The sequence below is a fragment of the Nitratidesulfovibrio vulgaris str. Hildenborough genome (assembly GCF_000195755.1).
GTDB classification, from domain to species: Bacteria; Desulfobacterota; Desulfovibrionia; order Desulfovibrionales; family Desulfovibrionaceae; genus Nitratidesulfovibrio; species Nitratidesulfovibrio vulgaris.
This window is the reverse complement of the sequence record NC_005863.1, coordinates 1-57,671: the sequence shown is the minus strand read 5'-3', so window position 1 is coordinate 57,671 and position 57,671 is coordinate 1. Positions and strand designations below refer to the sequence as shown.

Genomic DNA, 57,671 nt, shown 5'->3' with positions numbered 1-57,671 from the left:
TGCCACAGTTCGCCGCACAGCCCGTCGTCCCAGTCGGCGGGCTTGAGGTACAGGTCGCGCCCCTGCGCCTGTTGCAGGGCGTCTTCGGCCCATGCCACCGTGCCGTCGGGGTCGAAGCGCGCCAGCACCGGCACGCAGGGCAGACCCAGTTCGTCGCAACGGCGCAGGAAGGCCACGCGGTCGGTGATGTCGGGCGACATGCTGGTGGCGGACAGCACATCGGCGATGATGCGCAGTTCATGCGGCATGATGAAGCTGCCGGGGCTTGGCGCGTCGGGCCGGAAGAGGTCGAAGTCGTAGAACAGCCGCGCGTTCATGTTGTGGCGCATGGCCGCCTTGTAGCTTTGGCCCACCTGCCGCCAGCGCGGCACATGGTAACGGCGGGCCACGTCGCCCCCCTGCCGCACCGCCCGGGCGACGCTGCCCATGAACGCACTGCCGGGCCACGACAGCGTGCTGATGAGAAGCCGCACCCACGAGGCGGCGGTCACGCAGCGTGACACGTCCAGCCTTTGGCAGGCACGGTGCAACCGCGCCATGTCGCCCTCTCCGTTCAGGTACGCGAACGAGGGCAGCGGCAGCGGGCAGTGGTCGGCGCGCATGGCACGCACGACCTTGCGTCCAAGCCTCCACGCATGGCGCAGGATGCGCGCCACGGCGATAACGGGTGTTCTTGCCTGCATATGTTCCCTCCTCACGTCCGGTGTCGCTTCGCCTGATGCACGAAATCCCCTGAAAACATCGACGCTGACGCCGCGTCAGTCCCCTCTGGGCGTCCACGTCACGAAGGTCTGCCCGCGCAGCAGCCTGTACAGGCCGTTGACCGCAGCGGCATGAAGCACCACGAACAGCCACGCCGTGCGGGCATGACCGCCCCACCCCCGCCCGCCGCCAAGCCCGCGCGCCCCGGCCCACGCCAGCAGTCCGCCGCCTGCGAGGGCCGCAGCCGCGAGGGCATAGGGCATACCGCGGGGGACGAGCGCCACCGCACTGACCGCGCACACCGCCAGCAACGGCAGCGTGGCCCAGCGCAACACCTTGTGCGACAGCATCTGCCACACGAAGCCCCAGCACCCCCGGCGCACCAGCACCGGAAGCTGCCGCAGGCAGATGAGCCACGACTGGGCCATGATGCGGGTCTGACGCCGCATCTCCGCGCCCGTATCGGGCTGTGAGTCGGGCTGCGCCTGCGGTCGCGGGCGGGACTGCGGGCCGGGTTGCATGCCGGGTGACGTGCCGAAAGATGACCTTCCGCCAGACGACGTGCTGCCCGGTTGCGTGTTGCCCGGTTGCGTGCTGCCGGGTGACGCTACGGGCGCGTCGACCTCCTCCTCGACCACGGCACGGGGTTCGCTCACGGCCCGCGCCCCCGCCAGCAGCACCTGTACGGGGTGCAGCAGGTCGTTGATATACTCCGGGGCCAGCGGGGTGTAGAGCGCACGGCGCATGGCATAGGCCGCGCCGTCGGCCCCCACGATGGAGAAGAGGTCGCTCTCGCGCGATTTGATCCATTCCTCGTAGCGCCGGTACACGCCGCCCGCCGTGGTGTCGCCGCTGGCGTGGACGTAGACGCTCACACCGCTGACGAGGCCCACGCCGGGGTCGGCAAGCCGTTCGGCCAGCCGCCGCACGCAGTCGGGGCGGAACATGGCGTTGGCGTCGGTGAAGACCAGCACGTCGCCGTGTGCCTCTGCCGCGGCGCGGTTGAGGGCGCGGGTCTTGCCGCCGCGTGCCTCCTGCCGCACGAGGCGCACCCGCTGCCCCGCGTAGCGGGCGACGATGCTCTCGGTGGCGTCGGTGCAGCCGTCGGAGACCACGCACAGTTCGATGCGCTCTGCCGGGTAGTCCAGCGCGAGGAAATTCAGTATCTTGCGCTCGATGACCGCCTCCTCGTCGAAGACGGAGAGCAGCACGCTCACGGTGGGCAGGTCGGCGTCCGGGATGACGCGGGCCGTGTCGGGTGAGGATGCGGACGGGCCAGCTGACGGACGGACGGACGGGGCATCGGCCTGTGCCGCGCTGTGCCATGATGCGGCCATACTGGCTGAAGGGCGGGCTGACGAAGGGGCGGCAGGGCTGACGTCGGGGGAGGCGGCACGACGCGCCGCAGTACGCCGCACGAGGCGCGACCCCGCTTCCAGAAGCAGCGGGTAGCCCACGAAGGCATAGGCCAGCAGCCCGGACGACAGCCAGAACAGCGTCTTCATCGCGCACCCCCATCGGGTCGGCCTGACACGGCGATACCCGCGGCAGGGCAGGCGCGGACGGCCTCATACGAACCGCACGTCGTGCCGCCCGAGGTTCCTCCAGCGGGTACCCCCGGCATCTCTCCAGCGGGCACCCCCGCCATGACGGCAGACAGGTTGTCCGCCATGGCGTCCATGTCGTCTTCCGTCACCCCGGCATGGGTGGGCAGGGTCAGCAGCGTGGCGGCCAGCCACCGCGATGCGGGGCAGTCCGGCCCGGGCAGAAGGTGCGCCGCCAGCCGCGGGGCCTCTGCCGCGAGGTCTTGCAGCGACAGGGGGTACGACCGCACAAGGCCGAGGCGTGACGCCTCCGGCACGGTGTCGCCGGGCCATTCGCACGCCTCGGGCAGCACCGGAAGCCGCAGGTGGACGGGCATCGCCCCCGGCTGCACACAGAGGGTGCGCAACCCCGGCACGTGATGGAGACGCTGTTCCAGTGCCGTCGCCACGCGGCTGCGGTCGCCGTTGATGGCGTCAAGCCGCGCCATGGCGCGCGCCGCCAGCGTCGCCTGCAAGGGGCGCAGGGGCCCGACCTCGAAATCGGGGTCGAAGCGGGATGTCCCGATGCCGAGAAAGGGCAGCGACGCGGGCACCCAGTACAGGGCGGGATTCAGGAAGAGGCGCAGCATGACCACACGCGCCAGAAGGCGCATGTCGGCGACGGCCTCCGCAGCCCTGCCCCGCGCCGGGGCGGGTGACGTGCCAGTCGATGGGCCAGCCGCCGTGGTGCCCGATGCTTCACCCGGTGCTGCACCCGATGCGTCACCCGTCGCCAGACCCGTCACCGGGCCGGGTGCGGAAGGCGTCGCTGCTGTCGTCACTGAAGGCGTCGCCGCAGTGGATGCGGTGCAGGGCAGCGCCGCCCACGGCACGAGTCCCGCCACGGCAGCCGCCAGCGCGTCGTCGTCCGTGACCACGAGGCCGCCGTCCACCGCCGTGATGTTCTTGCCACGGGCGAGGCTGAACAACCCCGCATCGCCCGTGGTGCCCGCAAGCCCGTCGGCTGAACGTGCGCCCATGGCCTGCGCCGCATCGTCCACCAGCATGGCCCCGGCCCCGTGGCACAGGTCGCGCAAGGCACCGGTGGGCACGGGGTAGCCGAAGAGGTGGCACGCCACCACCGCCAGCACCCGGTCGTCCAGCTGCGCGGTCACATCCTCCATGCGGGGGGCCAGCGTCGCGGGGTCGAGGTCGTACAGCCGCACCAGCAGCCCCGCGTGTACGGCGGCGGCAGCCACGGAATACGAGGTGTAGGCGGGCAGCAGCACCACGTCACGCGCCGGGGCTAGACGGCGCATGGCCTGTAGCGTCACGGAGAGGGCCGCCCGCCCGGTGCCGAGGGCGAAGGCGTGACGGCAACCCGTGAGCGCGTGCAGCGCCGTGCCGAGGGCCGCCAGCGCAGCGCGGCCCGCATCACCGGACGCAGCATCACCGGACGCACGCTGCCACCCTGTCGCGAGGGCCGTGCCCGCAGCCGCCACGATGTCGCCCACGGGCAGCGGCACGCCGCCGGGCGGCAGATGGCGGTAGGGCGGGCAGATACCCGTGCGGCGGCAGAAGTCGGACACGCTCATGGGATGCTCCTGACGATGTGCGGGCCGATGAACCGCGTGAGGGCCACGGGCAGATGCCGCCACACCCGCACGGCGAGGCTGAAGCGGGCGCTGGACGGGTTGAGGTCGGGCAGGGGTGCGCCATCGGCCAGCAGGTACTCCCAGCTGAGGGGCACCTCGCGCGCGCCCCACTGCGCCTTGAAGCGCCACGGGCCGCTGTCGCGCGACGAACGCCCGAAGTCGAACACGGTGAACCCTTCACGGCACGCCGTCTCCATGCAGTGCCAGTACATGAGGTTGTTGGGGCAGCGGTCACGGTGGGTGCGCAGCGACGAGGCCCACGGCACCTCGAAGGTGTTGCCGTGCGTGTAGCAGAGGGCTGCCGCCACCACGGCGTCTCCGTCGCGCACGGCGACGATGCGCGTGGCGCCGGGGAATTCGTCCATGATGGTCTCGAAGAAGCGCCGCGAGTACACCGGCGTGCCGAGGTCGCGCATGTTGACGGCGAACACGTCGTAGAACGGCCCAAGCAGCCCCGCGCCGCCCTGTTCCACGGTGAGGCCCGACTTGCCCGCCTTGCGCACCTGATTGCGCACCTTGTCGCGCAGGCCGCGCCACAGGGTGTCGGGGTCGTCCGGCAGGTCGAGGAGCATGGTCACCTTGTGCGACTTGGCGGAAAGCCCGAGGCGCGGCGGCCCCACGTGCCGCAGTTCGATGCTGCCCGCCCCGGTGCGCCGCAGCAGGCCCTCGGCCTCGTCGATGAGCGCCTGCGCCGCCTCGGCGGAGTCCGCCAGCAGCCCGCCGTAGTTGACGAAGGGCAGCGAGACGAGAAAGCGCCCGAAGAGGCGGCTGCGGATGTGGACGAGGGGCAGCACCCCGGCGATGCGTCCGCCGTCGAAGGCCGCGAGGGGATACGCCGCGTGCCCGAAGGCCCGTTGCGCCACCCGCGTCCAGCCCATGCGGTGATAGCCCGTGGACTCCGCATGGGCCGCCACGTAGGCGTCCCACAGGGCCGCCTCTTGCGGGGCGTTGGGGTCGACGCCCCTGACCTCCATGTCAGACATGGGCCACCGTCCCGAAGAGCACCGAACTCATGGTGGTGAAGCGCAACGAAGAGAACAGGTGCCGCAGCTTCGACTCGGTGGAGTCGAGGTTCAGGTAGTGCCTGAAGCGCGAACGTGCCGTGGCGCGGATGCGCGGTTGCGCCGGGTCTATCTCCCACGGGTGGAAGTAGAGGACGCACGGCTTGCCCGAATCGTTCAGCCGCCTGAAGGCGCCGCTCACCCACGTGGCGGGCAACAGGCGCAGGTAGCCCCCGCCCGCCACGGGCAGGTTCACGCGGCGACCCATGACCTCCACCTGATAGGTGGTGGGCGGGAACTCCTCGATGACGCCGCCCTCACGGGTGATGGTATGCGGGAAGCGCTGGCTGCCGGGCATGCCGTAGATGTCGTGGTTGATGGGGAAGATGCTCGAATCGTAGGTGAAGCCCTCCTCGATGAGCACGTCGAGGGCCCAGATGGTGTCTTGCGTGATGGTGTAGCTGGGCGCGCGGTAGCCGTTCACCGGCTGGCCCGACAGGTCCTGCAACAGCCGCCGCGAACGCTGGATGTCGTCGCGGAAGGCCCTGGGGTTGAGCGTGGTGATGCGCTTGTGCGAATAGCCGTGGCAAGCCACCTCGTGCCCTGCCGAGGCCATGCGCCGCACGAGTTCGGGGTGACGCTTCGCCACCCAGCCCAGCGTGAAGAAGGTCGCACGCAGCCCCCACCTGTCGAGCAGGTCGAGCACGTGGTTGGTGTTGCGCAACGCGCGTTGCGGCAGCGAGTCCCACAGTCCGGGGTCGACGGCCTTCTCGAATGCGCTGACGTGGAAGTAGTCTTCGACGTCGATGGTAAGTGCGTTCCGCATGTTCCCCTCCCCAAGAGGCTTGTGGCCCGTAGGCCTTGCGTTCATGCCGTCGTCAGAAGGTCATTCCCCATTCCAGCATGACCCTGTTGACGTTGAAGGACGAGGCGGAGTCGCTGGAGTCCACCGCCTTGTACCTGTAGGTCAGCGCGAGCCACGACGACTCGCTGAGCTCGTAGTTGAGCCCGGTGTTGAGGTAGACGCGGTCGGACGTGGTCGCCGAATCCGACCCGGCATCGAGTTCGGCGGTGGCGCCTGCGCTGGCTTTCAGGCGTTCCGTCAGGTCGTAGGAGTAGTTCACGCCGGGGCGCCAGAACTTGTTGCCGCCGCCTTCCAGCGTGGAGTCGTACTCGGAGTAGCCCATCGAGGTGGTCAGCCGCGAACGGTCGAAGTCGAAGAGGATGCCCGCGGTGTTCATCTGGCGCAGGATGCTCCTGCCGCTTTGCGGGTCTTCGGTGTAGTCGCGCTCGCTGCGGAAGGTGAGCTTGTGCCTGCCGAGGGCGTGGGCGACGTCGGCGCTGTAGTAGAACCGGGTCGAACTCTCGCCGTCGTCGGTCTCTGTCAGCATGGGGCCGCACCGCAACTTGAGGGTGCTGTCCTGCATGTACTCGTAGCGGAAGCCGACATAGGGGCGGTGCCGGGTGAAGTCCTGCTGCTCTTCCGACTCCTGCCGCGAAATCTGGTAGCCGGTGAGCAGCGCCACCCGTTCGGTCATCTCGTATTCGCCGTCGGCGAAGATGTCGTGCTGCTGCTTCACGTTGCGGTTGAGCGAGGTCTCGCCGCTGCTCCATCCCGGAAGGAAGGTGCGCGAACCGCTGCCGGGTTCGGTCTCGTCGGCGTAGCGGATGTCGGTGAAGCGGTAGCCCGTCTTCAGGCTGACGCGCTCGCCCGACCCGAACACGAGATACGGCGACACGGCGAAGGTGTTCTGGTCGGTCTGGTCGCGCCGGGTGTCGCCCTCGATGAGGTCGCCGCGCGAGGCCTGACGGTAGACGGGGCGCAGGTTCTCGGAGATGTCGAGGAAGAAACGCTCTTCGGCCAGTTCGAGCAGGGCCTTGGCCTCGAGGGTATGGCTGTAGTCGTCGGGGGACTCGCCCTGCATGTAGAAGGCGTAGTCGCCCTTGTACCTGATGGACGCGGCCACGCGCTCGGCATCGTACTTGTAGCGGAGTTCGGGCTTGACGTGCGAGACGAAGTCGTCGGGGCCGTTGCGGCGTTCGGTGACGTTGTCGTTGTATTCGCCGCCAAGGCCGAACGACGCCTCGAAGGTCTCTTCCGCCACGGCGCTACCCGCCGCGCACGCCAGAAGACCCGCAGCCCCCAGTGCCGCAAGACACGTCATCATGTGCCCGTGGAATGCCGAACGCCGTGCCGTCATGCTTTCGCTCCTGTTCGATGCCGTTGTCGCCGCGCCTTGCGGTGGTGCGTGCCCGGTGGCCCTGAGGCCGTCTCCGCCGGATGCCAGCCCGAAGGCCCTTGCGAGGGTCTCTCCGCCAGCGCACCGTGTCGCCCGTTCCTTCGCCGTCTCCTGCCGCCTCGTGCCGTCTCCGTCCGCTAGCCGCCCACGAACCAGCGTCTCAGCCATCCGCCCCGCTGGTTGCCGGCCCGTTCTGCCGCCAGACGTTCCTGCGCGGCCTGTTCCTGTCGCACCTGCACCTGTCGCTGCGCCTGTGCGAAGTGCAGCCTGTCCACCCTCTCCGCCATGCGCGTGAGCACCTGCTCGAGCTCGTTCTGGCGTTCGAGCATGTCGAAGTAGGCGTTCTCGCCCATGCGGGCGTGGGCCTGTTCGAGCTCGCCCACACGGCGCGAGAGCCCTTGCAGCAGCGAGAGCATCGCCGGGGTCGCCTGCGCCTGCGTCTGCGTCATTGTCTGGGCGACGCCCGCAGGGACTTGCGCGGCAGTGCCTACGGGGGCGGGGGTCATATCGACAGGCGCTCCGGCTGCCGCCGCGTGGCTGCCGTTGCCCCCGGCTGCGCCCGTCACCGTCATCGCGCTGGCCCCTGTCACGGCGGGCGACGTCTCGTCGCCAGCCTCGCCTTCAGTCTCCGTCCCGGTGGGCCAGAACTGGTGGTCGAAATCCATGGAGTGCAACAGGTCGAGCATCTCGGGCAGCGAGATGCTGCGCCGTCCCGCCGCGTAGGCGTCGAGCAGCACGTAGCTGCCGAGGATGTTCACCAGCCGGGGGATGCCCCGCGTGGCCCTGTGCATCTCCGCCATCACGCCCTCCTCCCAGTGCAGGGCGTCGCGGTTGCCCGCGCGTTCGAGCCTGTAGAGGACGTACTCCTCGACCTCTTCGCGGGTGAGCGGCTCGAGGTGGCACTGCACGAGGATGCGCTGGCGCAGTTGCAGCAGCTGCGGCGAACGGATGCGCTCGCGCAGTTCGGGCTGTCCCACGAGGATGATCTGCAACAGCTTGGCGTTGTCCGTTTCGAGGTTGGAGAGCATCCGCACCTCTTCGAGCACCTCGGGGGTGAGGTTCTGGGCCTCGTCGATGATGAGCACGGGCCGCCGCCGTTCGGCGTACTGTTCGATGAGGAAGGTGTTGAGGTCGCGCAGCATGGCGACCTTGTCCCTGCCGTCGGTCTCGAGGCCGAAGTCGTCGTTGATCATGGCCACCAGCTGTTCGGCATCGACGCTGGTGTTGAAGACCTTGGAGATGAGCACGTCGCCGAGGCTGCGCTTGAGCAGGCTGCGGATGAGCGTGGTCTTGCCCGCGCCCACCTCCCCGGTGATCAGGATGAAGCCCGCACGGTCGCGCACCCCGTATTCCAGATACGCCGAGGCCTTGCGGTAGGCGCGACTCGGGTACAGGAAGTCGGGGTTGGGAAGCAGGTCGAAGGGCTTCACCCGAAAGCCGAAGAATGCCGTGTACACCGTGCCCTCCGTCACTGGCCCTGCCCGGTGCGATGGGCACCGTAGGCGTAGCGGTTGGTGCCGTATCTGTCGCCATAGCCGGGAAAACTGGGCCACGCGGGGTGGCTGGCGTCGTTGTAGATGACGCCCATGAGGTTCGAGCCTTCGAGGGCCTCGAGTGTCTTGGAGATGCCGTTCAGCGTGGCGATGTTCTCGCGCGCCACCAGCAGCACGCCGTCCACCATGCGGCCGAGTACCCGCGTCTCCGCGAAGGGCAGCGCCGGGGCGGTGTCGATGATGACGTAGCGGTCGGCGTAGCGGCGCTTCATCTCGTGCAGCATGTCGCGCATGAGCGACGAGGCGAACAACTCGCCGGGGTTGGGCAGTTGCCGCCCCGCGGGCAGGAACGACAGCCGCCCCACTCCCGTGGGCACGAGGGCCTCGTGCAGGGGGATGCCGTCCATGAGGCAGTCGGAGAGGCCGGGCGAGGCCTCCACCCCGAAGAGACCGTGGGCGCAGGGGGCGCGCAGGTCGGCGTCGATGTAGAGGACGGTGTTGTCGTATTCCTGCGCGAGGCTGATGGCGAGATTGGCGGAGACCAGCGTCTTGCCCTCGCCCATGACGGAACTCGTGACCATGAACAGGTTCATGCCCTTCTGCCGCGCCAGCGACACCAGCCGACCCTTGATCTTGCGGTATTCCTCGCTCATGGGGTCGTCGAAGCCCGAGGCGGCGATGAGCTTCTGGTCGAGCGTCACCTGACGGGGCTTCGAGTCGGCATACGCCGCCCTGCCCTCCGCGCCGACGGCCCGGTAGCCGTTGTTGCCACGGGCGATACCGGATGCGGTTCCCGGTACGACGCCCGGTGCGGTGTCGCGATGCAGGGGGCCCGATGCCACTGATGGCGTCGCGCCCATTGTCACGGCGGGTGTCACGGCGGGTGTCACGGGCGGCGAGACCTGAAGCGCGGGGCCGCCATGCGCGTCGTCGGCACGGGCCACGGCAGCCTCTACACCGCGTGGCATGGCCACGGGCTGTTCAGGCGCAGCACCGGCACCGCCCTTGCCCTGTGCACCCGGCGCACCGGGAAGGGTGTCTGCGGCCTCGCGCTCACGGGCGGCCCGTGCCAGTGCCTCTTCGATTCTGCTCATGGCCTTCTCCTCACAACCAGTTGGAGACGATGTTGCGCACACGGGCGAACACGCCGTCGAACGCCTCGAAACCGCTGTATTCCGCGGCTGCCAGCCCCACCACGAACAGGGCCACCGTCACCGACATGGCAAGGGCGACCTGCCTGTGCCGCCCGATGCGCGCGTCGTCGGGCGAGGCGATGCGGGGCAACGCGCCGAGCACCACGACCCCCATGGCGGTGAGGTCCTCCACCGAGCGCAGCTTGCGGAACAGCTGGTCGGAGAGGATGACCCACCCCGCGCCGATGGCCCCGCCAAGCAGCAGCCCCGCCAGCATGATGAGCGGCCTGTTGGGGGTGCTCGGCCGTATGGGCAGGATGGCGGGGTCGATGATGCGAAGGCTCACGGCCTTGTCCTGCAATTCCATCTGCTTCGAGACTTCGGACTGCCCGTAGCGCGTCACCAGCTGTTCGTAGATGAGCGTCTCGTTCTTGCGGGCCTGTTGCAGGGCCTGCAGTTCGGTCTGCACTGCGGGCAGTTCCTGCAACAGGCGCTTGTCCTTCTCGATGAGCTCTTGCTGGATGCGCTCTATCTCGTTCAGCGATTCGAGTTCGACCTTGATGCGCTGGTAGTCGACGCCGCCCTTGCGCCCGCCGCCCCCGCCCCCGCTGGCGCGCAGGGCGTCGAGTTCGGCCTTGGCGCGCACCACGTCGGGGTGCTGCGCGGTGTAGGTTCCCAGAAGCGCCTTGTAGGCCGCCTCCTTCTCGGCAAGCCGCCCGCCGCCCGTCCCCTTCTCGAGGATGCCGAGCTGGGCCAGCCGCTCGTTCTTGCGGATGCGCGTCTCTTCGAGGCGGTGTTCCGTCTCCTTGATCTCCTCGCGCAGGATGCTCTCGTTCATGCTGAGGATCATGCCCTTCTCGGACTTGAAGGCGTCGATGGCCTTCTGCGCGGCCTCGATGCGCTTCTGGAACACCTCTATCTGGTCGGAGAGGAAGCGCGTGGCCTCGTACGACTCTTCGCGCTTCGAGGCCGTACTCTCCTCGATGTAGCGCCGGGTGAGCGCGTTGACGAAGTCACGCGCCCGTTCCGGCGACGCGTCGCGGTAGCGGATGTAGAAGAGACCCTTCTTCTCCTCGTAGCTGATCTCGACGTTCTTGCGCGTGTTCTCGATGAGTATCTCAAGCTGTTCGCCCTGCCTGCCGAGGTCCATGTCGAGGTCGCGGATGACGGCGAGCAGCATCTTGCGACTCAGGATGGACACCTTGAGGATGCGCAGTTTCGCTTCAAGCGACGGGGTGATGGCGATGCCCTTCACCAGTTCGTTGACCACGTTCTGCTCGACCGACACGGAGGAGTGCGCCTCGTAGCGTTTGGGCAACACATAGCTGACCGCCACACCGAGCAGGGTCACCCCCACGGCGATGGCGCAGAAGGTCACGATGCTCTCGCGCAGCAGCACGAGGTAACGCCTGACATCGAGGCTGCCGGACTCGCGGCCCGGCGCCTGCTGGGGTTCACGTCCTCCGGGTCGCATCTAGAACAGCCCCTTCTTGGCGATGACGTAGTCGCCAGCCTGCAACGGCACGTTCTGGGTGAGGTCGCCCTTGTCGATGAGGTCGCCCGCGCGCACCACCACGACCTCCTGCCGTCCGTCGCGTTCGCGCACCACTTCCGTCTTGTTGCGGTCGGCGAAGCGGGTGAAGCCCTTGGCTGCCAGCAGCGCCTCCATCAGGGTCATGCCCTCGTGGTAGGTCAGGGTCATGGGTTCGTTGACCGCGCCCACCACATAGACCGACCACTTGGCGCGGAAGGGGATGAACACCCGGTCGCCGGGCTTGAGTTCGACGTCGTCGGCGATGGCGCCGCGTTCGTAGAGGTCGCGGAAGCCCGTGCGCAGCACCGTGCCCTCGCGGGTGAGGGTCGCACCGTCGAGGTCGGCGGTGGCTTCGGGGGCGATGCGGGTGAGCAGCTGCAACAGCGTGGTGCGGCCCGCCATGGGCACCATGCCGGGTTTCACGCCGGGGCCGTGCACGATGACGCTGTTGTTCTGCGACATGTCCACGCTGACGGTGACCACCGGGTTGCGCACGAGTTCGGCGTAACGGGTGGTTATCTTGGCCTGAAGCTGTTCGGCGGTCTGGCCTGCGGCGTCCATGTCACCGATGCCGGGCAGGGTTATCCTGCCGTCGGGGCGCACCGTGACCTTCACCGAAAGCTCCTTCTCGCCCCATACGTTGACGCTGATGCCGTCACCGTGGTTGATGATGTAGTCGAAGCAGTAGCCGACCGAGGCGCCCATGAGCACCATGACAAGGGACATGATGACTGCGAATCTTTTCACTACCTTGCTCCCGATCCTGAAAGTACGACGGAAAACGTCCTTGCAATGATCTCCATATCCAGCATGAAGGCACGATTCTTGATGTAGTAGAGATCGTACCGCAGTTTCTCCAGTGCATCGGCCTTGCTCGCCCCGTAGGGGAAGCGCACCTGCGCCCACCCGGTGAGTCCCGGACGCACGGCGTGACGCTGTTCGTAGAAGGGCACCTCGCGCGACAGTTCAGCCACGAACTCGGGGCGCTCGGGCCGCGGGCCGATGAAGCCCATGTCGCCGCGCAGCACGTTGAAGAGTTGCGGCAACTCGTCGATGCGGCAGCGCCGCATGAAGGCCCCGAAGCGGGTCACGCGGCTGTCGTTGGCCCGCGCCCAGACCGGGCCGGTGTCCTTCTCCGCGTCCTGCCGCATGGTCCTGAACTTGTAGAGGGTGAAGGGCCTGCCGCCCCGCCCCACCCGCACCTGACGGAAGAGCACCGGGCCCGGCGAATCGAGCCTGACGGCAAGGGCCACGAAGGGGATGAAGGGCGCGACGAGAAGGGACGCCACCAGCGCGAGGGCGATGTCCGCCGCCCGGCGTCCGGCATCGCACAGCCTGCTGCCGCCGAAGCCGGGGGCGAAGATGAGCCAGCCGGGGGTGATGTGCTCGACGTTGAGCTTGCGCGTGACCATCTCGTAGAAGGTGGAGGCGTCGAGCACCCGCACCCCGCGCAGACGGCAGCGCATCACCGCGTCCACCGGGAAGCTGCCGCGACGTTCCGCGAGGCTGACCACGATGGTACGCACCTTCTCGCGGCGGGCGAGGTTCGCCAGCCATTCGGCGTCGTCTCCACATGAACCGGTGGCGGGGACGGAACCGGGAATGGCACCGCGAACGGGGTGCGACGCATCCGGCACGACGCCCGTGACATCGGCGCAGTGCGGGTCGTGGGGCAGCCCGAGACCCTGCGCACGGAGATGGGTCTGGCAGGCCTGTCCTGCTGACGGCTGCGCCTGATAGCATGATGACTGCGCCCGGTCGGACGACGCCTGCTGTCCTGATGACGGCTGCGCCCGTTCGGATGACGGCTGCGCCTGTCCTGATGACGGCTGCGCCCGGTCGGACGACGGCTGCGCCCGTTCGGATGACGGCTGCGCCTGGTACCCCGTGCCCACCGGGCGGCCCGAGTGCCAGCGCACCGTGGTCTTCACCCTGAAGCGGCTTTCGCTGGCCTCGGCAAGGCCCGCCGCCGTGCGGATGCCCTCGTCGTCGCCAAGCACCAGCACGCCATGCGCCAGCGAGGGGAACAACCGCCAGAACGACGCGGCCACGGTGCTGCCCGCCCGCAACAGGGCGAACCACAGCAGCACCCACATGGCCGTCAGCTCATGCCGCGACAGCACCCCCGCCTCGGCGTGCAGCGGCACCAGCAGCACCGACGCCGCCAGCACCGCCAGTACCGTACCGCCGATGCCCGGCATCGTCCCCCCTGCCCGCTGCTCATGCACGTCGGTCACGGCGGCGCAGACCAGCAGCACGGCGGCCAGCACCAGCATGTCCGTCACGGGCGGCATGGCCAGTTCACCCGACAGCGGCCACAGGGCCACGATGCCGAGTGCCAGCGCCACACGCAGTGAATCGCCGAGCAGATGGAGGAGGGGATGCCTGAACATGGGTCACCTCGTCAGTTGCCGGTCTTGCGCAACAGGTCGCGTGCCTTGGCCGCCTCGGGGAAGTCGGGCGTCTGAAGGGCCGCGCGCAGTTCTTCAGCCGCCATGTCCTTGCGGCCCGCCTTGAAGAGCGCCTCGGCATGGCGGTAGCGCAGCGACGGGTTGCCGGGCACGGCGACCACGGCACGACCGAAGGCGCGCGCTGCGTCGTCGGCACGTCCGTTGGCCATCATGCACACGCCGAGGGTGTCGAGCACGGCGGGGTTGTCGGGAGCGCGGGTGTACGCCTGCAACGCCAGACGCAGGGCCTTCTGCGGCGTCGCATCACGGCTGGCCTTCTCGAGGTAGGCCATGGCGAGGTTGTTCAGCGCCACCACGTCGTCGGGGGCGATGCTCACGGCCTTCTCGTAGAGGGCCGTGGCCTTGGCGTACTCCTTGCGGCGCATGTCCAGCCCCGCGTAGGCCAGCAGGGTGGGCACATGGTCGGGCCGCGCCTTGAGGGCGTCGCGGTAGCAGGTCTCGGCACGGGCCTCGTCGCCGTTGCGTTCGAGCATACCGCCCATGGCCAGCAGCAGTTCGGGGTCGCCGCTCTTGCGGTGGGCCGCCTCGAGCAGGGCCACGCCCTGCGGGCGCTGCCCCATGCGCTCGAACGCGGCGGCTTCGAGCAGGACGGGCAGCGGCGACGCGCTCTCACGCCGTCCCAGTTCACGTGCCGTGTCCGCCGCCTCCTGATGCCGGTCGAGGTGCGTCAGCAGCCGGTAGCGGCCCAGCAGCGCCTCGCGAGGGCGTTGCGTCTCGATGGCGGTATAGAGGGCGAGGGCGTCGTCGGGCTTGCCCATGCGCGCAAGCTGGATGGCGAGCGCGTCGCGCAGGGTCGTCTGGTCGTGCTGCCGCAGGGCCTCTTCGAGAACGCGGCGGGCCTTCTCGTCCTGCCCCGAGGCCACGGCGCGTTCGGCCACCGCGAACGAGACGCGGGGGTCGTTGGCGGCCAGCGCCTTGTCGAAGCGGGCGTCGGCCTCCGCCGTCCTGCCAAGAAGGTCGAGCAGGGCGCCCGACGCCAGCAGGAAGCCCGGAGCATCGGGCTTGCGGGCGAGATAGGCCTCGCTCTCGGCAAGGGCCTGTTCCGCCCTGCCGGCCCCGGCGTGGAGGCGCAGCCCGGCAAGGTAGGCGTCGGGGAAGTCGGGGTCGGCCCTGTGCGCCTGCGCCACCGCGTCGAGGCCCTTCGCCTCGTCGCCCATGTTGACGTAGACGGGCACCAGCATGGTGTAGAGGATGGCGTCCTGCGGAGTGCCGCGCAGGCCCTCGAGGACGACCTGGACGCCCTTGCCCGTGTCGCCCCGTCCCAGATGGTAGGCGAAGAGGGCGTTGCGCACGGCGAGGTCGTCGGGTGCGGCGACAACGGCGGCCTTGAGGTCTTCAAGCGCCTCGTCGGGCCGTCCGTCGGCCTGCTTCAGGCGGCTGAGTTGCAGGAGTGCGGGCACATGGGCCGGTTGCAGGGCAAGCCCCGCCTCGAACGAGCGTTCGGCCCCGGCCCTGTCGCCCGCCGCCATCTGCGCCGAGGCCAGCATGAAGTGCGCCGCGGCGTCGGAGGGGTTGCGCTCCACGAGCTTCTGCGCCTCCTGCCGTGCCTCGGCCACTCGCCGTTGCGCAAGCAGGATGGTGACGGTCATGCGGCGGGCCGCATCGTATTCCGGTGTGGCTTCGAGCACGCGGTTGAACTGGCTGAGGGCCGTCTCGAGGTCGCCCTTGCCGTAGAGGGCCATGCCAAGCTTGTAGTAGCCCTCGAGGCTTGGACGCATGGCCACGCTGCGCTGGAACAGCGACGCCGCAAGCGTGTAGTCCTTGCGTTGCGCGGCGAGGGCGCCGTCCAGCATCAGGGTCAGCGAGTTGTCCTTGAAGTCCTTGTTCATGGATGCCGCAACGGCGGCGGCCCCGGCCTCGTCGCCGGTCTGCAGGGCCAGAAGGCCCGACATGTAGCGGGCATAGTCGTCGCCGGGGGCCAGGCTGGCGACCTTGCGGAACACCACCAACGCACCGGGCGCGTCGCCCTGCCGCAGCAGCAGGTCGCCACGCAGCGTGAGGGCCAACCTGTCTTCGGGGGCGACGGCGAGTGCCTCGTCCACGGTGGCGACGGCGCGCTTGAGGTCGCCCCTGTAGAGGAACAGCCGCGCCAGCGCCAGACGTGGCGTGACGCGCTTGGCGTCGAGGGCGATGGAGCGTTCGAGGGCCGCGCGCGCCTCTTCCGGCGACCGCGCCTGCGCATGGGCCAGCCCCGCCAGTTCACGCGAGACGGCCGTCTCGCCCGCGCCCTGTTCGTAGCGGGCCAGATGCGGCAGCGCCTTGGCCGGTTCGTTGCGTGCCACGTAGAGTTCGCCGAGGGCGAGGTTCAGCGGCGGGTCGTCGGGTTGCTGGCGCAGGCACTTCTGCAGTTCGCCCTCGGCGAGGTCGAGCTTGCCAAGGGCGATATAGGCCCTGCCCAGTTCAAGGTGCAGTGTATAATCGGCGGGGGTCTTCTCAAGTGCATTGCGGAACAGCACCACCGCACCCGCGGCATTGCCCGCGTCCATGAGCTTGCGCCCTTCGGTGAGGAAGTCCGATGACTTGTCCGCCCCGCATGACGAGGCAGTGAGAACGAGAATCGCACAGCAGACGGAAAGGCACAGCTTATTCCACACGGGAACCTCCGTTGTTCGGGCCGGATGTTCCCCCGTATAGAGCCAATACCGTGCCACACGCAGAGGCTTCGGCCCCGGCGCGTCCACGCGTGCAAAGAAGACACGTTACAGAATGTCTAGAGTCTTGCAGCCCCCCTGAACCGTCCGGCTTATCAGGACACGCATGATAAACGGGACGGGCGTCCTGATTTCACGGACGGGTTGTATACACGAACGGCACATGAAGGACGGATGGGGGGCTTCGTGCGGCCCCTAGGCCGTGCCTGTCGGAAAACCCGACACCTGTAAGCCTGTCCGACAAGGCGTTTGCGACGACTCGGGCCGGGCCTGCGGTGACAACAGAAAGCGCACCAGCGCACGAAGCGAAACGATATCAGGACTTACGAAGGCCCCGCCAAGCACCGTACGCTCGCCGTCGAGCACATACTTCATGCGGCACTTGAACGTCACCACTTCGTCTTCTGAAGGAAACGTGAACATCAGTTCGAATGCACCGACCTTGCGCATGATGCTACCATAGCCGGATGACGAATGCGGTACCTCGGCCCGCACACCGCAAAGGGAGATGTTACTGATGATGGCAGGTGTGCACCTGCTCTCGTTCTCGCCATCACATGCGCAGGTGACGGCTGCAATGTGCGTCGCCCGTCTGCCAAGCCTGCGCTTTTCAGACGTCGTTGCATCGCCGTGTACTGCATTGCATTCGAAAAATGAATTGAGAATGCCCGAAGCGAGATGTCCCGGCTGGCATTCAAGGCATTGTGCTACATCGGCAAGACGTGCACCAGCCTGTGTGTCGACTGCAACATTCTTCACCTCCGCACCTCCATCCGCGTCCAGTGGCCGTACAGGTCATTCGATGCAGGTCTCGCATGTGCCTTGGGTCGTACTCGAGACAACAAACCTTAAAGACGCTTCATAAAGCCAGCACTTGCCACATTCATGCCAAAAAACGTCTTGAGCAAAAACAGCTAGTTACAGAAATCGAAGGTCGGCATTCCGACACCTTACTGTCGAAAAACCTCGCACTTGACGTTGCTGGCACGAAACTGGCTTCACCCGGTACGCTGCCCAACCGTGAAGCATCCTCCGCGAGGTCACCATGCTCGCCATCGCCGACAAGCGCCGTACCATCCGCATCAAGCGTTCCTCGCTCCTGCAGAACAAGCTGGGGGCGCTGGACAGGCCCGCCATCAAGATCGCGGAAACGCCCGACGAGTATACACGGGCCTTCCGCCTCGTGTACGAAGAGTACATCCGCTCGGGCTATCTCAAGCCGCATCCATCAAGAATGTATTACAATGTCTGGAGCATTCTGCCCGCCACCTCGGTCTTCATCTTCAAAAGCTACCACGACGTGCTGTGCACGCTGACCCACATCCCCGACTCCGGGCTGTTCGGCCTGCCCATGGACACCCTCTACAAGCCCGAGGTGGACGCCCTGCGCGCCCAGGGGCGCAACGTGGTGGAGGTGGGCGCGCTTGCCACGCAGTACAGCCGCCGGTGGACGAACCTCATGGTCTTTCTCGCCAAGGCCATGTTCCAGTACTCCATGATGTCGGAGGTGGACGACATCCTCGTCACCGTGAACCCGAAGCATGTGAAGTTCTACACCGACATCTTCCTTTTCAAACCCTTCGGCGAGGTGCGCCACTACGACACGGTGGACGCCCCGGCGGTGGCCCTGCGCATCGACCTGCACGAGGCCATGGACGAGTTGCAGGAGAAGTACGGCGACGAGGAGGACTTCGAGACCAACCTCTTCGCCTTCTTCGCCCGCATGAACAGCGACGAGACCGAGACCTCCGAGAACCCCGTGCGCCGCGACAGGCCACTGGAACCGTACACCGCCTATTATCTGTTGCAGCAGCGCCCCGAACTGCTCGACCATCTGGCCGAACCCCAGCGCGACCACATCGAGACCATCTACCACCGCGCGGTGTTCAACCACTTCTCGACCAACCCGGTGCACCCCGAGACCCCCGGCGGCGTACCGCTGGACATGCTCAAACTCGAGACGCGCGACGCCTATACCGACATCGCCTTCAGCCGCAACCTCGGCCTCGTGGACTACGCGGGACAACGCAGACTCTTGCGCTCGCGGGTCGCCATCGCGGGGCTTGGCGGCGTGGGAGGCATCCATCTGATGACGCTGGCGCGCACGGGCATCGGCAACTTCAACCTCGCCGACTTCGACGCCTATTCGCCGGTGAACCTCAACCGGCAGTACGGGGCCAGCATCGCCAGCTTCGGGCGCGGCAAGCTCGACGTCATGACCGAACGCGCCCTCAGCGTGAACCCGTTCCTCGACATCCGCTCCTTCCCCGAGGGCGTCGCCGCCGAGACCATCGACGCCTTCCTCAAGGATGTCGACCTGCTGGTGGACGGCATCGACTTCTTCGCCCTCGACATCCGCCGCAGGCTCTTCAACCGCGCGCTCGAACTGGGCATTCCGGTCATAACCGCCGGGCCGCTCGGCTATTCGTGCGCCCTGCTCGTCTTCATGCCGGGGGGCATGAACTTCGACAGCTACTTCGGCATCGACGACGACACGCCCCCCATGGAGGGCTACCTGCGCTTCGGCATGGGGCTGGCCCCGCGCCCGGCGCACCTCGGCTACATGGACAGGCGCTTCGTCAGCCTGCACGACAGGCGGGGGCCGTCGCTGGACATCGCCTGCCATCTCTGTGCGGGCATGGCCGCCACCGAAGCCGTGCGCATCCTGCTGCACCGCCGGGGCATACGCCCCGTGCCGTACTTCAGGCAGTTCGACCCGCTCACGGGCCGTCATGTGCGGGGCAGGCTCCGCAAGGGACTGCGCTCGCCGCTGCAACGGCTGAAGCTCGCCATCGCCCGCCGGTTCTTCATGGGTGCGCCGCGCACCGGCACGCCGCCCCCGCCAGAACCCGACGTGGTGGCACTGCGGCAGGACATCCCGCTCGAGACCCTGCACTACGTGGCCCGCGCCGCCATGCAGGCACCCTCCGGCGACAACGTGCAGCCGTGGCGCTTCGTCCCCCATGCCACGGGGCTGCACATCCATCTCGACAGGCAGGCCGACGGCTCGTTCTTCGACTACCGCCATGTGGCCTCGCTGCTGGCCTGCGGGGCCGCGGTGCAGAACGCCGTCTACGCCTCGGGCAGCGCGGGACTCGATGCCACGCTCTCGCTCTTTCCCGACGCCACGAAGCCCGACCGTGTGGCCTCGCTGCACTGCACGCCGCTGGGCGTGCCCTCGCACGAGATCATGACCGCCGCCCTGTGGCGCAGGCACACCAACCGCCGCATGTACGCCGCGCGCCCCCTGCCCGTGGAGGTGTGCGAGCGCATCGAGCACCTCGTCAGCGAGGAACAGGACGCCACCCTCCTGTGGGCGACGGACGCGGCGCAGCGCAAGACCCTTGCGCGGGCCGTCTACCTCGCCGACAGGGTGCGCGTCGAACGGCGCGACATGCATGAACACCTCATGCGCTTCATCCGCTTCGACGGGCAGGCCGAGCAACAGGGAGAGGTCGGGCAACAGGGGCACACCGGGCAGGCAGGGCATCACAGCCACGCCGGGAACGGGCCATACGGCGACGGACTGCCGCTGGCGAACCTCGAAGCGGGACTCGCCGGTGAACTGTACCTGCGTGCCGTGAGGCCGTGGCGCAACATGAGCATCGCCAACGCCCTCGGCCTCGGGCGCCTCATGCCCCTGCACGGGGCGATGGGCGTGCTGCGAAGCGGCGGCATCGGGCTGCTGCTGGCCAACGGCGAGACGGAGACGGACATCGCCCGCGCGGGCATGGCGTGGCAACGGGCGTGGTGCGCCCTCGAACACATGGGCTATGCCATGCAACCGCTGGCGGCCCTGCCCCTGCTGCACCTGCGCCTCGCCATGGGCGACCCGCAGACGCTGGACACCGCACATCAGCGCCTGCTGGAAGAGGCGTGGACGCTTCTCGAACAGGTGCTGCCCCACCCCAAGGGACGACTGCCCGTCATGATGTTCCGTGCCGGTGTCGCCGCACCCATCCGGCATGGCACGTTCCGTCGTCCGCTGTCGGACTTCCTGCTGCCTGCCGAGTGAGGGCGAGAAGGCGCGTGACGGCGGATGGCCTCGAAGGCGGTGCATGAGGCGGATGTGCCGAAGACGTCGCAGGACGGCCCCACAGCCCGACCAAGGCGGACACCGGGGCAGTACGGGGCAGCCGAGAAGCCCCGGTCAGGCGGAGAGGCCCCGGACAACCGGGAACGAGGTCGGCCCCGGACGCCCCCGACAGTGCCAAACAACGCCGGACTGCACAGGAGGGCGCAGGAAGGCGCAGGACGCCACGAGGCGAGGCGCCACGGGAATGGCCGCGGGAGACGCCGCATGCAATGACACGGGGGGGCACATCGCCCCCCCCTTCACTTTCGCCCGCCTTCTTCAGCCTGCCTCTCACCTGACGCCCACCTCTCACGTGGTGTCCAGACCCGCGGCCCCTCCTGCGTCCCCGTGCACGCTCTCCGGCACCCTGTCGGAAAAGGCAACACCCCCCCTTCATCAGCGCGAATGGAAGGCCCGCGCCGCTTTCGCCCCGGTCACCCGCGCCGCCCCCCGAATCTGTCGGATAGGTTGACAACGCCAGCCTGTGCCGAGAGGGGTATCAAGGCTCAAAACATCATCCAACACACTTGAATATATATTAAAAGCACTGTTGGAACAGTCATTGCTTAATACCATGCAACTTTGCTCACGCAATTTTTAACCTCATGAAATGAGGAGAAAAACCATGAAGCGTCTGCTCTCTTCCCTTCTCGGTACCGTGGTCCTGACCGCCCTGATGGTGGTCAACGCACTGGCAGCCCCCATCCCCGCATGGGACTACACCGTTGACGGCATCTTCGTCAGCTGGAAGACCACCGTGGGCACAAGCGGCACGTTAGACACGCCTGCCCAGGGCATCACCGGCTTCGAGCCTGAAGAACTGTTCTACAACCTCGACGGCGGTGTTCCGGTTCCTCCCGGCACGTCGGCCAAGGGTTATCGCCATATCGCGTGGGGCGACTACGTATGGAGCGGCCCCGGCCCCGTATACAGCCAGATTCCCGGCGCCAACCTCAGCTCCATCGGCATCAACGCCCGCAGTGGCACCATGATCACCGACGGCCCCACGTCGCTTGGCATGGAACTGTACCACTACAACCAGCCCATCCTCAGCGGCTCCATCCAGCTTAAGTCCGGCGTCGTGCGCTCGGTGCTGACGCTCGCCCCCTCCGGCAACCCGCCGCTGCCCGTCTTCTCGACCAAGCTCGACTTCCTGTTCTTCGAGACCCCCAACGGCAACGTGAACACCGAGAGCGACGTGTTCGTACTGCTGAACCCCGAAGTGACCGAAGAGACCTTCCACTTCTACGGCGTCGACTACGTGTTCAGCTTCGGCGGCTCGTTCGGCCTCATCCCCGAAACCTACCGCGCCCTGCTGAACCTGCCCGTCGGTTCCGTCGGCTGGATCACCTCCGAGAACGCCTACAACGCCTTCGATACGCTGATCAGCATCCGCGCCCTGCCCACCCCCGAACCGACCTCCATCATCCTGATGGGCCTCGGACTGCTCGGCCTCTTCGGACTGCGCCGCCGGTCACAGGCATAACGCACCGCCCCCCCCGGCAGCGACCCCTGTCGGAGAACCTTACACCGCCCCGAATACGACCACACACTTGCAGGAGCCTTCACCAAGGCTCCTGCAAGCAGCTACAAGACACAGGAGACTCGTCATGAAACGCCTCGCACTCATCGCACTCACGCTGCTCTTCCCGCTGCTCTTGCAGACGGCGGCATCGGCGGCGGTCGTCCCCTCATGGACATACACTGTGGACGGGGCCTTCGTTGAGTGGACCAACTCGCGCAACGACACCAACGTCCCCGGTGACCCCAACAACGGCATCACCGGTATCGGCAGCAAGAGCCTCACCTACCTCTTCGACGGCGGGGTCATGCTGCCCGCCCCCGTCACCACCCCCGGCTTCTCGACCCTCCGGTGGGGCGACTACACATACTCGAACCGCAGTGGCTACGTCTTCCACAACGGCGCCACCACCAGTTCCATCTCCATCGCCCCCACTGTGGGCGGTACCCTGATCACGGGTGGCGCAGCCGTGAACGGACTTGTGCTGTCTCACAGCAACAAGGCCATTGCCGGCGACAGCATCACCCTGCAAAGTGGCACGGCACGCGCCATCCTGCAGCTCATCCCGCAGCTTCCGGGGGCGACGTCGCTGCCCGTGTTCTCCACCACGCTGGACTTCAAGTTCTTCGAGACCCCGAACACCGGCAGCACACAGCAGGACGTGTTCGTGCTCATGAACCCCGAAGTCACGCAGGAGACCTTCCACTTCTACGGCATCGACTACGTGATGGACTTCACCAAGTCGTTCTCGCCCATTCCGCTGGCCTACCGCACCCTGCTTGGCCTCCCGGCCGATGCCGTGGGCTGGCTGACCAGCGAGGGCGTCACCACGACCCACCAGACCCTGCTCTCCATCACCGCCCTGCCCACCCCCGAACCGGCGTCGGCAGTGCTGATGCTGATGGGTCTTGGCGGACTGGGCATGATGATGCGGCGCGCACGGCGCACCGCCTAGTCCTGTCTCTTCGTTCCTGACGATACAACAGGCCGGCCTTCACCACGTGGAGGTCGGCCTCTTCGTGTGCGGGGCACGGAGGCACACCGAGGGAGTGGCTATGGGGTGGAACGACGCCTGCGCCCACAACCGGGATGCCGCCCGCATGGCCGCCTTCAGGTCGAACAGGGGCCGCACAGGGGCCGAACCCGGGCCGACACACCACACGGGGCACGCGACGCATCTGCCGCCCGACATGCGCAGCTTGTGGCGAGAGGGCCCGGCACGACGCGCCACCTCTCGCTCCCGACAGACGGGGGAGACATCCAGAGGGCCGTCCACAGTGGGCGCGAGTGCAGCGCGCCCCCGCATCGCACCGGCCCACGGTCTTCGCTGGCTGCCTGCACGGAAGCGGAGGAGAAGGCGGAACACGAAGTGTGCCGGACGTGGCCCGACGATGCACACTGCCCCCTGCCGAAGCGGGCGAACCTCCGCGCACACCGCCCACTGGCTGCATGCAGCCACAGGAAGGGGCGACGAGCCTGCGTGTGCAAGTTCGGCCCGACGGTGCACACTGCCCTGCCGAAGCGGGCGAACCCTCCGCCAAAGCCGCTCACTGCCGCACGGCAGCGACAGGAAGGGGCGGCACACCTGCGTGTACCGCCCCTGTTTCCCCGTCAGACGATGTAGGATGCGATGGAGGCAACGCCTCGTGCTACATGACGCCCTTGCGACGCATGGCGAGAAGACCCGCCGCGCCAAGCAGCATCAGCACCACCGAAGAAGGTTCGGGCGTGGGCAGGTTGGGGTCGACGGTGCCGCCGTTGTAGGTGACCTGCAGGTACGAGCGCTCTTCGGTCTCGCCGCTGCTGAAGAACATCCCCGCATAGCCCACCTGATTGAACGAGAACACCGACCATGAGAACCCCGCCGCGAGGTCGGCCTTGATGTACTCTGTCACGTCGAAATGGTTCCAGCCAAGGATCGTGGCCGACGTCACGCTGCCCACAGGCTGGTCGCCGCCAAGCCCCTGGGTCGCCTGTCCGTTCGCCGTGGCTGCATTGGAAAGGTGATTGAGGTTGCCGCGTGTGCCTTCTCCCCAGCCGTCGGGCAGCAGATTGAAGTTGAACGTCGCACCGGTCACCGCGTCAGCCAGGCCGGCAAGGTCCGAGAGGTCGAACTGGAGGAACGTCCACCGCGCCGCGCCGCTCCCATCAGAATACCAGTGATAGACCGCGTTGGGGTTCGCCGTGGCATCACGGTCGAGTTGATACCAGGGGGAACCGTATCCATAGCGTTCCTGCCCCCCCACGGCGTCCCCTTCCGGACGCACGAAGATCTCCATCGTCGCCGCGTTGCCGATGGATGCCAATGCCAGAACCAGAGCCAAAGCCGCTGCCAAACGTGCCACTCGCATAAGAACCTCCTGAAGTGACGGAACTGGTATGCGTTTATTCACGCATTTTTTGCAAGTAGCACTCCATATTATAAAAGCTTCAATAACTACGGCAGTTCAGGGAAAAAGCCCTGAAACATCCACGATTGCGTCCTTTACAAGTACGGGGTGCAACCGTGCGCGGCAGGCGCGCACCCCGACGCGACCCGCCGCACGGCCTCACCATGTCCGTGCGATAGCCATCGCCCGCAGACGTGCGAGGGACGAATGCCCGCGACACGTGCATAGGGACGCAGGTAGCCCACACGAGACGTGGCGTGGCGTCGGCAAGACCGTTGAGGGTGGCGGTAAACGCGGGTGGCATCATGCAGATGCACGACGTGCGGCGGGGCGAAACGCCGCGCGCCATCGGCATGAAGCGGGCACGGAGTCGGGTCTGCCATGGGCCCCTTACGAGTCCGGCAAGGGCCCATGACGGGACAGGCGTCGGACAGGCGCCGGTCAGGCGTGGCATGGCGCAGCATAGCCTGATGGCGTCTGGCGATGTCGGAAAACGCAACAGGTTGTCGGATAAGGCAACACTTCCGGCAGGTCACAGGCCTTGCCATTCGCCGATACAACGCCTCGCATCGACTTTCTGATAGCAAAACAGATAGTTATGCATCCTTCAGCGAGCACGCCCCCACAGCCTTCACAACCATGCGAAATGAAACACTTTCTATGGAATGCACCGCATCCGGCACGGCAAGCGCGCCGTGCACGGTAGTTGCATCCTCCCCTTGCGTGCAACGAGGCACGCCCTTGACGCGGCAAGCCTGCGACCGTGGGCAGATGCGCACCGCAACCAACGCTGGAGGTACAGCCATGCAAGAACGCAGAAACTACCAGAGGCTTGACCTGAAGGGTTATGCCTATGATTGCAGCGTCCAGATAAACGGCGAAGAGTACTACGCAAGGCTTCTGGACATCAGTCAGGGTGGGGCGCGTCTGCAACTGCAAGGCGACTACGACCCTGACATGCGCTACGGCAGCTACGGCAAGGTCAAGGAAGAATACTACAAGCCTGCTTTTCTGCACGACCACTACTATTCAGTAGTGTGGAGCTACGGCAAGGAGGTTGGCGTATCGTTCTCCGGCCCTTTACTGCATAGCTACGAGGACATGAAGAACTACTACCAGCAAGGCGACTACAAGCAGCAGGGATACTATCCGCAAGACTATTGACGCTCTGCGTCACAACAACAAGACGGAACATGAAGGCCGTGCGAAGACGCCTTCATGTTCCGCCTCGTTTGTCTATGACTCATGGCGTTCAATACAGGGTATGCACCGCCGAGCGATGCCCTAGTCTGCATTCTCCACAAGCCTGTAGGACATGCGTACCCTTTTCATCCATTCAAGAAGAGCATCATGGTTCATGAAGAAAGGTCTGCTGAATGCGACACCGACGAACTTGCGGTACAGCCATTCCACGGAACAATGGACATCCTGCATAGTATGATAGCCTTCCGGCATCATATCCGTGAGCACGCAACGGAATCCATCGGAGACACCGGACAACTCGCTTTCGGTCTGGAACTCCAGCAACAGGCCACCGACGCCTACGTTGCGGGCAAGACACAGATGGCTATGCGCAGAGTCGAACGTCGCAGAGACAATGAAGGGGCTCATCAGTTCGATACGGTGCGCGTCCCTCCGGTCCTGCGCCTTAGAACTGCGAGAAGATATACGTCCTGACATTATTCCTTGAAGCATAACAACCCCCATTTGCAGTGTCACCCTACAAGCTGTGCTCACACGTATTCACCTTATATAGACTGCATTTTCAATACAACATTCGCATCATGAGAACGCAGATCGACGACATGCATACGTTCATATAATCCACTTGAATATAAATAATGTATCTTCAGGCTGCCCACTAAAAATAAACTAACCTATTGCGCAATGATTCCATAGCATTAAAACAATAAAACTATCTGCATCAACATTCTAATAGGATATGCTGCATAGTCCATGACTATACTATCCCACAAATCTGTTCCGCGCCAACGCACACCTTCATCGCCTGACATGGAGAGTGACGCAAAGGAACGCTTCATGGCCAACGTACTGCTCATCGGGCACCAGCCTGATCTGTACATGCATCTTTCGCGCCTGTTCGCCGATGGCGGGCATAGCCTCAAGGTCGTCTCATCGCTTGAGGACGGCATCAGGCATTGCCGCGCGTCGTCGTGCCAGCTTGTCGTCCTTGAAGAGGGCATGGACAACGCGCTCGAAGGCATCCCGAGGCTGCGCTCCACACAGGCGGCCCCGCAGGTGGTCGTCGTGGCCGAACGGTACAACCCCGAGCGTGGCAAGGCGGCCCTGCTGAGCGGCGCACTCAACTACATGCCCAAGGGCAAGGCCCCGCGCGCCATCACGACGCTGCTCGAGCGGCTGCCCTCCTTCGGCGGCAACGGGGCCGAAGGGCCGGACTTGCGCGACTTCGGCATCTTCGGCAGTCCGCCGCGTTGCGTGCCCAGTTCGAGACCATCGCCCGCTCGTCCAATGCCGACGTGAACGTGCTGCTGCAAGGCGAGACGGGCACGGGCAAGGAACTCTTCGCCCGCGCCATCCACCGCATGAGCCAGCGCCGGGGCGGCCCGCTCATCACCGTGGACTGCGCCTCGCTGCCCGAACACCTCGTGGAGAGCCTGCTCTTCGGCTACTCGCAGGGGGCGTTCACCGGGGCGGCCAAATCGCGGGTGGGCCTCATCAGGCAGGCTGACGGCGGCACGCTCTTCCTCGATGAGGTCAGCGAACTGCCCATGTCGCTCCAGAAGAAGTTCCTGCGCGTGTTGCAGGAGAGGCGCTATCGCCCGGTGGGTGGCGGCAGTGAAGAGTCGAGCGACTTCAGGCTGGTGGCGGCCACCAACAAGGACCTTCAGGAGATGGTGCGCGAGGGCACGTTCCGCGACGACCTGCTGTACCGCATCAGCACCATGCGCGTGCTGCTGCCGCCGTTGCGCGAACGCGGTCTGGACATCATCGAGATAGCCGAACACCTGCTCCAGTCGCGGGCCGAATCCAACGGCGGCAAGGTCTGGCAGATGTCGGCGGAGTTCAGGGCGAGGCTTCTCGCCCATCCGTGGCCCGGTAACGTGCGTGAACTGGTCAACGTCATCGACTGCACCCTCGCCGTGGCTGGCGATGGCGACATGCTCTTCGCCGAACACCTGCCCGCCACCATCCACGCCGGAATGCTCCCGCAGAGCAGCCGCCCGTGGCAGGGGCGCACGCCCGCGCGCCGTTCGACCGACGTCGGCCATCACGGAATGCATGACCGGGCGGGCAAGATGGCGCACGGCGTCGCGAACGGCGCAGCACCGTCCCATGCCTCCCATGGCCCGTCGCAGGGCCCGTCGCACGGCAGACAGCACGACACGGCGGACGAAGCCGCTGCCTACGCCACGCACGTCGGGGGGGCGCACCCCGATGCCCTGCCCTCGTTCCGCGAGGCGCGGCGCGAGGCGCTGGAGGCGTTCGAACATGCGTACCTCGCGACCCTGTACGAGGCCGTGGGGGGCGACATCAGGCAGGCGTGTTCGCTGTCGAACCTTTCGCGGACGAGGCTGTACGAACTGCTGCGGAAACATGCTATCATGGAATAACCCCGTCGCAGGGCCACCGCGTGTGGCGCAGACGGGCCGCATACCCCCGCAGGCACGGAGACGGTGACGCCATGATCCTTGAGATAGCCTTCCGCAACCTCTTCCACGACAGGGTGCGCCTTGCCGTGACGCTCACGGGCATCGTCTTCGCGGTGGTGCTGGTGACCATCCAGTGCGGGCTGTTCCTCGGCTTCATCACCACCATCTCGGGCGTGGTCGACAACAGCAGGGCCGACCTGTGGGTGACCTCGAAGGGCGTGAAGACCTTCGACATCGCCATGCCCATGCCCGAAAGCCGCGTGCAGCAGGTGCTCGGCGTGGAGGGCGTCGCCGACGCCGCAGGCATGGTGGTGGACTTCGCCTTCTGGAAGAAGCCCGACGGCGGGCAGGAATCCATCGAGATCGTCGCCTTCGAGAGTCGCAAGGGCATGGGCGGCCCGTGGAACATGGTCGAGGGCGACGTGTCGCGCCTCGACGCCGACGACGCCGTGATCATGGACGCCCTCTACATGGACAAGCTGGGCGTGCGCGCCCTCGGCGAACAGGTGGAGATCGTCGCACACGGGGCGCGGGTGATGGGGTTCACCATGGGCATACGCTCGTTCACCACCTCGCCCTACGTGTTCACCGACTACCGCAACGGGCATCTCTATTCGCGCTTCGCGCCGGGGCAGGTCACCTATGTGCTGGTGAAGGCCGCCCCCGGCGTGGACATGGAGGACTTGCGCGCCCGCATCGCCGCACGGGTGGCGCATGTGGACGTGTTCACCACCGGCGAGTTCAGCCAGAAGACCCGCGAATACTGGATGCTCAGCACCGGGGCGGGCGGTGCGCTGGTGCTGGCGGCAGTGCTTGGCCTCGTGGTGGGCATGGTCATCGTGGCCCAGACCCTCTATGCCACCACCATGGACCACCTGCCCGAATTCGCCACGCTCAAGGCCATGGGCGCGCCCGACGGCTACGTCCTGCGCATCATCATGGGTCAGGCGGTCATCAGCGCGGTACTCGGCTACGGTCTCGGCATGGTCATCTGTTTCGGCATCGCCTACCTGCGACGGTACGGCGAGACGGCCATTCTGGTCTCGGCACCGCTGGCGGCGGGCATGTTCGTGCTGACGCTGGTCATGTGCATCGCGGCGTCGGTGATCTCCATCCGCAAGGTGCTGGTCATCGACCCCGCCATCGTCTTCAAGGGACGGTAGGGGGACGCCAGGGAATGGCAGGGGACGCTGACGGACGACAGGGGAAACCGCAGGGGACAACAGGCTGGGGACGCTAGGGGAGACGACAGGAGATGCCCATGGAAGCCAGAACCCTCCTTGAAGTGCACGGCGTGAGTATGGTCTTCGGCGCCGGAGAGAACGCACAGTACGCCCTGCGCGACGTGCATCTCTCGGTGCGCGACGGCGAGGTGCTCATGCTGCGCGGCCCCTCCGGCAGCGGCAAGACCACCCTGCTGTCCATCATGGGCGGCATCCTCTCCCCCACCGAGGGCACGCTGACCGTGGACGGCACCCCCATGACCGGTCTTTCGGCCGAGGCGCGTTCGGCCCTGCGGCTGAAGCACTTCGGCTTCATCTTCCAGGACTACAACCTCTTTCCCACGCTGACCTGTTCACAGAACATACAGGTGGCCCTCGACCTGCGCGGCGTGCCGCGTGACGAGGCAAGGCGCATCGCCGACGCCACCCTCGGCGAGGTGGGGCTTGGCGGCAAGGTGGGCGAGATGCCGGCGCGACTCAGCGGCGGGCAGAAGCAGCGGCTGGCGGTGGCGCGCGCCCTTGCGGGGTCGCCCATGGTGATGCTTGCCGACGAACCCACGGCGGCCCTCGACTCCACCAACGGGCTGATGATCATGTCGCTGTTGCGCGACCTCGCGCACGCGGGCGGGCGGGCGGTGGTGGTGGTCACCCACGACGACCGCATCATGCCCTTCGCAGACCGTGTGGTGCACATCGAAGACGGAAGAATCAAGGAAACGGAGTGAGGTACATCATGCAGCCACGTTTCATCGCCTTGGCAGCCATCATGGGCGTGGCGTCGGTGTTCGTGCTTTCACGTTCGGCACAGGCCCCCCTGCCCGACCTCATGCCGCGCACCTCTGCCGCGGCGACCATGGAGGAGAGGACAAAGGGCTGGGTCGTGGCCTCCGGCATCGTCGAACCCGTCACCAAGGAACTCGTGCTGGGCTTCGAGACCAGCGGCGTCATCGACACGGTGTTCGTGGCCGAGGGCGACAAGGTCGAGAAGGGGCAGCCCCTCGCACGGCTGCGCAACGGCATGGAGAAGGCCCAGCTTGAAGAGGCACAGGCCAACGCGCAGGCCGCCCGCATGGAGTTCGAGAAGCTCACCAACGGGTCGCGCCCCGAAGAGAAGGGCGAGGCGCTGGCGCAGGAACGCCGGGCCTTCAAGGTCTACGAACAGTACCGCGACGAGGCCACCCGCAGGCAGCGCCTGTGGCAGCAGGACGCCATCTCGCGCGAAGACCTCGAACGGGCACAGCGCGACATGGACGTGGCGCGGCAGGAATACGTGGCCGCCACGCAGCAACTGAAGCTGGTGGAGGACATGTACCGGCGCGAGGACGTGGCCAAGGCGGGCTACCAGCTTGCCGCCGCCGATTCGGCGGTGGGCGTGGCACGCGCCGCGCTGGAGAGGATGGAGTTGCGCGCCCCCGTCTCCGGCACGGTGCTGCGCGTGCATGGCGAACCGGGCGAGGTGTTCTCGCTGTTCGCCCCCTCGCCCGTCATCAGCGTGGGCGACATCTCGGCACTCAACGTGCGGGCCGAGGTGGACGAACGCGACATCGGGCGCATCCGCGTGGGACAGGTCGCCTTCGTGCGCGCCGACGCCTACGGCAGCGAGAAGTTCAACGGCAAGGTGGGGCGCGTGGTGCTGAGCCTCACGCCCAAGCGGTTGCGCACGGGCAACCCCTCCGAACCCGTGGACAGGAGCGTGCTCGAAGTGCTCATCGCCCTCGACGCACCCGGCCCGCTGGTCAGCGGCCTGCGGGTGGACGCCTTCATCGACGCCTCGGCTGTGCCCCCCGCCAAGTGACACCGGCACGACTACCCTCACCCACCCTCGCCCCGGCAGGTGCCCCCCATGAAGACCCCCCCGACTGCGCACCCTGAAGTTCATCCGGACGCTCGATCTGACGCTCACCCCGAAACGTCACCAGACACGTCACCAGACTCTCTAGCGGACACGGCACCGGGCACGGCATCACCGGATACGGGACACGCCACGCCATGGGGCACGTCACCCGAAACGGCATCACCGGATGCGCATCCGGACACGAACCGTGTAACATCGCCCTATACCGCACCGGGCACCGCACCCGGCACGCCACCGGGCTCGTCACCGGACACGTCACCGGACGCGCCCGCGAACACGCCACGAAACACACCGGGCAACGCGGAGAGCATGGCCTCTGCTGCCCGCCCCGGAAGCGCACCCCATGCAGACGCCCCGGTGTCCGGAGACGCCGCCCCCGGCAGCGCGCGTCACCCCGTCGGCACGGGCGTGACCGAAGAAGCCCCACCCGACCCTGCGCACGACCCTGCCCCTGACCCCGACAGGCCCTCCGGTCCCGGCGAACCGGCCGGGCTCGCGAATACCGCAGGGGCTGACACCACCACGGGTGCAGGCAAGGCCACCTCCGCCCCCGTAGCCGCCATCGCGTGGCGGGTGGCGCCCTTCGCGGCGTACATGGCCTTCGTCCTCGTGGTCGAAGCGGCCTCCATGCTCGGCATCTCCTCCACCACGCTTGCCACCTACGGCGACTTCGCAGGCGGGCTGTACCCGGTCAAGGCCCTGTGTGTGGGCCTTGTGCTGGCGGTGTGCCTGCCCCGCTGCACCGAACTCCGGTTCGCGAAGGCCGACCTGCGCGGACTGCCCTTCGCCATCGTGGTGGGGGTGGCCGTCTTCGCGGCATGGCTGGCGCTGGACGTGCCGTGGGCACGCATGGGCGAACCCGCCCCCTTCGCGCACGAGGCATGGGGCGACGCGGGCAGACCCGCCCTGCTCACCATCCGCTTCATCGGGGCGACGCTGCTGGTGCCCCTCGCCGAAGAACTCTTCTGGCGGTCGTTCCTGCTGCGCCACCTTCAGGGCGGCGACTTCCGCACCGTGCCGCTGACGCGGTTCCATGCGACATCGTTCATCGCCGTGACGATACTGTTCGGACTCGAACACAACCTCATCGTGGCGGGCATGGCGGCGGGCGCGGCGTACAACCTCGTGGCCCTGCGCACGGGCAGCGTGATGTGCTGCGTGGTCGCCCACGCCGTCACCAACGGATTGCTCGGCCTGTGGGTCGTCGCCACCGGGGCGTGGACACTCTGGTAGGATGCGCCAGCCCCGGCTGGGCAAAGAGGTCACCGTTCAGGCCGAAGTATCAGTCGTTACGGGAGTTATGACAATCAATCACTTCACAGATTTGAAACCAGCACACCAATTTTTCATGTTGCTTTCTTTAATAACTACAGGTGGAACATATGTATTAAGAAAGCCGAGCGGCTTCGGCGGCAATATGGCCAGCAAGAGACGTTACAAACGTTTTTATATTTGTCATAGGAGACAAAGAGGAATATTGACCTAAGCGACAATTATTCTTGGGTGATGCTATAACTGAGGCAGTTGTATAGAGCCTCTCATGCATAAGCTTTTGGCAAAGGATGTCATATCTTTTTATGTATGATGCACCCTTAAACTCTAGAAAAACAGGGAAGTGGGGAGAACACTCCTGAACAGCTGCACGGGACGCTGGTGCATCTTCAACCAACATAAGCCACCCGATAAATGGTCTGGGCTGTTCACCGAAAGCACCATCCCTATACGCCGTCCAAAAATCATGTGCCGTACCTATGGCTTCTTCTGCTCGGTTGTTGAAATTATTACCGAATGACGGTCCAACTTGACTTTTAAACTCAACAGCAGCTATCAACTGCCCTTCAGAGATAACCAACAGATCCCATAGTTTTGTCGGCCGGAAAAAACCAGGAAGCGTGAGAAGCCCTTTATTCTGATGAATATCTGCATGTGCAAGACCATTTGCACGTACAATATCAAGTACCAACTCGACAAAGCCATCCATATTCTTGCCTGCAGTTACACCTGCGCGCTCTCCCTGATCTGTCTTCCCAGATTCAAGTTGCTTTTCGCGAGCTGAGGCACGATTATTCCAAAAAGCCTGCACAGCTTCACACACTTTACGTTCATAATTCACCAAGTCCAATGACATTAGCCTAACCCCTCGATTGCTGCCCTTTCCTCACCTGTCAACGCATAAAGCCGATAGGCTGCTGCGTTACATGCCTCAAGATTTCTACTCTTGGCAGCTACTATAAGTTCTTCACGTAGCCCAAGCGAAACGTCTTCCCAAAATGGAATACGTATTCGCCTCAAATACTGTGCCTGGAAACGCAAAAACCCTCCTCGCATTTTTGTTGAGTATACTTCAACAAAAAGCTTGGCGACTCCTGACAACAACACAGCCTGCAAAGCTCTGATGTCCCATGTACAAGAAATTACATAGTATAAATTGTGATGAGGGTACAAGCTACCTTGTTCGTAAACGACATGAGCATTACCTTTGATATCTGGAATGAGTAACTTTTCCTGGCTTGCCAAAGACGGAACAATCTTATCAATAGTCTTATACCATTTAGTTGGGTTTTTTTGAGCGCAGTGCCGACGAACAAGTACCTCTTTCCGCTCTTGCAGATAGCGGGACAAACGCGGGTACTTTTGAAGGTTAACAAGAGTACCCGAGTCGTTGAATGGATTAACAAGCCCAAGACCACGCCATTTAACCTCACCGGATGCAATGTCCTGGGTCATGACAAGAGGAAGCTTTCTGTCGGGTTCTACATCAAGATCGTCGAATCTACCGATAAAGGACTTGTCGGCCCCAGTGGCAACGCCAATCCCAACCTTACAGCCTGCTTCCTCAAGTGTCGGATAACTCCGCTCAAGACGACGGACTAAAGCCGTTTTATCGGCAGACTCAAACAGCCATGGTTCTCCCCCTTTTGTGATGTGTGAAAGCTCACGTACGTGATAGACCGATTCTTTTAGCAAACGCTTTGCCGTCAGCTCTGAAGCCAAACTACGTAGCTCTGCCCTGCTAATACAGGGACGTTGCGCTACACGAGTCGCGACCTGCTTTTCTCGACTAATCACAGTTATTGCGGGATATGCAACAACACTGCTCTGAAACGCTTGAGTACCAACCATATCAACATAAAACTTCAAATTAAACCTGTCAGCTATCAATTTTCTCAGGAGAGTACCATACCTGTTCTTCATCCACCGATCTGAACAAATAAAACCAAGGCTTCCCTTCCGTGTAAGCAACGACAAAGAGTGCTCGATAAATGGGATATAAATATCAGCCCTATCATACATAGTATGATAACGAGTACGATACTCTTTGAGTAGTAAATTCGGAATTAGCTCTTGTCTCACATATGGAGGATTACCAACAACAAATTCAAATTTTCCACAGTGTGGCGCAAGAAGAAAGTCGTCATTCGAGAGCCAACGATCAGCTAAACACTTTGCAGTAGATGAAGAAAAGCCTTCATTCTCAATTCGAGACATAACAGCTCTATGAGTTGCTAAAAATGTGTCTCGATGAATCTCAAAGCCTCTAATTGCATCTCCAAGAACGTCTACTACATTTTCAGACGGTTTAGTACTACGCCAAGAACGAAAAAGCCTTTCCATGATACGAAAAATAAAGTCGCCCCCTCCGAATGAAGGTTCGAGAATACGCTTCATAAAAAGATTTTGATCATCATTATAGCCAACAAGATCAAGAATAAAGTCAACGACTTCTTCCCGAGTAAAAATCGCTCCGCGAGTTTCTACATCTCCTTGTGAAGCCAGGGCATCCACTGCAGCAGAAATCTCCACGTTTCGTGATCCTTCAAACAAATTGAGCTGAAAAATGAGACTACCTCCAAGGCTAACCATGCCAGCAATGGCGGCATAGAAATTTAGGTATTGCAAATACTTCAGGCAAGGCCATCTTGAATCAAACCCAAGATACACGTTTTATGAAAAATCAACGCAACAAGTGGGATATAGCCAGCAGGGAAACCGAACAGAAACCACCCCCATCGCCTTGCCGAATACTTGCAACGTATTTTATTGGCCGAACAATACTAGTACTTAACCAACAAGGAGGATTTATCCTTGATCTCTCGAGTTTCTTCTGACCATGCCACTATCGAGAGTGCCCTCCGGTCAAGATTCTAGCCGTTCTCGGCCGCAATGCCTTGCGGGGTGGGACTTATCCAAGCCTGAGCAGGGTTACACCTCAATGTAGGGTCTGCGCCCGCCTTCGATAACGACCTTGGCTTTCACTACGAAACAAAACCACTCCAAGAACAATGGCACATGGCCCGATCACCAGCCAAGTTTTAATCACCCGAAGAAACCCAGCAGGTCAAGCCCCGTACCCTGAGGTCGTCATGAGCACCTATGACTTCACCACATTTGCCGACGCTGCCAGAGAGGTTCGCAAAGAACGCTTTCTGGCGGGCAAGAAGCTTTCAGGCGTTCGTCGCAAGCCTCGCACACCGGGCGACCTTGCCCTGCTGGGGATAAGGGCGCGCGAACGCATGAACGCGTTTCCTCCTGCATGGGATGGCGAAAGCCTGACCCTGCCGTATTTCGCGCCCGACGCCTGACTACGAACGAGGGACCTGACGTCGCCCCGTCACCCCCATGAAGCCCGCCCGACGCCTGACGACACCCGATAATCCTGATGACGCGCCCCATGAAGCGGATGAACCTGAAGACGTCTGCCTGCCCATCACCTGCCCATCGCCTGACGTCGCCTGACGTCAGCCTGACCGTCACCTGATACCTGACGACGCCAGCCCGCTTGCCCGACACGCCACCCCCCGCGCACGGGCCGTCAGGTGCAGACCCTGCGGTCTACACGTTCGACACGCCACCCCTCGCAAAGCCTAGGCCCCACGCGGGCCGTCAGCCTCGTTTGTCCCCGGTACGCCCTCGCACAGCCGACGCGTCCCTAGGCCCCACGCGGGCCGTCACCTCCCGGCGCAGAGGAATTCCGCATCGGTGAGGGGTCTGCCAAGGGAGCACGCCTTGTCACGCACGGCACGCACATGACGGCGCAGGGCATCGCCCTGCAAGGTCAGGCCGTGGCTGTGCGCCATGGCTGCGACCCCGGCTGAACCGCACTTGCCCCCCACGCCAAGCCGTCTCTCGGCCCCCACCAGCGCAGGCGGAAAGGGTTCGAAGAGGGCCGGGTCGCGCTGCACGCCATGCAGGTGTACCCCGCTTTCGACGGCGAAGAGGTTCTCGCCCGCAACCGCCCAGTGCGGGGGCAGGCGCATCTCCAGCGAGGCGGCAAGCCTGCGGCACACGCCGCGCAGCATGTCGAGGCGGTACGACTCGCCACGCAGCACCACGAGGGCGGCTGCCAACTCCTCCGCACGGGTGATGCCCGCACGTTCACCAAGGCCCAGCAGCGAGACGTCGGCACCATCGGCCCCGGCGTCCAGCGCAGCCAGCGCGTTGGCGGTGGCAAGGCCGAGGTCGTTGTGGCAATGCACGGCCACGGGCAGCGCAGAGGCCCGGCGCGCCAGCAGCACGAGGCGCACCATGCCGTCGGGCGTGAGAAGCCCCACCGTGTCGCTGCACCGCAGCCGGTGCGCCCCGGTGCGCGCCGCCGTGCGTGCCAGTGCTTCGAGAAGGTCGGGCGCGGCACGTCCGGCATCCTCCAGCCCCAGCGTCACATGCAGAAAGCCGAGGTGCGCCGCGTGTTCCAGCACCGTGGTCACCCGCTGCAACACCTCGTCGCGGCCCATGCCCAGACGCAGCCGCATGTGCGCATCCGACGACGGCACGCCGATGTGTACCCGCCGCGCCCCCGCTTCCGCTGCCTTGTCGAGGTCGGCGGTGCAGCAGCGGCACCAGACCGCAAGCCGCAGTGACGGGGCCACACGCGCCCCAAGCCGGAGGGTCGCGGCAAGGTCGTCCTGCCCTGCCCAGCCCGCTTCCGCCTCGGTCACGCCCGATGCCGCCACCCCCTGAAGGATGGACTCCCTGTCCGCAGCGTCGAAATAGACGCCGTAAGCCTGTGCCCCTTCGCGCAATGTCGAGTCGATGAGCATGACGCACCTCCGCAGGTGCCCTTGCAGACCCGATGCCAAGCCGACGTGACGCCGACGCCAAGCCACCCCGCCCCGCCCTCTTCCATCGCCGCCCATAGATGCCGCGGCCGCCAGCGACAGGCCAGTGTAGGCCCCCGAGACCCGCCCTGATGCCTACCAGCTGTCCGGCCTGATGCTTGCCAGCTGTCCGGCCCGCGCCCCATCCCGGACACACGCGAGAAGCCGTCCCTGCCGCAATGACACGAGACGCGCACCTTCCGGCCTCCGTCTGCCCCCCGCCAGCGGAGACTCCCCCCGCAAGACTCCCGGCCCGATACGGGCCAGACACGGGGCACGAAAGGGGCCGCCACCCCGCCCCGCCCCAGCCGCATGCACGCACCGCGCGACACTACAAAAATGTAGCGTCCTACAGAATCGTCGTGTCGCACGACACGGCGCGTCGTTGTGTGCACCTACGATTATTCATGCGATGACAGTAGGTTACGCAACACGCCTTTCATGGCACATCCCTTGCCCTTACCGAAGCGAACGGACGCTACGCGGACAGACCTCACCGAAGCGTGCCGGAAGCCTCCACAGGTGACTCCAGAGGAGACCCCAGAGGCACTCCGGGCCAGCCGGGAACCAAACCGGAGACGTCGGAAACCACACCGGGGCCACGCCATCAGGAAGTCGCTTCCGGCACAGCCTCAGGTCTCCATCGGGGAACCTCCGGCACCGGCGGCCCCCTCAGGGGAAGAGGTCGAGACAGGGACGCGGGCGATGTGCGACAGGCGCGCACCGCACGGCCCACCCGCAGCGTCACAAGACAGGGGAAGACGCCATGAGAAAGGTAGCCATCTACGGCAAGGGCGGCATCGGCAAATCCACCACCACGCAGAACACGGTGGCAGGTCTCGTGGACGCCCTCGGACGCAAGGTCATGGTCGTGGGGTGCGACCCCAAGGCCGACTCCACCCGCCTGCTGCTGGGCGGCCTCGCCCAGAAGTCGGTACTCGACACCCTGCGCGACGAGGGCGAGGACGTCGAACTCGACGACATCCGCAAGGGCGGCTTCGGCGGCACCATGTGCGTCGAATCGGGCGGCCCCGAACCGGGCGTGGGCTGTGCGGGTCGCGGCATCATCACCTCCATCAACATGCTCGAATCGCTGGGTGCCTACGAAGAGGACCAGAACCTCGACTACGTCTTCTACGACGTGCTGGGCGACGTGGTGTGCGGCGGCTTCGCCATGCCCATCCGCGACGGCAAGGCCGAGGAGATCTACATCGTCTGCTCCGGCGAGATGATGGCCATGTACGCCGCCAACAACATCTGCAAGGGCATCATGAAGTACGCGCAGTCGGGCGTGGTGCGCCTTGGCGGGCTTATCTGCAACAGCCGTAACGTCGACAACGAACGCGAGATGATCGAGGAGCTTGCCCGCAGGCTGGGCACCCAGATGATCTACTTCGTGCCGCGCGACAACATGGTGCAGCGCGCCGAGATCAACCGCCAGACGGTCATCGAGTACGCCCCCGACCACCAGCAGGCCGACCACTACCGCAACCTCGCCCGCGCCATCGACGGCAACGAGATGTTCGTCATCCCCAAGCCGCTTCAGGTCGAAGACCTTGAGAGCCTGCTCATGGAATACGGGCTGCTCGAAGCGTCGTAGCGCGGCCCGATGCAAGGTGGCGGCACCGGTGTCACCCGCGACATCCGCGTCGCCCGTATCATCCACGGCATCCGCGTCACCCGCGTCACGGGACAGCCCCGACAGGCCATACCGGGCAACGGGATAACAGGACGACGGGACACGGGACAACCGGGCAGGCGGACAGACTGGACAACCGGGCAGGCGGGCAGGCGGACAGGCAAGCCGCACCCGCTACCATCAGGCCACCATCCCCCACCATCCGCCCACTATCTGCCCCCATCCGCACAGGAGGACACGGACATGATCATGATCAAGGCCATCGTACGACCCGAGAAGAGTTCCACCGTCATGCAGGCACTGTTCGAAGCGGGCTACCCCGCCGTCACCAAGCTTGAGGTGGCAGGACGCGGCAAGCAGCGCGGCCTGAAGTTCGGCGAGGTCGTCTACGACGAACTGCCCAAGGAGATGCTCATCACCGTAGTGCCCGACGCCGACCGCGAATACGTGCTCAAGGCCATCATGGAGAGCGCGCGCACGGGCACCAAAGGCTCGTTCGGTGACGGCAAGATCTTCGTCACCCCGGTTGAAGAGGTCTACACCATCAGTTCCGGCGTACGCGAAAGCTAGGGGAATGCCATGAAGGAAGTCATCGCCATCATCCGCCCCAACAGAATCAACGCCACCAAGAAGGCGATGGTCGAGGCCGGGCTGCCCGCCTTCACCGGGGCGCGCTGCATGGGCCGCGGGCGCAAGCCGGTCGAGTTCGAGTTGCTGAAGCACCTTGAGGGCAGCGGCGAAGATACGGCAGACGTGCTGCCCGCCCTCGCACAGGGGGGCAGGCTCATCCAGAAGCGCATGCTCACCATCGTCGTGCCGGACGAACGCGTCAGTGCCGTGGTCGACGTGCTCATGAAGGCCAACCGCACCGGGCAGCCGGGCGACGGCAAGATATTCGTCAGGCCCGTCATCGACGTGGCCCGCATCCGCACCGGAGAGACCGGGGCCACCGCCATCGACGAGATGAAAGGCTAGGAGGAAGCACCATGACCACGCTCAAGACCGACCCCGGCGTCGACCTCGAATCCTTCGTGGACGAGGTGACGTCACTCTACCCGCCCAAGGTGGCCAAGAAACGCCGCGCCCACATGGTCGTCCGCAAGGACGGCGACCCCGGACTCGCCCAGCAGATAGAGGCCAACACCCGCACGGTGCCCGGCATCATCACCCAGCGCGGCTGCTGCTATGCGGGCTGCAAGGGCGTCGTCATCGGTCCCTACGGGGACATGGTACACATCGTACACGGCCCGGTGGGGTGCAGCTTCTACGCATGGCTTACGCGGCGCAACCAGTTTCGCGCACGGGGCGAGGCGGGCAAGAACTACCTCTCGTACTGCTTCACCACCGACATGCAGGACGAGGACATCATCTTCGGCGGCGAGAAGAAGCTGGCGCAGGCCATCCGCGAGGCGGCTGCCATCTTCAGGCCAGAGGCCATCAGCGTACACGCCACCTGTCCGGTGGGTCTCATCGGTGACGACATACAGGCCGTGGCCCGCGAATTGAGCAAGGAGACGGGCATACCCGTCATGGCGTTCAACTGCGAGGGCTACAAGGGCGTCTCGCAGTCGGCGGGCCACCACATCGCCAACAACAAGATATTCGACATGGCACTGGGCACGCGTGAACGCGAGGCGGGCCGCTTCTCGGTCAACGTGCTTGGCGAGTACAACATCGGCGGCGACGCCTACGAGATTGAACGTGTGCTTGAGAAGTGCGGCATCGAGGTGGTGGCGACCTTCTCCGGCAACAGCGTCTACGAAGACATGTGCACGGCGCACAGTGCCAACCTCAACCTCGTCATGTGCCATCGTTCCATCAACTATCTCGCAGAGATGATGGAGACGAAGTTCGGCATTCCGTGGATGAAGGTCAACTTCATCGGCATGCGCTCCATGTCGCAGTCGCTGCGCAAGATAGCCCGCTACTTCGACGACGCCGCGCTCACCGCGCGCATCGAGTCCGTCATCGCCGAAGAGGAGGCCAGGGCCGAGACCGCCCTCGCCGCCTACATGCCCGGACTCGAAGGCAAGACCGCCATGCTCTTCGTGGGCGGTTCGCGGGCGCACCACTACATGCACCTCATGCGCGACCTCGGCATGGAACCGCTGGTGGCGGGCTTCGAGTTCGCGCACCGCGACGACTACGAGGGGCGCAGGGTCATTCCCACCATCCGCGTCGACGCCGACTCGAAGAACATCGAAGAGCTGAAGGTCACCGCCGACCCCGAACGCTACCGCCCGCGCCTCGACCCCGCCTACCGCGAACAGCTCGAACGCGAAGGGCTGCTCTCGTCCTACGAGGGCATGTGGGACGACATGGGCGAGGGCACCCTCGTCATCGACGACGTGTCGCATGTGGAGATCGAAAAGCTCATCCATCGCATGAACCCCGACATCATCTGCTCCGGCATCAAGGACAAGTACGTCATCGAGAAGTTCGGCGTGCCCTGCAAGCAGCTGCACAACTACGACTACTCCGGTCCCTACGCGGGCTACGAGGGCGCGGTGAACTTCGCCCGCGACGTCTACGCCATGATCCACAGTCCGGCATGGAAGCTTACGCGCTCGCCCTTCGACACCGGCCCCACCCTCACCGCCGGTCTCAACGACTGATAACGGGCCACAGACAACGGGCCAAGGAGGTTCGTCATGCTCAAGCACACACCCGCCGCCTATGCTGAACGCTCGGCACTTCGCGTCAACCCGGCCAAGACATGCCAGCCCATCGGTGCCATGTACGCGGCCCTCGGCATCCACGGCTGCCTGCCGCACAGCCACGGCAGTCAGGGCTGCTGTTCGTACCATCGCAGCCATCTCACCCGTCACTTCCGCGAACCCGTCATGGCGAGCACAAGCTCGTTCACCGAAGGCGCGAGCGTGTTCGGCGGCGGCCCCAACCTGCGGCAGGCACTGAAGACCATCTTCCAGGTCTACGACCCCGACATGGTGGCCGTACACACCACCTGCCTCTCCGAGACCATCGGCGACGACATCCCCACCATCACCAAGGTGGCGATGGAAGACGGCACGGTGCCGCAGGGCAAGAAGGTCATCCACTGCAACACGCCAAGCTACGTGGGGTCGCACGTCACCGGCTTCTCGAACATGGTCGAGGGCATGGTGAACTACCTCGCCGCGGGCACGGGCAAACAGGCTGCCGGGCAGGTCAACGTCATTCCGGGCTTCGTCGAACCCTCGGACATGCGCAAGATAAAGGGCATGCTGGCGCAGATGGGCGTGGACGGCGTGGTCTTTCCCGACACATCCGACGTGCTCGACACCCCGCAGACCGGCGAATACCGCATGTACCCCGCCGGGGGCACCACACAGGCCGACTTCGCCCGCAGTGGCGACAGCATGGCGACCCTCGCCCTTGGCGCATGGGCCTCAGAGGCCGGGGCCAAGGCACTGGAGAAGAAGTGCGGCGTACCCTACAGGCTGCTCGACACCCCCATCGGCGTGCTGGCCACGGACAGGTTCCTCGCCGCCCTGCAAGAGACCACTGGCATGACCGTGCCCCGGTCGCTGAAGGACGAACGCGGCAAGCTGGTGGACATGATGACCGACTACCAGTCGCTGCTCTTCGGCAAGCGGGTGGCGGCATGGGGCGACCCCGACATCGTGATACCGCTGGTGGAGTTCCTCGTCTCGGCGGGCATGAGGCCCACGGTCGTGGTCACCGGCACGCCGGGCAAGGCCTTCGAACGCCGCATCGCCGAGGTCATGGAGAAGGCAGGGGCCACGTGGGACTATGAGGTGCGCGCCGCCAACGACCTCTTCCACCTGCACCAGAGGGTGAAGGCCGCCCCGGTCGACCTGCTGGTGGGCAACTCGTACGGCAAGTACATCGCGCAGGCCGAAGACACGCCGCTGGTGCGTTTCGGCTTTCCCATCCTCGACCGCGTGGGCCACAGCCACTTTCCCAAGGTGGGCTACATGGGCGGCATGCACCTGCTTTCGCAGGTCATCAACACCCTTCTGGAACGCAAGGACCGCGACACGGCCCCCGAAGACACCCTCGAACTGGTCATGTAGCCGGCACGCCCGCACGCGGGACATCCCGCTTGCGGGGTGTTCCGGGGCGACGCCCGCCCTGCCCCGGAACGATGCAGACAGGCCAGACCAGCGGGACAGACCGCCGGGACAGCCAGACCGGGCACGAAGCCCCGGCAGCATGGGCAACAACGCAACACCAACCGGATACGACGCACTCCGAGAGGCCACCATGGACAAGCCCGACCACCACATTCTCGTCTGCATGAGCTTCAGGGGACTCGAACCCAAGGGGACATGCATCCGCAAGGGCGCACCCGACCTTGTGGCCCACCTCGACGCGGAGATTGCCGCGCGCGGACTCAACGCCTTCGTCTCCACCACGGGCTGTCTGCAATTCTGCGACAAGGGACCGGTACTGGTCGTCTACCCGCAAGGGCACTGGTACGGCGGCGGCGATGACGAAGACGCCGTTGACGCCATCCTCGACGCGCTCGAAGCGGGCGAACCCTGCACGGAACTGCTCCTGACATGATTAAGGGCATGATTCGGGACCTCATCCGGACGGATTCGGGGAACATCCGGACGGATTCCGGGAACATCCGGGCGGATTCGAGCTGATTCCGTGACCCCGCCCCAGGCGACTGCCGCACGCCACGCCGCGAGCGTCCGGCCTGCCCACGCAAAAGGCCGGACGCTCCGGGAAGGGTGCCCCGAAGGGGCGGGTGATACAGGCGAGACCGCCGAGATAGGCGGGACGGGGCAGGACAAGGCAGAACCGGCCCGACAGACGCAAGGCGTGAAACGGACGGCAGACGCCACGGGACGAGACGGGCGGGACGGGGCCGAATCCCGGCAACCGAGGCCCGACAGCCCAGACAGGACAGCCAAGACAGGACAGGGCCGCCGTGACAGCACCGCCCACAGGCAGACGCCCCGGAAACCCGACGCCGGGCACCGTTCACAGACAGACGAAACACCACAAAGGAAGGCGACCATGAACGGACACTGCGGCGTCATGCCCACTCCCGAAGGGTCCACAGACAGGACGGACGGCACTCTTCACCCCGTAGCAGCGCCGGCAGCCGGTACGACAGCGGGCATGGCAGCAGGCGCGGCAGCAGGCGTGACAAGGGGCAAGGTCTCTGCCGAGGCAGCTGCCGCCCCTGCGCCCGCCATGGCACCAGCCACCCCGCCTGCCACCCCGCCTGCCACCCCGCCTGCCCCTGCTTCCGACGGGCTGCTCGAAGAACGTCGCGGGCAGGTACACCGGGCGGGGCAAGGCCCCATCGACCTCGCCTGCAACCGCGAGAGTCTCGCCGGGGCGGTCAGCCAGCGTGCCTGCGTGTTCTGCGGTTCGCGCGTGGTGCTCTACCCCATCGCCGACGCGCTGCACCTCGTCCACGGGCCGGTGGGCTGCGCCGCCTACACTTGGGACATCCGCGGTGCACTCTCGTCCGGCCCTGAACTGCACAGGCTGAGCTTCTCGACCGACCTTGGCGAACGCGACATCATCTTCGGCGGCGAACCCAAGCTGGAAGCGGCCCTCGATGAACTCATCACCCGCCACGCGCCCAAGGCAGCCTTCGTCTACGCCACCTGCATCGTGGGTCTCATCGGCGACGACATCGGCGCGGTGTGCAAGCGCGTCGCGGCACGCCACGGCATCCCCGTGCTGCCCGTGCAGTCAGAGGGCTTCAAGGGCAACAAGCGCGAAGGGTACGAAGCGGCCTGCGCCGCCATGTTCACCCTCACCGGCACGGGCGCGACAGACGGCATAGGTCCCGCCTCGGTCAACATCCTCGGCGACTTCAACCTCGCCGGTGAACTGTGGATCATCCGCGGCTACCTCGAACGCATGGGGGTGCAGGTGGTCGCCAACATCACCGGCGACGGGCGCGTGGACGACCTGCGCCGATGCCACGGGGCTGCGCTCAACCTCGTGCAGTGCAGCGGTGCCACCATGCCGCTGGCACGCATGATGCGCGAAGCCTACGGCACGCCCACGCTGCGCGTCTCGTACCTCGGCATCGAGGACATGGCAGACTCGCTCTACAACGTCGCCGAACACTTCCGCGAGGTGTGCCCCGGCATCGTCGAACGCACCCGCGACCTCGTGCGCGAGGAGATAGCCACCCTCATGCCCCGGCTGCGCCAGCTGCGGCGCGACCTCGAAGGCAAGCGGGCCGCCATCTACGTGGGCGGCGCGTTCAAGGCGTTCTCGCTCATCAAGGCGTTCAGGCATCTGGGGATGCAGGTGGCACTGGTGGGTTCGCAGACCGGCACCGACGAGGACTACCGCGAACTCGAAGCCATCTGCGACCCCGGCACCATCATCGTGGACGACGCCAACGCCCTTGAACTGGCGCACTTCGTCCGCACCCTCGACGTGGACATCTTCGTGGGCGGCGTGAAGGAGAGGCCCATCGCCCACAAGCTGGGCATCGGCTTCTGCGACCACAACCACGAACGCAAGATCGCGCTGGCGGGCTTCGAGGGCATGTACAACTTCGCCCGCGAGGTACACGCCTCCGTCACCAGCCCGGTGTGGCGTTTCACGCCGCGCAGCCGTTTCCCGGCGGCTGCCCGTCCCGAAGGGGACGGACATGCCAACTGTCCCGCAGGGGATGAAGATGCCGACTGTCCCGAAAGGGACGGACATGCCAACTGTCCCGAAGGGGACGGACAAGCCGACAATCCCGCAGACCGTGCGGACAGACACCTCGGCGCAGACGCCCCCGCACACGAAAGGGACGGACATCCCGCCAATCCCGCAGGGGATGGAGATGCCGACTGTCCCGCCAATCCCGCAGGACACGCCCCGCACGACCTTTTCACCGAAGGAAACGCCACCGAAGGGGGGGCACACCATGGCAGGCCGTAACCACATCGCCACCACCAACGCATGCAAACTCTGCACGCCCCTCGGCGCGACGCTGGCCTTCAGGGGCATCGAAGGGGCCGTGCCCTTCCTGCACGGTTCGCAGGGCTGCGCCACCTACATGCGTCGCTACGTCATCAGCCACTACCGCGAACCCATGGACATCGCCTCTTCCGCACTGGGCGAGAAGCACGCCATCCACGGCGGCGGCCCCAACCTCAAGAAGGGGCTGCTCAATGTCATGAAGAAGTACCACCCGCGTCTCGTGGGCGTGGCCACCACCTGCCTCACCGAGACCATCGGTGACGACGTGGGCCGCATCCTGCGCGAGTTCCGTAACGAATTCGGCGACCTCGACCTGCCGGACATCGTGCATGTGAGCACGCCAAGCTTCGCCGGAACCCACATGGACGGCTGGTACGACGCCGTGCGTGCCGTGACGGAACAACTGGTGGAGTCCACGCCCGGTGCCATGTCCGGCACCATGTCCGGCACCATGTCCGGTGTCATATCGGGTGCCCCTCACGAAGCGGCCCCCGGCGCAGCCGCACGCGGCCCTGCCACCGCCGGTGCCACCGTGTCGGACACCACGCCCGGTGCGATATCCGGCACCACGTCGGGCACCGTCTCCACGGGCCGCACCTGTCTGCTGCCGGGGCTACTCTCCCCCGCCGACATACGCCACCTGCGCGACGTGATGGAGGCATTCGGCCTTGCGCCGGTCATCCTGCCCGACATCTCCGAGACGCTGGACGCCCCGTGCCTCGAAGCCTACGCGCCCATCCCCGCCGGGGGTACGCCCCTCGACGACATCCGGGCGCTGGGCCGTGCGCGGGCCGTGGTCGAGATGGGCGACCCCCTCGGCAGCCGCCCCTCCGCCGGGGCCGCGCTGCACGCGCGTCACGGCGTGCCGTTGTTCAGGGTGGGCGTGCCCGTGGGCCTGCGCGAGACCGACACCTTCATGGAGGCCCTCGAACGCATCTCCGGCACCGCCATGCCCCCGCGCATGATGCTTGAACGCGGCAGGCTGGTCGACGCCCTCGTGGACGGGCACAAGTACGTCGCGGGCAAGCGGGCCGTGGTCTACGGTGATGCCGACATGGTCACGGGGCTGTGCGCCATGCTTGCCGAGACGGGCATACGCCCCGTGCTGGTGGCCACCGGCGCACGCGGGTGCGGCCTTGCCGCGCGTGTGGCCGCCGTCTGCGGGGGGCTGATGCCCGACCTGCCCGAAGTCCGCGAAGGGGTCGACTTCCACGAGATTGCCGAACGTGCGGGCACCCTCGCCCCCGACCTGCTGGTGGGCAACAGCAAGGGCTACCGCTACGCCCGCGCGTGGGGCATCCCGCTGGTGCGCACGGGCTTCCCCGTCCACGACCGCTTCGGCGGGCAGCGTCTGCTGCATGTGGGCTACACCGGCGCACTCGCCCTGTACGACCGCATCGTCAACGCCCTCATCGAACGCCATCAGACCGCCAGCCCCGTGGGCTACGGCTACATGTAGGAGGATAGCGACATGCCCTGCACACCCGACACCACAAGCCACCCCTGTTTCACCGAGAAGGCCGCCCAGTCGTGCGGTCGCGTCCACCTGCCCGTGGCACCCAAGTGCAACGTGCTGTGCGGGTACTGCAACCGCAAGTACGACTGCGTCAACGAGTCGCGCCCCGGCGTGACCAGCGGGGTGCTCACCCCCGCACAGGCCGCGGACTACCTCGACCGCGTCCTTGAACGCGAACCCGCCATCCGCGTGGCGGGCATCGCCGGGCCGGGCGACCCCATGGCCAACGCTGCCGCCACGCTGGAGACGCTGCGCCTCATCCGCCAGCGGCATCCCGACATGCTGTTCTGCCTTTCCAGCAACGGACTGGGCATGCCCCCGCATCTCGACGCCCTTGCCGCCAACGGGGTCACCCACGCCACCCTCACCATCAACGCCGTCGACCCCGACATCTCCGCACGCCTGTACACATGGGTGCGCGACGGCAAGGTCGTGTGGCGCGGGCGGCCCGCCGCCGAACTCATGCTCGAACGGCAGCTGACCGCGCTGACGGGGCTGGTGCAGCGCGGCATCGTGGTCAAGGTCAACACCATCCTCGTGCCGGGCATCAACGACGGACATGTGGAACAGGTGGCAGAGAAGGTCGCCGCGCTGGGCGCGACGCTCATGAACATCATCCCCCTGCACCCCACCCACGACACCCCGCTGGCGCAGGTGGCCGAACCTTCGCCCGAAGCGGTGGGCGAAGCGCGCAGGCTGGCGGGGGCGCACATCCGCCAGATGACCCATTGCAGACGCTGCCGCGCCGACGCCGTGGGGCTGCTGCACCACGACAGGTCGCGTGAACTGGCCCCGCTGCTGCGCGAATGCGCACAGAAGGACGACGGGGCCGGGGCGCGGCCCTTCGTGGCAGTGGCGACCCGCGAGGGAATGCTCGTGAACCAGCACCTCGGCGAGGCCACGCGGTTGCAGATATGGGGCCTTGGGCCTGCCCGCAGTGGCAAGGGCGGCACAACGACCGGAGGCGAGGCTGCGTCCGGTCGGAACGACGCCAAAGGTACCGGAAGCGGCGATGTGCCGGGCAGTACTGGTGGTAACTCATGGGGCAAGGCGGGGGCCACCCCTTGGGACAGCGAGGAGGACAAGAACGACAAGAGGACGGACAGCACAGGAAGCACCGGGGGGGATTCCGGCGCGGTCTGCGGCACAACCCACGGCACGACCTGCGGTAAGGACGCCACCCGTGCGGGCACAGACGCAACGGACATGCCCGTGCCCGTCCTTCTCGAAGAACGCGCCACCCCGCGCCCCGGCTGCGGCCCTGAACGCTGGCACGCCCTCGCGGACATGCTCAAGGACTGCCGCGCCGTGCTGACCGCCGCCTGTGGTGAAAGCCCGCGCGCCATCCTGCGCGAACACGGCATCACCGTGACGGAATGCGCGGGCATCGTCGAAGACGTGGTGGGCGCAGTGCTTGCGGGGCTTGACGTGAACGCCTTCCGTGCCCGCAAGGGCGGGGTCTCCAAGGGGTGCTGCCGTGGGGGCGGCGACGGCTGCTGATGCGGCGCACCGGGTGCGGTGGCGGGACGGACGCCACCGCACGACGCGTCTACCATGCCTGCCGCACAACGGCCCCGGAAGCCCATCCGGGGCCGTTGTCGCATCAAGGACATGCCTTGGCCTCCGGCGACATGAAGCCCCCGCCATGCCGGGGTACATGGGCTTGGCAGGGCATTCGCTACCTATGGCACAGCGCGGGCACGGGGTCGTAGAATCACGCCCACCGCAGAACAAATCCGAAAAGGGGCTGGCCCGCTGTCCCCAGCCATGGTATCGTTTGACGACTTCAGCTGCTCCTGCAGACGAAGCACTTTGAAAGACCCACATATAATTCTATTTCAAATAGATGCACCTGCGTCCGCCATGTGGGTGCAGGTGGTCTTTCCGGCTGGCCCGCGGCATTGTTGCCACGGGGTCATTGCTGCTTTCAACACGCACAAGGAGGATCGATGCCACGCAAGAAGAACAGATTCTTCAAGGAATCCATCATGCGACTCGCCCGTACAGACGTGAAGAAGTTCGTCTCGGGCACGACGATCAAAGAGGCACTTCACGACATCAAGTCATCGACTGATGATGAGAACCGCATCGACTACTTCTACATCGTCGACTGCGACGACAGGCTGACAGGCGTCATTCCCATCAGACGCCTTCTGACCTCGGACGACACGAAGACGGTCGACGACATCATGATCACCTCGACCATCGCAATCCCCATGGATTGCAGCGTCCTCGACGCGCATGAGTACTTCACGCGCCACAAGTTGCTCGCCTTTCCCGTGGTGGATGACGAGAGGCGCATCCTCGGTGTGGTGGACATCGGCATGTTCTCGAAAGAGGACATCGACGCCACCGACCGCGAGAACATGCACAGGGCCTTCGAGATCATCGGCCTCAGCATCCTGCAGGTGCGCGAGGCCTCGCCCCTGCGCGCCTTCCGCTACCGATTCCCGTGGCTTCTCGCCACCATCGCCAGCGGCACGACCTGCGCCATCCTTGCGGGGGCCTATGAGGCGACGCTGGCGCAGAGTCTCGTGCTGGCCTTCTTCATGACCCTCGTGCTGGGCCTCGGAGAGAGTGTGAGCATCCAGTCCATGACGCTCGCCATCCACACGCTGCGGTCCCTCGACCCGGACTGGAAATGGTATGTGAAGTCGTTCTACCGCGAAGTGGGCTCCGCCGTGCTTCTGGGGGCGGCGTGCTGGCTCATCGTGGGCAGCATCGTCGTCCTGTGGCGGGACGATGTCGCCGCATCGGCGGTCATCGGTTCGAGCATCCTGCTGACGCTGTGCTGCGGGGTCTTCTGGGGGCTCAGCATCCCTTCCCTGCTGCACAAGCTGAAGCTGGACATGCGCATCGCATCGGGCCCCCTCACGCTGGCGCTGTCCGACATCTCCACCATCCTCATCTACTTCGGCATGGCGACGTTCGTCATCGGCACCTGACCTGATTCACGACCCCATTCGCGTGTGGAGGATGCGCATGCGCTGCTACGACAGGATACTCTACGGGGCGACCGGCCCCGGCACGGACAGGCACAGGGCCCTCTTCGCCATCGACTTCGCGCGAAGACTCGGTGCACCGCTCACCATACTGTGCGACGACGCCCTCCGGCGTGACATGGAACAGGCGTGCGAGGCCGATGCGCGGCGCGCCGAGGCCCCGGCATGGCGTGGCAAGGGCCACGATACGGGCTGCGGTGCAGGTCACGACGTCATCGTGACCGACGGTGCCGATACGCTCTCCCGGCTGTCTGCACAGCGCCCGGGGCAACACGACCTCACCATCGTCGACCACCACGCGAACCTCTTCGCGAACCCCATCCAGACGAAGACATTCATGAACTTCGTCCATGGCGCGCAGGGCGACGTGCTCGTCCTGAAGCAGGGTACGAACAGCCTCCGCAACATCGTAGCGGCCATCGGCTGTGACGACGTCATCGACTCGCCTTCGGACAGGAGCCTCAACGAGGCTATCCTCGAAGCCGCATACGGCATCGCCACACGTCACAGCGCGACGCTTCACGTGGTGCATGCGTGGGATGTGTTCGCCCGGATGAAGATCACATCCAAGAGCGGCGTCGCCCGGAAGGAGGCGAACACGCACGCCGCGCACGAGTATTCGCGGCACGGCGGGCACCTTCATAACGCCCTTGCAAGGCTTTCCGCCATCATGGAGAGGGATGGCGATGCCCCTGTCACCGTCAGGTCGCACCTGCCACGGGGCGTCGTGCCCGCCTCCATCATGGGGACGGCAGAGGGGTGCAGCGCCGACCTCACCATCGTCGGCATGCATGACCACGGAGTGTTGCAGCGGCTGCTGTTCAAGAGCACCGCCGAACACATCCTGCGTGGCAGCGGGCACAGCACACTCGTCGTCAGACGCAAGACGGCGCGGCCCTGACCCGAGCAGACCCCGGCTGATGCGGCATGGCCCGCCCTATCGACGGGGCCGCGGGGCATAAGCCCCCTGCCGCCCGTGTCAGCGGCTTCCCTCCGGAACATCCCTCCGCGGACCTGCGAACCCCATGCTTCGCAGGTTCGCGCGCCACGCGGTCTGCCCGGGCAGAAGCACCGCAGACAGGCGACCCTGCCCTCCGGCAACGCAAGGCCTGTGCCCATGGTCGGCCCACACCTCACGGCGTGGCGACTGGCGGACGATGGAGGTCCAGCCTCTCCGGTCTTGCGGCGGAAGGTACGCCTTCCCGCAACGTCTGCCGCTTCCGCCCCTGCGACCGTGCGGCAGGGGCGACATCTGCCTGGAAGACGGTAATCCGTGCCCTTCTCGCCGGTAACCTCTTCCGGGCGTCATCACCCTTCGTCGTACCGCCACCATCACGCCCCGGCCGGACGTCTTCACCACCGGGTCGCCCTCTGCCGGGGTCACCTCGCGAAGCATCGGGGGTGACCTTGATATTCACCTGCGAGGCTTCGGGCCGATGCCCCTCCGGGGCTTCATGGGAGGAGGCATGACCGGGCTTGCGTGTGTCGGGCATCGTGCCCCGCGTGCGCACCCGGGCCTCACCATGTCTGGCGGCAGCCAGCCGTCCGGTCGTGGCTACGCCCGTCCGTCGCCCGTCGCGCCGTCCTGCGACTTCGCGTCGCGCTGTTTCGCGGCCTTGCGCTGCGCCGCGTCCAGCGGTTCCTTCAGTGCCTTGGACGCACTGAACGTGAGCTTGAGCTTGGGTTCGATGACCGTCGCCTCTCCGGTGCGGAAGTTGCGCCCTACCCCGCCCTTGCCCATGGATGGCTTGATTTGCCCGATGTCGGGCAGCACCACGCCCACGCCCTTCTCAAGATGCTCCAGCGAGAAGAGATACAAGGCCTTGAGCGTCATCAGCGCCTGCTCTTCCGTGAGGTGTGCCCTTTCCCGCAGGTAGGCCACCAGTTGCGGCTTGCTCGTCTTTTCCATGTGTTCCTGCGATAGATAGACTCTTCTTTCTATCTATCTTCCTTATATAAGAGGGGGGTGACCGCCCATGTCACGGGCTTGTACCCAACCCATTGTTTTTGTTTCAGATGCTCCACATGTCACCTCGCGACATGCGCTGTCATGGGGGACGTGTCGCGTCACGGGCCCTGTCCTGTCACCGGTGACGTTTCGAGGGGCGGATTGTCATGGGGTGTCGCCCCGTGTCAGGTGACCTGTCACCACCCCGTGTCCCTCGCTGTCATCCTTGGTCTGTCACCCCGTGACCGACGGTGTCACCCTGCCTGTCATCCTGTCTGCCACCCCTCATGGCACCGGCATCCCGCGTCCCTCGCATCACCCCTCCGGGAAGAGACGTTCGCGCAGGCGGCGACGCATCTCGCGCTGTACCAGTGCGCTCTCAAGCCCCTTGGCGCGCAGCACGGCGGGCAGCCCTTGCAACAGTTCGTCCACCTCTGCGCTGTCGGGGGCTGCGGCAAGCCGTTCAACCTCCGCGTCGATGAGGGCTTCCATCTCAAGCTTCTCCTGCTCTTCACGCAGGCGCGCCAGTTGTTCGCGGTGGGCCGTCTGTGCGGCGATGCGTTCGGCGATGCGCGCCCGGGCCTCTTCCAGCGGGTCGACGTATCCGGCGGGCCGCCTGTAGCAGCCGTGCATGGCAAGCGACTTGAAGACCCAGTCGGCGGGCTTGGCGATGGGCTGTCCCTTGGCGTCGACCATGGTGCCATGCTCGAGTTCCCATTCGGCATAGCCGAGCGACTCTTCCACGAGGTCGTCGGGCAGGTCGCGTGATGCCAGTGCCTCACGCACCTGCTTCACCTGTGCCGGGCCGAAGCCCGCACGGGCGAGATGGGGATAGCGTTCGCGGAAGAACGCCATGTCCGCCCCGGGGCCGCCGGACGGCACTCCGAAGGCGTCTCCCGCCGTGGTGCCCGGTGTGCCAGCACCTGACACGCTCGCTGCCTGCCCCGTCTGTGTCGCCCCGGGCTGATGCCGTGGCACCATGCCGCCGTGCATCTGATGGGCAGCGGCAGGCCTGTGCGGCGCGACCATGTCGCCGGGGTTCGCCGCCCTGCCCTGCTGGTCGTTCAGGTGCGGGGAGGTCTGTACCGGATGGGGTGCGGCGTGCATGAACGAGGGGTGACCATAGCTGTCACGGGGTGACGGCGAAGGGTGCGGGGCATGGGGCTGCGGCATCCCCGCTGCGGGATACCCTCCCCTGCCCTCCGCGCCCGTGCCGTGCCCTGCCACAAATTCGGGCGTGTGTGCCGCCGGCGAACCCGACGGGAACGTGGGCATGTCCGGACCTCTTCCCGTCCGGTATGGGGCGTGCCCGCCCATGATGCCGTCATGGACTGCCCCGGCGTCATGCACCGCGCCGATGACACCTGCGGGCAGACCGCTGGCATGGATGCCCATCACCGAAAGGGGGTCCATGAGCAGACGCAGCGTCATGCCCGCCGCCCCCGATTCGCGGCTGAGGATGCCCTTGGTCTCCATGAGGTCGAGGGTACGGCGCACCGAACGCACGGCCACGTCGAAGCGCTTGGCCATCTGCCCGCCCGAGGTGAACACGGCCCCGCCCGCCTCAAGCACCATATTATAGATGTTGACCTGCAAGGTGCTGTTGAGAAGCGTGCGCGATGTGGTCAGCCCTGCAAGCGGGCCCGGAGTGCCCGGCCTGACTGGGATGACTGGGGTGACTGGGGTGACTGGGGCCGTGGCGGACATGTCAGGGGTGACTTCTGCCGACACCCCGTGACGTGATGCGTCATCCGTGACGTTCCCTGTCTGGGGGGCTTGCTCGGCACTGTGCCCCATGTGCCCGGCAAGGTCGTGGGCGGGGAGGGGGCTGCGCACATGCACACCGCCCTCTGGCTTCGGGCTATTCACCACCGGAGCCATCCCATGGGCCATGGCCTGATGGACGGTAGGCTCGGTAGTGGTGACGTTGTCCGTCATGGGGTGACCGTGGCTGTCATCCGTGACGAAAGAAGACATCGTGTCGTGGGCTGACAGGGGGGTGACGTCGGAGACGGTGGTTGCGCCGTCGCTGATACCCGCTGCCTGCCGTGCGGCATGTGACGGTGCGATGTCATCTCCGGGGCGTGTCGCATCCGACTGGTCCTTGGAGGCGGCAGCCCGCGCATACGGCGCGCCGGTCTCTGTGCCCGCGTCTGCTTCTGCGCCCGCTGCTGTCACGGACGGGCCCCCGGTCAGGCCCCCCGTCAGGTCGGATGTCGCACCCGGCAATGTACTGCCAGAGGCCTCCGGCGTCGCATCCTGCGTCGCATCCGGCGTCACTCGGGGCGTCACTCGGGGCGTCACATGGGGCGTCACATGGGGTGATTCTGCTCCAGATACCCCCGGAGTCTCAGCTCCGGGGAGGGGGCCTTCATCGTGCCGTACGGTGATTGCCGCGGTCACGGGGTGACCGGTTGGGTCAGGGGTGACTCTCTCTGTCCCCGTGACCTTTTCCGTCCCCATGGCGCGAGCGTTCACAGCGGAACGGTCATGCAGTGTGGCTGCCGTCTCGGGGGTTGGCGCTTCGCATGGCGTGCAGGGCGTTTCCTCTGCGGTCGTCGCAAGGCCCGCGGTGCTGCGGTCGTGCCCGTGTGCACTTCCTGCCTCTGTGCCCGCGTACGCCGTGCCTGTGGGCGCTTCGCGCGACGCATGGGGCGCAGACGATGCCTCAGCCTGCCGCATGGGCTGCACGTCGTGTGCAGGGCCTTCTTCGACCGTCGCTGCCCCTGCCGTGTCCGTAGCCGCGACCGCCCCGTGCGTCAGTGGGCCATGTGCGGGCACGAATAGGGGAGGAGGGGGTGACGTACCGTCACTGGTGACGGTGTCTGTCATGGGGTGACCGGTGTCGTCTCCGGCGTCCCTCCCCCGGCTGGCGTGGGGGGCGGTGTATGCCCTGTCGGCAGCGCTGCTCACGGTCTTGGGCTCGCGGGTCGATGCTGAAGAAGCCGGGAGTTCTCCGTCGGGGGTGACCGTGCTGTCACCAGTGACGGCCATTGTCGTCCGGTGAGCGTTGCTGTCAGGGGTGACGTCAGGGGTGACGTCTGCCGTCACTGGGTGACTGTTGGAGGCATCTGTGGCCGCAGGTGACACGGGGTGACGTTTTGCGTCACTGGTGTCCGTCGCGGTCACTGTTTCGGAGTCCGTGTCACTGGTGACAGCTGTTGTCGCGGGGTGTCTATCGCAGTCACCCGTGGCTTTTGTTGTCACGGGGGTGACTGGTGTGTCATGGGTGACAGTACGCGTCTCTGGGGTGGTGACGTCACGGGTGACGGCGCCAGTCAGGGGGTGACCGGCATCGTCATCACGGGGAGTGGTGCCAGAAGCGGCGCAGGTGGCGTCTTCACCGGTGCTTGCCCGCGCCGACGTGGCCGCCGACGTGTCATGCCCGAGGTCGTCCTCTATGGCAGGGGAAGGGCTGGTCACGGTGGGGGGCGAAGGGGCGTCCTTCGCGGATTCGGCAACGGCCTTGTGTTGGTGTGTCGTCGGTTTGTCAGGCGTGACAGCAGAAGACACCCCGTGACTGTCGGTGTCACCGGGTGTCGCCAGTGCCGACTCACGGTTCATCTTCTCCAGCGCTTCACGGGCCGCAATCTGTTCCGGCGACTCGAACTGCATCTTGCTGGCCTGACGCAATCTGTCTGCCAGCGTAACGCGCCTGCGTTTCGGTTGTTGCCCGGCAGGGCTTGCGTTGGCTGTCGCTTCAGGGGGCATATCGGTTCCTCCACGCCCGTGGTGGGGGCAGGGTAGGGAAGTCTAGTCGGCTAGGCAGAGGGCGCGTCCTGCATGGTGGTTATCTCCTTCAGGGACACGACCTCGTTGGCCAGCTGGCGGAACAGGCGTGCAAGCTGGCTGTTGGGTTTGCTGCGAATGACGGTCTCGCTGAGGTATTCGCTCTGTTGCAGGTCGGTGGAGGCCGAAAGCACGGTCTCGAACACGCGACCGGGGAAGCGTTCTCGCAGGCGCTCGTGTGTCTCGCGGGCGACGATGGTGCGGGGCCGCGCCTTGTTGAGCAGGAAGCGCAGCAGGGTGAGGTCCTTGTTCTGGCCCTCGGAGCGGATGTCGTCGATGAGACCCACTGTGCGGGCGATGCCGTCGATGGAGTATTTGCTGCCGCTTTCCAGCGGGACCAGCACGAAGTCTGCCGCCACCATGGCCATCATGACGAAGGTGCCGAGGTTGGGCGGGCAGTCGATGAGCGTGAAGTCGTACTTGGTCTTGGCATAGTCGCGCAGCTTGTCGCGCATGAGCCGTATGCCCGTGTCGGGACGCTGGATGATGACGGGTTCCAGCCCGGCGAGGTCGGGGTGCGTGGGCAGCACGGCGATACGCGAATATTCGGGCGCGGCGTGGATGCAGTCGCGCACGTCCGCGGCGTCGTCTTCGAGCAATTCGTACAGGTTGGGTGCGGGTACGCGCTCGACGTCGCCGTGAAAGAAGAACGAACTCGTGTTGCACTGCGAGTCGGCGTCGATGACCAGCACTTCCTGTTGCAGGTTTGCCAGCGCGTGGGCAAGGTTGGTGGTGATGGTGGTCTTGCCCACCCCACCTTTGTTGTTGACGATGGCGATGATCGCACCCATGTTTCGGGCCCCCTTCTGCGGGAAAGATGTAGGTAACGCTTGGCGTTCGCGTTATGCGAGCAGGTTAATCAAAAAAAACTCTGTCCATCAACATTTTTTTAGACGAATTCGCTTGCGGTTTGCGCTGAACGACGTCGTATTGGAGGGGTGTTTCGCTTGCAACGTCCTGTAAACATGAAGAAAATGTAAAAGTTGTCGCCTCTTGACAGGTTATAAATTTTCTAGATTCCCGAAGCGATCATCCCGCGCGGGCAGGCTGCCGGTGGGGTGTCACAGGGGGAGCCGTACCCGGATGGCGGGCGGGTCGTGCCCTCGCGCTGGCGAAGGGCTCGGTGCCCATGTGGGCGAGTCAGCCCGGGGCTAGCCGGCGGGCCGAAGTGCCTGCAAGCCGGGAGACTGGCCGATGTGCCGAATGCCCGCCGGGCGAAGTACCCTTGAGTGGCTGACGGGTCGCCGGCGGACCTTCGCTCATCGGCGGACAGCCAGCCCGAGATGTCTCTGTAAATCGCCACGGTACAGCGCGCCGACGCCCCTCCGATGCCCCTTCCCAGGCCGCGGCTGGGATCGTGCCGCAGACCATCGCCCTCCAAGCTTGTTACAGGATGCCCGCACAACACGGCGGAGACATGGGGGCCGCTTGTGCCTGCTGCCGATGCCGCCTCACAGGAGTGGCTGGCAGGCACGCCATTCGCGCGGTCACCGCGGGCGAGTGAATCCGGCGCGTCATGCGCGTCTGGGCATGATGCGCCATGCCGTGAACAGACACCATGCGCTGTGGTTCACTGTGAAATCGGACAACCGCCTATCATGAAAGCACAAACCCATGTAAGGGCAGGTCGACAGGGTGGGACGGCGGGGCACACCGCTGTG

The 57,671-nt window shown here is 65.5% G+C and carries 42 protein-coding genes and 2 pseudogenes (1 of these 44 running past the window's edge); 23 read left to right on the top strand and 21 right to left on the bottom strand.

Going from position 1 to position 57,671, the window contains the following annotated elements; translation table 11 throughout:
- The 13 genes from DVU_RS16110 to DVU_RS16050 form a co-directional block, all read right to left on the bottom strand.
- Nucleotides 1-683 carry the 5' portion of a sugar-transfer associated ATP-grasp domain-containing protein gene (locus DVU_RS16110; RefSeq protein ID WP_011176625.1) on the bottom strand. 634 nt of this gene lie to the left of the window's left edge, so 683 of the gene's 1,317 nt are visible here — the first part of the coding sequence; its start codon is at nucleotides 681-683; its stop codon lies beyond the left edge, outside the window.
- A 75-nt stretch (nucleotides 684-758) separates the two neighbouring features.
- Complete coding sequence (locus DVU_RS16105) at nucleotides 759-2,207, bottom strand: glycosyltransferase family 2 protein (protein WP_011176624.1); 1,449 nt, start codon at nucleotides 2,205-2,207, stop codon at nucleotides 759-761.
- Entirely contained in the window at nucleotides 2,204-3,820 is a 1,617-nt protein-coding gene (locus DVU_RS16100) for a DegT/DnrJ/EryC1/StrS family aminotransferase (RefSeq protein ID WP_011176623.1), read from the bottom strand. Before DVU_RS16100 ends, DVU_RS16105 begins: the two co-directional genes overlap by 4 nt.
- Complete coding sequence (locus DVU_RS16095) at nucleotides 3,817-4,863, bottom strand: FemAB family XrtA/PEP-CTERM system-associated protein (RefSeq protein WP_011787328.1); 1,047 nt, start codon at nucleotides 4,861-4,863, stop codon at nucleotides 3,817-3,819. Before DVU_RS16095 ends, DVU_RS16100 begins: the two co-directional genes overlap by 4 nt.
- A complete protein-coding gene (locus DVU_RS16090) occupies nucleotides 4,856-5,707 on the bottom strand; it encodes an XrtA system polysaccharide deacetylase (protein ID WP_011176621.1) in 852 nt (283 codons plus the stop codon). Before DVU_RS16090 ends, DVU_RS16095 begins: the two co-directional genes overlap by 8 nt.
- 52 nt (nucleotides 5,708-5,759) lie before the next feature.
- Nucleotides 5,760-7,289: a TIGR03016 family PEP-CTERM system-associated outer membrane protein gene (locus tag DVU_RS16085; RefSeq protein WP_223294692.1), complete on the bottom strand. Its 1,530-nt coding sequence runs from the start codon at nucleotides 7,287-7,289 to the stop codon at nucleotides 5,760-5,762.
- Nucleotides 7,259-8,578, bottom strand: a complete 1,320-nt coding sequence (locus DVU_RS16080) for an XrtA/PEP-CTERM system-associated ATPase (RefSeq protein WP_011176619.1) — start codon at nucleotides 8,576-8,578, stop codon at nucleotides 7,259-7,261. The genes DVU_RS16085 and DVU_RS16080 overlap by 31 nt, the downstream gene beginning before the upstream one ends.
- 11 nt (nucleotides 8,579-8,589) lie before the next feature.
- A complete protein-coding gene (locus DVU_RS16075; RefSeq protein WP_011176618.1) occupies nucleotides 8,590-9,708 on the bottom strand; it encodes an XrtA-associated tyrosine autokinase in 1,119 nt (372 codons plus the stop codon).
- 10 nt (nucleotides 9,709-9,718) lie between these two features.
- Nucleotides 9,719-11,221, bottom strand: coding sequence for an XrtA system polysaccharide chain length determinant (locus DVU_RS16070; protein WP_011176617.1), 1,503 nt, complete (start codon nucleotides 11,219-11,221; stop codon nucleotides 9,719-9,721).
- Entirely contained in the window at nucleotides 11,222-12,028 is an 807-nt protein-coding gene (locus DVU_RS16065; RefSeq protein ID WP_011176616.1) for a polysaccharide export protein, read from the bottom strand.
- Entirely contained in the window at nucleotides 12,028-13,674 is a 1,647-nt protein-coding gene (locus tag DVU_RS16060; RefSeq protein ID WP_014524659.1) for a TIGR03013 family XrtA/PEP-CTERM system glycosyltransferase, read from the bottom strand. Before DVU_RS16060 ends, DVU_RS16065 begins: the two co-directional genes overlap by 1 nt.
- 11 nt (nucleotides 13,675-13,685) lie before the next feature.
- A complete protein-coding gene (locus DVU_RS16055) occupies nucleotides 13,686-16,346 on the bottom strand; it encodes a tetratricopeptide repeat protein (RefSeq protein ID WP_014524658.1) in 2,661 nt (886 codons plus the stop codon).
- A gap of 252 nt (nucleotides 16,347-16,598) precedes the next feature.
- Nucleotides 16,599-17,162 carry a hypothetical protein gene (locus DVU_RS16050; RefSeq protein WP_014524657.1) on the bottom strand — a complete coding sequence of 188 codons (564 nt, stop codon included), beginning with the start codon at nucleotides 17,160-17,162 and terminating at the stop codon, nucleotides 16,599-16,601.
- Between the two features lie 286 nt (nucleotides 17,163-17,448).
- Between DVU_RS16050 and DVU_RS16045 the strand changes: the two genes are divergently transcribed.
- The 3 genes from DVU_RS16045 (at nucleotide 17,449) to DVU_RS16035 (ending at nucleotide 22,955) form a co-directional block, all read left to right on the top strand.
- Nucleotides 17,449-20,418 (top strand): ThiF family adenylyltransferase, encoded by a 2,970-nt coding sequence (locus DVU_RS16045; protein WP_011176612.1) that lies wholly within the window; start codon nucleotides 17,449-17,451, stop codon nucleotides 20,416-20,418.
- A gap of 685 nt (nucleotides 20,419-21,103) precedes the next feature.
- Complete coding sequence (locus DVU_RS16040; RefSeq protein WP_011176610.1) at nucleotides 21,104-21,964, top strand: THxN family PEP-CTERM protein; 861 nt, start codon at nucleotides 21,104-21,106, stop codon at nucleotides 21,962-21,964.
- 124 nt (nucleotides 21,965-22,088) lie between these two features.
- Nucleotides 22,089-22,955, top strand: coding sequence for a THxN family PEP-CTERM protein (locus tag DVU_RS16035; protein WP_011176609.1), 867 nt, complete (start codon nucleotides 22,089-22,091; stop codon nucleotides 22,953-22,955).
- A 694-nt stretch (nucleotides 22,956-23,649) separates the two neighbouring features.
- Here the strand turns inward: DVU_RS16035 and DVU_RS16030 are convergent.
- Nucleotides 23,650-24,351 carry a PEP-CTERM sorting domain-containing protein gene (locus tag DVU_RS16030; protein WP_011176608.1) on the bottom strand — a complete coding sequence of 234 codons (702 nt, stop codon included), beginning with the start codon at nucleotides 24,349-24,351 and terminating at the stop codon, nucleotides 23,650-23,652.
- An 843-nt stretch (nucleotides 24,352-25,194) separates the two neighbouring features.
- Here DVU_RS16030 and DVU_RS16025 point away from each other — a divergent pair.
- A complete protein-coding gene (locus tag DVU_RS16025; protein ID WP_011787317.1) occupies nucleotides 25,195-25,554 on the top strand; it encodes a PilZ domain-containing protein in 360 nt (119 codons plus the stop codon).
- Nucleotides 25,555-25,674: 120 nt separating this feature from the next.
- Here the strand turns inward: DVU_RS16025 and DVU_RS16020 are convergent, their stop codons facing one another.
- A complete protein-coding gene (locus tag DVU_RS16020; RefSeq protein WP_223295164.1) occupies nucleotides 25,675-26,001 on the bottom strand; it encodes a hypothetical protein in 327 nt (108 codons plus the stop codon).
- Between the two features lie 429 nt (nucleotides 26,002-26,430).
- On the opposite strand from DVU_RS16020, the gene DVU_RS16930 reads away from it, so the two are divergent.
- The 6 genes from DVU_RS16930 (at nucleotide 26,431) to DVU_RS15995 (ending at nucleotide 32,333) form a co-directional block, all read left to right on the top strand.
- The gene (locus tag DVU_RS16930) at nucleotides 26,431-26,892 is read left to right on the top strand and encodes a DNA-binding transcriptional response regulator (protein ID WP_011176603.1); all 462 of its coding nucleotides are present in this window, start codon (nucleotides 26,431-26,433) and stop codon (nucleotides 26,890-26,892) included.
- On the top strand, nucleotides 26,844-27,983 hold the full coding sequence (locus DVU_RS16015) for a sigma 54-interacting transcriptional regulator (protein ID WP_011176602.1): 1,140 nt from the start codon (nucleotides 26,844-26,846) through the stop codon (nucleotides 27,981-27,983). The genes DVU_RS16930 and DVU_RS16015 overlap by 49 nt, the downstream gene beginning before the upstream one ends.
- A 71-nt stretch (nucleotides 27,984-28,054) precedes the next feature.
- Nucleotides 28,055-29,185 carry an ABC transporter permease gene (locus DVU_RS16010; protein WP_011176601.1) on the top strand — a complete coding sequence of 377 codons (1,131 nt, stop codon included), beginning with the start codon at nucleotides 28,055-28,057 and terminating at the stop codon, nucleotides 29,183-29,185.
- A 98-nt stretch (nucleotides 29,186-29,283) separates the two neighbouring features.
- Entirely contained in the window at nucleotides 29,284-29,970 is a 687-nt protein-coding gene (locus tag DVU_RS16005) for an ABC transporter ATP-binding protein (protein WP_011176600.1), read from the top strand.
- Nucleotides 29,971-29,978: 8 nt separating this feature from the next.
- Nucleotides 29,979-31,040: an HlyD family secretion protein gene (locus tag DVU_RS16000; RefSeq protein WP_011176599.1), complete on the top strand. Its 1,062-nt coding sequence runs from the start codon at nucleotides 29,979-29,981 to the stop codon at nucleotides 31,038-31,040.
- Between the two features lie 369 nt (nucleotides 31,041-31,409).
- Nucleotides 31,410-32,333 carry a CAAX prenyl protease-related protein gene (locus DVU_RS15995; RefSeq protein ID WP_014524654.1) on the top strand — a complete coding sequence of 308 codons (924 nt, stop codon included), beginning with the start codon at nucleotides 31,410-31,412 and terminating at the stop codon, nucleotides 32,331-32,333.
- Between the two features lie 154 nt (nucleotides 32,334-32,487).
- On the opposite strand, the gene DVU_RS15990 is transcribed toward DVU_RS15995, so the two are convergent.
- Both DVU_RS15990 and DVU_RS15985 read right to left on the bottom strand, forming a co-directional pair.
- Complete coding sequence (locus tag DVU_RS15990; protein WP_011176598.1) at nucleotides 32,488-33,228, bottom strand: PaeR7I family type II restriction endonuclease; 741 nt, start codon at nucleotides 33,226-33,228, stop codon at nucleotides 32,488-32,490.
- A complete protein-coding gene (locus tag DVU_RS15985; RefSeq protein ID WP_014524653.1) occupies nucleotides 33,228-34,904 on the bottom strand; it encodes an Eco57I restriction-modification methylase domain-containing protein in 1,677 nt (558 codons plus the stop codon). The genes DVU_RS15990 and DVU_RS15985 overlap by 1 nt, the downstream gene beginning before the upstream one ends.
- 560 nt (nucleotides 34,905-35,464) lie before the next feature.
- Here DVU_RS15985 and DVU_RS15980 point away from each other — a divergent pair.
- Nucleotides 35,465-35,683 (top strand): hypothetical protein, encoded by a 219-nt coding sequence (locus DVU_RS15980; RefSeq protein WP_014524652.1) that lies wholly within the window; start codon nucleotides 35,465-35,467, stop codon nucleotides 35,681-35,683.
- A 366-nt stretch (nucleotides 35,684-36,049) separates the two neighbouring features.
- On the opposite strand, the gene DVU_RS15975 is transcribed toward DVU_RS15980, so the two are convergent.
- Nucleotides 36,050-37,138, bottom strand: coding sequence for a LeuA family protein (locus tag DVU_RS15975; protein ID WP_014524651.1), 1,089 nt, complete (start codon nucleotides 37,136-37,138; stop codon nucleotides 36,050-36,052).
- Between the two features lie 823 nt (nucleotides 37,139-37,961).
- On the opposite strand from DVU_RS15975, the gene nifH reads away from it, so the two are divergent.
- From nifH to DVU_RS15920, 12 genes and pseudogenes are all read left to right on the top strand, one after another.
- Nucleotides 37,962-38,795 carry a nitrogenase iron protein gene (nifH, locus tag DVU_RS15970; protein WP_011176593.1) on the top strand — a complete coding sequence of 278 codons (834 nt, stop codon included), beginning with the start codon at nucleotides 37,962-37,964 and terminating at the stop codon, nucleotides 38,793-38,795.
- A gap of 282 nt (nucleotides 38,796-39,077) precedes the next feature.
- A complete protein-coding gene (locus DVU_RS15965; protein ID WP_011176592.1) occupies nucleotides 39,078-39,404 on the top strand; it encodes a P-II family nitrogen regulator in 327 nt (108 codons plus the stop codon).
- Between the two features lie 9 nt (nucleotides 39,405-39,413).
- Complete coding sequence (locus DVU_RS15960; RefSeq protein WP_011176591.1) at nucleotides 39,414-39,809, top strand: P-II family nitrogen regulator; 396 nt, start codon at nucleotides 39,414-39,416, stop codon at nucleotides 39,807-39,809.
- A gap of 11 nt (nucleotides 39,810-39,820) precedes the next feature.
- Nucleotides 39,821-41,449, top strand: coding sequence for a nitrogenase molybdenum-iron protein alpha chain (nifD, locus tag DVU_RS15955; protein WP_011176590.1), 1,629 nt, complete (start codon nucleotides 39,821-39,823; stop codon nucleotides 41,447-41,449).
- A 36-nt stretch (nucleotides 41,450-41,485) separates the two neighbouring features.
- On the top strand, nucleotides 41,486-42,871 hold the full coding sequence (gene nifK, locus DVU_RS15950; protein ID WP_011176589.1) for a nitrogenase molybdenum-iron protein subunit beta: 1,386 nt from the start codon (nucleotides 41,486-41,488) through the stop codon (nucleotides 42,869-42,871).
- Between the two features lie 190 nt (nucleotides 42,872-43,061).
- Nucleotides 43,062-43,364 carry a (2Fe-2S) ferredoxin domain-containing protein gene (locus DVU_RS15945; protein ID WP_011176588.1) on the top strand — a complete coding sequence of 101 codons (303 nt, stop codon included), beginning with the start codon at nucleotides 43,062-43,064 and terminating at the stop codon, nucleotides 43,362-43,364.
- 642 nt (nucleotides 43,365-44,006) lie between these two features.
- Nucleotides 44,007-45,416 (top strand): annotated as a pseudogene (gene nifE, locus DVU_RS15940) (nitrogenase iron-molybdenum cofactor biosynthesis protein NifE); the annotation flags it as partial.
- A gap of 283 nt (nucleotides 45,417-45,699) precedes the next feature.
- Nucleotides 45,700-47,214: a nitrogenase component 1 gene (locus tag DVU_RS15935; protein ID WP_011176586.1), complete on the top strand. Its 1,515-nt coding sequence runs from the start codon at nucleotides 45,700-45,702 to the stop codon at nucleotides 47,212-47,214.
- 12 nt (nucleotides 47,215-47,226) lie between these two features.
- Nucleotides 47,227-48,192, top strand: a pseudogene (locus tag DVU_RS16925) (radical SAM protein); the annotation flags it as partial.
- Between the two features lie 285 nt (nucleotides 48,193-48,477).
- On the top strand, nucleotides 48,478-48,771 hold the full coding sequence (locus tag DVU_RS16920; protein WP_223295167.1) for a NifB/NifX family molybdenum-iron cluster-binding protein: 294 nt from the start codon (nucleotides 48,478-48,480) through the stop codon (nucleotides 48,769-48,771).
- A gap of 449 nt (nucleotides 48,772-49,220) precedes the next feature.
- Entirely contained in the window at nucleotides 49,221-50,216 is a 996-nt protein-coding gene (locus DVU_RS15925; RefSeq protein ID WP_011176584.1) for a magnesium transporter, read from the top strand.
- 37 nt (nucleotides 50,217-50,253) lie between these two features.
- The gene (locus DVU_RS15920) at nucleotides 50,254-51,174 is read left to right on the top strand and encodes a universal stress protein (RefSeq protein WP_014524649.1); all 921 of its coding nucleotides are present in this window, start codon (nucleotides 50,254-50,256) and stop codon (nucleotides 51,172-51,174) included.
- A gap of 654 nt (nucleotides 51,175-51,828) precedes the next feature.
- On the opposite strand, the gene DVU_RS15915 is transcribed toward DVU_RS15920, so the two are convergent.
- The 3 genes from DVU_RS15915 to DVU_RS15905 all read right to left on the bottom strand — a co-directional run bounded on the left by DVU_RS15915 (nucleotide 51,829) and on the right by DVU_RS15905 (nucleotide 56,801).
- Nucleotides 51,829-52,182 (bottom strand): HU family DNA-binding protein, encoded by a 354-nt coding sequence (locus tag DVU_RS15915; RefSeq protein WP_011176582.1) that lies wholly within the window; start codon nucleotides 52,180-52,182, stop codon nucleotides 51,829-51,831.
- 354 nt (nucleotides 52,183-52,536) lie between these two features.
- A complete protein-coding gene (locus tag DVU_RS15910; RefSeq protein WP_011176581.1) occupies nucleotides 52,537-55,932 on the bottom strand; it encodes a hypothetical protein in 3,396 nt (1,131 codons plus the stop codon).
- Between the two features lie 50 nt (nucleotides 55,933-55,982).
- Complete coding sequence (locus DVU_RS15905) at nucleotides 55,983-56,801, bottom strand: ParA family protein (protein ID WP_011176580.1); 819 nt, start codon at nucleotides 56,799-56,801, stop codon at nucleotides 55,983-55,985.
- Nucleotides 56,802-57,671: the final 870 nt, after the last annotated feature.

Bases quoted from the DNA above. Each gene is read 5' to 3' on its own strand.
- DVU_RS16090 (WP_011176621.1), bottom strand. From the start codon at position 5,707: ATGCGGAACGCACTTACCATCGACGTCGAAGACTACTTCCACGTCAGC.
- DVU_RS15975 (WP_014524651.1), bottom strand. From the start codon at position 37,138: ATGCTCATCGACTCGACATTGCGCGAAGGGGCACAGGCTTACGGCGTC.
- DVU_RS16000 (WP_011176599.1), top strand. From the start codon at position 29,979: ATGCAGCCACGTTTCATCGCCTTGGCAGCCATCATGGGCGTGGCGTCG.
- DVU_RS15915 (WP_011176582.1), bottom strand. From the start codon at position 52,182: ATGGAAAAGACGAGCAAGCCGCAACTGGTGGCCTACCTGCGGGAAAGG.
- DVU_RS16100 (WP_011176623.1), bottom strand. From the start codon at position 3,820: ATGAGCGTGTCCGACTTCTGCCGCCGCACGGGTATCTGCCCGCCCTAC.
- DVU_RS16020 (WP_223295164.1), bottom strand. From the start codon at position 26,001: ATGAGCCCCTTCATTGTCTCTGCGACGTTCGACTCTGCGCATAGCCAT.
- DVU_RS16010 (WP_011176601.1), top strand. From the start codon at position 28,055: ATGATCCTTGAGATAGCCTTCCGCAACCTCTTCCACGACAGGGTGCGC.
- nifD (WP_011176590.1), top strand. From the start codon at position 39,821: ATGACCACGCTCAAGACCGACCCCGGCGTCGACCTCGAATCCTTCGTG.
- DVU_RS15905 (WP_011176580.1), bottom strand. From the start codon at position 56,801: ATGGGTGCGATCATCGCCATCGTCAACAACAAAGGTGGGGTGGGCAAG.
- DVU_RS16025 (WP_011787317.1), top strand. From the start codon at position 25,195: ATGCAAGAACGCAGAAACTACCAGAGGCTTGACCTGAAGGGTTATGCC.
- nifH (WP_011176593.1), top strand. From the start codon at position 37,962: ATGAGAAAGGTAGCCATCTACGGCAAGGGCGGCATCGGCAAATCCACC.
- DVU_RS16035 (WP_011176609.1), top strand. From the start codon at position 22,089: ATGAAACGCCTCGCACTCATCGCACTCACGCTGCTCTTCCCGCTGCTC.
- DVU_RS15995 (WP_014524654.1), top strand. From the start codon at position 31,410: ATGGCCTCTGCTGCCCGCCCCGGAAGCGCACCCCATGCAGACGCCCCG.
- DVU_RS16005 (WP_011176600.1), top strand. From the start codon at position 29,284: ATGGAAGCCAGAACCCTCCTTGAAGTGCACGGCGTGAGTATGGTCTTC.
- DVU_RS15980 (WP_014524652.1), top strand. From the start codon at position 35,465: ATGAGCACCTATGACTTCACCACATTTGCCGACGCTGCCAGAGAGGTT.
- DVU_RS16920 (WP_223295167.1), top strand. From the start codon at position 48,478: ATGCCCGTGCCCGTCCTTCTCGAAGAACGCGCCACCCCGCGCCCCGGC.
- DVU_RS16085 (WP_223294692.1), bottom strand. From the start codon at position 7,289: ATGGCTGAGACGCTGGTTCGTGGGCGGCTAGCGGACGGAGACGGCACG.
- DVU_RS16095 (WP_011787328.1), bottom strand. From the start codon at position 4,863: ATGTCTGACATGGAGGTCAGGGGCGTCGACCCCAACGCCCCGCAAGAG.
- DVU_RS16930 (WP_011176603.1), top strand. From the start codon at position 26,431: ATGGCCAACGTACTGCTCATCGGGCACCAGCCTGATCTGTACATGCAT.
- DVU_RS16075 (WP_011176618.1), bottom strand. From the start codon at position 9,708: ATGAGCAGAATCGAAGAGGCACTGGCACGGGCCGCCCGTGAGCGCGAG.
- DVU_RS15925 (WP_011176584.1), top strand. From the start codon at position 49,221: ATGCCACGCAAGAAGAACAGATTCTTCAAGGAATCCATCATGCGACTC.
- DVU_RS16045 (WP_011176612.1), top strand. From the start codon at position 17,449: ATGCTCGCCATCGCCGACAAGCGCCGTACCATCCGCATCAAGCGTTCC.
- DVU_RS16105 (WP_011176624.1), bottom strand. From the start codon at position 2,207: ATGAAGACGCTGTTCTGGCTGTCGTCCGGGCTGCTGGCCTATGCCTTC.
- DVU_RS15910 (WP_011176581.1), bottom strand. From the start codon at position 55,932: ATGCCCCCTGAAGCGACAGCCAACGCAAGCCCTGCCGGGCAACAACCG.
- DVU_RS16030 (WP_011176608.1), bottom strand. From the start codon at position 24,351: ATGCGAGTGGCACGTTTGGCAGCGGCTTTGGCTCTGGTTCTGGCATTG.
- DVU_RS16060 (WP_014524659.1), bottom strand. From the start codon at position 13,674: ATGTTCAGGCATCCCCTCCTCCATCTGCTCGGCGATTCACTGCGTGTG.
- DVU_RS15990 (WP_011176598.1), bottom strand. From the start codon at position 33,228: ATGTCATTGGACTTGGTGAATTATGAACGTAAAGTGTGTGAAGCTGTG.
- nifK (WP_011176589.1), top strand. From the start codon at position 41,486: ATGCTCAAGCACACACCCGCCGCCTATGCTGAACGCTCGGCACTTCGC.
- DVU_RS16070 (WP_011176617.1), bottom strand. From the start codon at position 11,221: ATGCGACCCGGAGGACGTGAACCCCAGCAGGCGCCGGGCCGCGAGTCC.
- DVU_RS15960 (WP_011176591.1), top strand. From the start codon at position 39,414: ATGAAGGAAGTCATCGCCATCATCCGCCCCAACAGAATCAACGCCACC.
- DVU_RS16040 (WP_011176610.1), top strand. From the start codon at position 21,104: ATGAAGCGTCTGCTCTCTTCCCTTCTCGGTACCGTGGTCCTGACCGCC.
- DVU_RS15935 (WP_011176586.1), top strand. From the start codon at position 45,700: ATGGCAGGCCGTAACCACATCGCCACCACCAACGCATGCAAACTCTGC.
- DVU_RS15920 (WP_014524649.1), top strand. From the start codon at position 50,254: ATGCGCTGCTACGACAGGATACTCTACGGGGCGACCGGCCCCGGCACG.
- DVU_RS15965 (WP_011176592.1), top strand. From the start codon at position 39,078: ATGATCATGATCAAGGCCATCGTACGACCCGAGAAGAGTTCCACCGTC.
- DVU_RS15945 (WP_011176588.1), top strand. From the start codon at position 43,062: ATGGACAAGCCCGACCACCACATTCTCGTCTGCATGAGCTTCAGGGGA.